Annotated in this window: 62 protein-coding genes and 1 tRNA gene (2 of these 63 cut by a window edge); 39 read left to right on the top strand and 24 right to left on the bottom strand. The window is 40.2% G+C overall.

The annotated features are described in order from the left end of the window. Positions 1-446, top strand: partial view of a cytochrome c oxidase accessory protein CcoG gene (ccoG, locus tag AL038_RS15955; protein WP_062154501.1) — the 3' portion only. 1,003 nt of this gene lie to the left of the window's left edge; the window shows 446 of its 1,449 coding nt (coding positions 1,004-1,449); its start codon lies off the left edge, out of view; it ends in the stop codon at positions 444-446. A 2-nt stretch (positions 447-448) separates the two neighbouring features. Next, complete coding sequence (locus AL038_RS15950) at positions 449-1,390, top strand: FixH family protein (protein WP_062154498.1); 942 nt, start codon at positions 449-451, stop codon at positions 1,388-1,390. A gap of 92 nt (positions 1,391-1,482) precedes the next feature. Here the strand turns inward: AL038_RS15950 and AL038_RS15945 are convergent, their stop codons facing one another. Further along, the gene (locus AL038_RS15945; RefSeq protein ID WP_062154496.1) at positions 1,483-1,755 is read right to left on the bottom strand and encodes a hypothetical protein; all 273 of its coding nucleotides are present in this window, start codon (positions 1,753-1,755) and stop codon (positions 1,483-1,485) included. 380 nt (positions 1,756-2,135) lie between these two features. Here AL038_RS15945 and AL038_RS15940 point away from each other — a divergent pair, with 380 nt between their 5' ends. The 18 genes from AL038_RS15940 to AL038_RS15860 all read left to right on the top strand — a co-directional run bounded on the left by AL038_RS15940 (position 2,136) and on the right by AL038_RS15860 (position 14,320). Further along, positions 2,136-3,452: a homoserine dehydrogenase gene (locus AL038_RS15940; protein WP_062154494.1), complete on the top strand. Its 1,317-nt coding sequence runs from the start codon at positions 2,136-2,138 to the stop codon at positions 3,450-3,452. 393 nt (positions 3,453-3,845) lie between these two features. After that, on the top strand, positions 3,846-4,886 hold the full coding sequence (locus AL038_RS15935; RefSeq protein ID WP_062154492.1) for an alpha/beta fold hydrolase: 1,041 nt from the start codon (positions 3,846-3,848) through the stop codon (positions 4,884-4,886). A gap of 170 nt (positions 4,887-5,056) precedes the next feature. Beyond that, positions 5,057-5,148: transfer RNA gene (locus AL038_RS15930), tRNA-Ser, on the top strand. 226 nt (positions 5,149-5,374) lie between these two features. Continuing rightward, positions 5,375-6,370 (top strand): GTP 3',8-cyclase MoaA, encoded by a 996-nt coding sequence (gene moaA / locus AL038_RS15925; RefSeq protein WP_062154490.1) that lies wholly within the window; start codon positions 5,375-5,377, stop codon positions 6,368-6,370. A gap of 267 nt (positions 6,371-6,637) precedes the next feature. Then, positions 6,638-7,141: an RHS repeat-associated core domain-containing protein gene (locus tag AL038_RS15920; RefSeq protein WP_062154488.1), complete on the top strand. Its 504-nt coding sequence runs from the start codon at positions 6,638-6,640 to the stop codon at positions 7,139-7,141. 111 nt (positions 7,142-7,252) lie between these two features. After that, positions 7,253-7,570 (top strand): hypothetical protein, encoded by a 318-nt coding sequence (locus AL038_RS15915; RefSeq protein WP_062154486.1) that lies wholly within the window; start codon positions 7,253-7,255, stop codon positions 7,568-7,570. Positions 7,571-7,625: 55 nt separating this feature from the next. Beyond that, positions 7,626-8,465, top strand: coding sequence for an RHS repeat domain-containing protein (locus tag AL038_RS15910; RefSeq protein ID WP_083991554.1), 840 nt, complete (start codon positions 7,626-7,628; stop codon positions 8,463-8,465). Beyond that, positions 8,447-8,779 carry a hypothetical protein gene (locus tag AL038_RS15905; protein WP_062154482.1) on the top strand — a complete coding sequence of 111 codons (333 nt, stop codon included), beginning with the start codon at positions 8,447-8,449 and terminating at the stop codon, positions 8,777-8,779. The genes AL038_RS15910 and AL038_RS15905 overlap by 19 nt, the downstream gene beginning before the upstream one ends. 501 nt (positions 8,780-9,280) lie before the next feature. Beyond that, the gene (locus AL038_RS15900) at positions 9,281-10,057 is read left to right on the top strand and encodes an RHS repeat domain-containing protein (protein ID WP_083991553.1); all 777 of its coding nucleotides are present in this window, start codon (positions 9,281-9,283) and stop codon (positions 10,055-10,057) included. A gap of 161 nt (positions 10,058-10,218) precedes the next feature. Then, the gene (locus AL038_RS15895; protein ID WP_145917121.1) at positions 10,219-10,641 is read left to right on the top strand and encodes a hypothetical protein; all 423 of its coding nucleotides are present in this window, start codon (positions 10,219-10,221) and stop codon (positions 10,639-10,641) included. Between the two features lie 43 nt (positions 10,642-10,684). Beyond that, complete coding sequence (locus tag AL038_RS19020; RefSeq protein WP_474117486.1) at positions 10,685-11,014, top strand: hypothetical protein; 330 nt, start codon at positions 10,685-10,687, stop codon at positions 11,012-11,014. Continuing rightward, complete coding sequence (locus AL038_RS15890; RefSeq protein WP_062154474.1) at positions 11,011-11,832, top strand: hypothetical protein; 822 nt, start codon at positions 11,011-11,013, stop codon at positions 11,830-11,832. The genes AL038_RS19020 and AL038_RS15890 overlap by 4 nt, the downstream gene beginning before the upstream one ends. A gap of 64 nt (positions 11,833-11,896) precedes the next feature. Then, entirely contained in the window at positions 11,897-12,391 is a 495-nt protein-coding gene (locus tag AL038_RS19015; protein ID WP_083991552.1) for an RHS repeat-associated core domain-containing protein, read from the top strand. A gap of 6 nt (positions 12,392-12,397) precedes the next feature. Continuing rightward, positions 12,398-13,024: a hypothetical protein gene (locus AL038_RS15880; RefSeq protein WP_062154470.1), complete on the top strand. Its 627-nt coding sequence runs from the start codon at positions 12,398-12,400 to the stop codon at positions 13,022-13,024. Positions 13,025-13,102: 78 nt separating this feature from the next. Further along, positions 13,103-13,315: a hypothetical protein gene (locus tag AL038_RS15875; RefSeq protein WP_062154468.1), complete on the top strand. Its 213-nt coding sequence runs from the start codon at positions 13,103-13,105 to the stop codon at positions 13,313-13,315. Positions 13,316-13,363: 48 nt separating this feature from the next. Next, complete coding sequence (locus AL038_RS15870; protein ID WP_062154466.1) at positions 13,364-13,801, top strand: DUF6896 domain-containing protein; 438 nt, start codon at positions 13,364-13,366, stop codon at positions 13,799-13,801. A gap of 136 nt (positions 13,802-13,937) precedes the next feature. Then, the gene (locus AL038_RS15865; RefSeq protein ID WP_161575472.1) at positions 13,938-14,093 is read left to right on the top strand and encodes a hypothetical protein; all 156 of its coding nucleotides are present in this window, start codon (positions 13,938-13,940) and stop codon (positions 14,091-14,093) included. A gap of 5 nt (positions 14,094-14,098) precedes the next feature. Further along, positions 14,099-14,320: a hypothetical protein gene (locus tag AL038_RS15860; protein ID WP_062154464.1), complete on the top strand. Its 222-nt coding sequence runs from the start codon at positions 14,099-14,101 to the stop codon at positions 14,318-14,320. 317 nt (positions 14,321-14,637) lie between these two features. On the opposite strand, the gene AL038_RS15855 is transcribed toward AL038_RS15860, so the two are convergent. Together AL038_RS15855 and AL038_RS15850 are read right to left on the bottom strand one after the other, a co-directional pair. Continuing rightward, the gene (locus AL038_RS15855) at positions 14,638-16,875 is read right to left on the bottom strand and encodes a CHASE2 domain-containing protein (protein ID WP_062154462.1); all 2,238 of its coding nucleotides are present in this window, start codon (positions 16,873-16,875) and stop codon (positions 14,638-14,640) included. Between the two features lie 246 nt (positions 16,876-17,121). Then, complete coding sequence (locus AL038_RS15850; RefSeq protein ID WP_083991551.1) at positions 17,122-17,514, bottom strand: gamma-glutamylcyclotransferase family protein; 393 nt, start codon at positions 17,512-17,514, stop codon at positions 17,122-17,124. On the opposite strand from AL038_RS15850, the gene AL038_RS15845 reads away from it, so the two are divergent. Next, on the top strand, positions 17,513-18,862 hold the full coding sequence (locus tag AL038_RS15845; protein WP_062154458.1) for a DUF58 domain-containing protein: 1,350 nt from the start codon (positions 17,513-17,515) through the stop codon (positions 18,860-18,862). The two genes, AL038_RS15850 and AL038_RS15845, sit on opposite strands and share 2 nt — an antisense overlap. Before the next feature lie 18 nt (positions 18,863-18,880). Continuing rightward, positions 18,881-20,896 carry a transglutaminase-like domain-containing protein gene (locus AL038_RS15840; RefSeq protein WP_062154456.1) on the top strand — a complete coding sequence of 672 codons (2,016 nt, stop codon included), beginning with the start codon at positions 18,881-18,883 and terminating at the stop codon, positions 20,894-20,896. Positions 20,897-20,989: 93 nt separating this feature from the next. Here AL038_RS15840 and hemJ read toward each other — a convergent pair whose 3' ends face one another. From hemJ to AL038_RS15820, 4 genes are all read right to left on the bottom strand, one after another. Beyond that, positions 20,990-21,430 carry a protoporphyrinogen oxidase HemJ gene (gene hemJ / locus AL038_RS15835; protein WP_062154454.1) on the bottom strand — a complete coding sequence of 147 codons (441 nt, stop codon included), beginning with the start codon at positions 21,428-21,430 and terminating at the stop codon, positions 20,990-20,992. A gap of 52 nt (positions 21,431-21,482) precedes the next feature. Then, entirely contained in the window at positions 21,483-22,508 is a 1,026-nt protein-coding gene (locus AL038_RS15830; RefSeq protein ID WP_062154451.1) for a hypothetical protein, read from the bottom strand. 76 nt (positions 22,509-22,584) lie between these two features. Beyond that, on the bottom strand, positions 22,585-23,175 hold the full coding sequence (locus AL038_RS15825) for an LON peptidase substrate-binding domain-containing protein (protein ID WP_062154449.1): 591 nt from the start codon (positions 23,173-23,175) through the stop codon (positions 22,585-22,587). Between the two features lie 110 nt (positions 23,176-23,285). Then, the gene (locus tag AL038_RS15820) at positions 23,286-23,915 is read right to left on the bottom strand and encodes a UbiX family flavin prenyltransferase (RefSeq protein ID WP_062154447.1); all 630 of its coding nucleotides are present in this window, start codon (positions 23,913-23,915) and stop codon (positions 23,286-23,288) included. Between the two features lie 119 nt (positions 23,916-24,034). Between AL038_RS15820 and AL038_RS15815 the strand changes: the two genes are divergently transcribed. After that, positions 24,035-24,826, top strand: coding sequence for a hypothetical protein (locus AL038_RS15815; protein WP_062154445.1), 792 nt, complete (start codon positions 24,035-24,037; stop codon positions 24,824-24,826). 165 nt (positions 24,827-24,991) lie between these two features. After that, complete coding sequence (gene aroE / locus AL038_RS15810) at positions 24,992-25,951, top strand: shikimate dehydrogenase (RefSeq protein ID WP_062154442.1); 960 nt, start codon at positions 24,992-24,994, stop codon at positions 25,949-25,951. A 128-nt stretch (positions 25,952-26,079) separates the two neighbouring features. On the opposite strand, the gene AL038_RS15805 is transcribed toward aroE, so the two are convergent. Next, entirely contained in the window at positions 26,080-27,105 is a 1,026-nt protein-coding gene (locus AL038_RS15805; RefSeq protein WP_062154440.1) for a FecCD family ABC transporter permease, read from the bottom strand. Positions 27,106-27,261: 156 nt separating this feature from the next. On the opposite strand from AL038_RS15805, the gene AL038_RS15800 reads away from it, so the two are divergent. Beyond that, complete coding sequence (locus AL038_RS15800) at positions 27,262-27,696, top strand: PilZ domain-containing protein (protein WP_062154438.1); 435 nt, start codon at positions 27,262-27,264, stop codon at positions 27,694-27,696. Between the two features lie 20 nt (positions 27,697-27,716). Then, a complete protein-coding gene (locus AL038_RS15795; protein ID WP_062154436.1) occupies positions 27,717-28,631 on the top strand; it encodes a prenyltransferase in 915 nt (304 codons plus the stop codon). A 31-nt stretch (positions 28,632-28,662) separates the two neighbouring features. On the opposite strand, the gene AL038_RS15790 is transcribed toward AL038_RS15795, so the two are convergent. Continuing rightward, positions 28,663-29,046: a zinc-ribbon domain containing protein gene (locus AL038_RS15790; RefSeq protein WP_062154435.1), complete on the bottom strand. Its 384-nt coding sequence runs from the start codon at positions 29,044-29,046 to the stop codon at positions 28,663-28,665. Between the two features lie 134 nt (positions 29,047-29,180). Here AL038_RS15790 and AL038_RS15785 point away from each other — a divergent pair, with 134 nt between their 5' ends. Then, the gene (locus AL038_RS15785; protein ID WP_062154433.1) at positions 29,181-29,951 is read left to right on the top strand and encodes a ParA family protein; all 771 of its coding nucleotides are present in this window, start codon (positions 29,181-29,183) and stop codon (positions 29,949-29,951) included. Here the strand turns inward: AL038_RS15785 and AL038_RS15780 are convergent. Together AL038_RS15780 and AL038_RS15775 are read right to left on the bottom strand one after the other, a co-directional pair. Continuing rightward, a complete protein-coding gene (locus AL038_RS15780) occupies positions 29,937-30,977 on the bottom strand; it encodes an MraY family glycosyltransferase (protein ID WP_062154431.1) in 1,041 nt (346 codons plus the stop codon). The two genes, AL038_RS15785 and AL038_RS15780, sit on opposite strands and share 15 nt — an antisense overlap. 120 nt (positions 30,978-31,097) lie before the next feature. Beyond that, positions 31,098-32,726, bottom strand: coding sequence for a vWA domain-containing protein (locus tag AL038_RS15775; RefSeq protein WP_062154429.1), 1,629 nt, complete (start codon positions 32,724-32,726; stop codon positions 31,098-31,100). Between the two features lie 210 nt (positions 32,727-32,936). Between AL038_RS15775 and AL038_RS15770 the strand changes: the two genes are divergently transcribed. Further along, the gene (locus AL038_RS15770; RefSeq protein WP_062154427.1) at positions 32,937-33,467 is read left to right on the top strand and encodes a hypothetical protein; all 531 of its coding nucleotides are present in this window, start codon (positions 32,937-32,939) and stop codon (positions 33,465-33,467) included. Positions 33,468-33,619: 152 nt separating this feature from the next. Then, positions 33,620-34,576, top strand: coding sequence for an AAA family ATPase (locus AL038_RS15765; protein ID WP_062154426.1), 957 nt, complete (start codon positions 33,620-33,622; stop codon positions 34,574-34,576). On the opposite strand, the gene AL038_RS15760 is transcribed toward AL038_RS15765, so the two are convergent. After that, positions 34,573-36,015, bottom strand: a complete 1,443-nt coding sequence (locus tag AL038_RS15760; RefSeq protein WP_062154425.1) for a sensor domain-containing diguanylate cyclase — start codon at positions 36,013-36,015, stop codon at positions 34,573-34,575. The genes AL038_RS15765 and AL038_RS15760 overlap by 4 nt on opposite strands. A gap of 211 nt (positions 36,016-36,226) precedes the next feature. On the opposite strand from AL038_RS15760, the gene AL038_RS15755 reads away from it, so the two are divergent. Further along, positions 36,227-37,237 carry an NAD(P)H-quinone oxidoreductase gene (locus AL038_RS15755; RefSeq protein ID WP_201800100.1) on the top strand — a complete coding sequence of 337 codons (1,011 nt, stop codon included), beginning with the start codon at positions 36,227-36,229 and terminating at the stop codon, positions 37,235-37,237. 22 nt (positions 37,238-37,259) lie between these two features. On the opposite strand, the gene fdx is transcribed toward AL038_RS15755, so the two are convergent. The 5 genes from fdx to iscA all read right to left on the bottom strand — a co-directional run bounded on the left by fdx (position 37,260) and on the right by iscA (position 41,353). After that, positions 37,260-37,598, bottom strand: coding sequence for an ISC system 2Fe-2S type ferredoxin (fdx, locus tag AL038_RS15750; RefSeq protein WP_062154424.1), 339 nt, complete (start codon positions 37,596-37,598; stop codon positions 37,260-37,262). Continuing rightward, positions 37,598-39,481 (bottom strand): Fe-S protein assembly chaperone HscA, encoded by a 1,884-nt coding sequence (gene hscA / locus AL038_RS15745; RefSeq protein WP_062154423.1) that lies wholly within the window; start codon positions 39,479-39,481, stop codon positions 37,598-37,600. Before hscA ends, fdx begins: the two co-directional genes overlap by 1 nt. A 65-nt stretch (positions 39,482-39,546) precedes the next feature. Further along, positions 39,547-40,473, bottom strand: a complete 927-nt coding sequence (locus tag AL038_RS15740; protein ID WP_062154422.1) for a PD-(D/E)XK nuclease family transposase — start codon at positions 40,471-40,473, stop codon at positions 39,547-39,549. Between the two features lie 34 nt (positions 40,474-40,507). After that, positions 40,508-41,029 carry a co-chaperone HscB gene (gene hscB, locus AL038_RS15735; protein ID WP_062154420.1) on the bottom strand — a complete coding sequence of 174 codons (522 nt, stop codon included), beginning with the start codon at positions 41,027-41,029 and terminating at the stop codon, positions 40,508-40,510. 3 nt (positions 41,030-41,032) lie between these two features. Next, positions 41,033-41,353, bottom strand: a complete 321-nt coding sequence (gene iscA, locus AL038_RS15730) for an iron-sulfur cluster assembly protein IscA (protein ID WP_101539159.1) — start codon at positions 41,351-41,353, stop codon at positions 41,033-41,035. 494 nt (positions 41,354-41,847) lie between these two features. Here iscA and AL038_RS15725 point away from each other — a divergent pair. The 3 genes from AL038_RS15725 to AL038_RS15715 all read left to right on the top strand — a co-directional run bounded on the left by AL038_RS15725 (position 41,848) and on the right by AL038_RS15715 (position 44,605). Next, positions 41,848-42,596, top strand: a protein-coding gene (locus tag AL038_RS15725) for an IS5 family transposase (protein ID WP_201800099.1) whose coding sequence is annotated in 2 segments (ribosomal slippage) — positions 41,848-42,262 and positions 42,262-42,596 — 750 coding nt in all. Because the reading frame shifts where the segments join, the coding sequence is not laid out codon by codon here. Between the two features lie 39 nt (positions 42,597-42,635). Next, positions 42,636-43,865, top strand: a complete 1,230-nt coding sequence (gene gspL, locus AL038_RS15720; protein WP_161575471.1) for a type II secretion system protein GspL — start codon at positions 42,636-42,638, stop codon at positions 43,863-43,865. 86 nt (positions 43,866-43,951) lie between these two features. Further along, positions 43,952-44,605: a hypothetical protein gene (locus AL038_RS15715; RefSeq protein ID WP_062154414.1), complete on the top strand. Its 654-nt coding sequence runs from the start codon at positions 43,952-43,954 to the stop codon at positions 44,603-44,605. Positions 44,606-44,609: 4 nt separating this feature from the next. On the opposite strand, the gene AL038_RS15710 is transcribed toward AL038_RS15715, so the two are convergent. From AL038_RS15710 to nth, 4 genes are all read right to left on the bottom strand, one after another. Continuing rightward, positions 44,610-44,978, bottom strand: a complete 369-nt coding sequence (locus AL038_RS15710; protein WP_062154412.1) for a DnaJ family domain-containing protein — start codon at positions 44,976-44,978, stop codon at positions 44,610-44,612. 146 nt (positions 44,979-45,124) lie between these two features. Further along, a complete protein-coding gene (locus tag AL038_RS15705; RefSeq protein ID WP_062154410.1) occupies positions 45,125-46,102 on the bottom strand; it encodes a quinone oxidoreductase family protein in 978 nt (325 codons plus the stop codon). Between the two features lie 56 nt (positions 46,103-46,158). Then, positions 46,159-46,929: a 5'/3'-nucleotidase SurE gene (gene surE, locus AL038_RS15700; protein ID WP_062154406.1), complete on the bottom strand. Its 771-nt coding sequence runs from the start codon at positions 46,927-46,929 to the stop codon at positions 46,159-46,161. Positions 46,930-47,076: 147 nt separating this feature from the next. Beyond that, positions 47,077-47,730, bottom strand: a complete 654-nt coding sequence (gene nth / locus AL038_RS15695; RefSeq protein ID WP_062154404.1) for an endonuclease III — start codon at positions 47,728-47,730, stop codon at positions 47,077-47,079. A 353-nt stretch (positions 47,731-48,083) separates the two neighbouring features. Here nth and AL038_RS15690 point away from each other — a divergent pair, with 353 nt between their 5' ends. Further along, complete coding sequence (locus AL038_RS15690) at positions 48,084-50,297, top strand: LPS-assembly protein LptD (RefSeq protein ID WP_145917119.1); 2,214 nt, start codon at positions 48,084-48,086, stop codon at positions 50,295-50,297. Between the two features lie 65 nt (positions 50,298-50,362). Here AL038_RS15690 and AL038_RS15685 read toward each other — a convergent pair whose 3' ends face one another. Both AL038_RS15685 and AL038_RS15680 read right to left on the bottom strand, forming a co-directional pair. Next, positions 50,363-50,884: a DUF1190 domain-containing protein gene (locus AL038_RS15685; RefSeq protein ID WP_062154400.1), complete on the bottom strand. Its 522-nt coding sequence runs from the start codon at positions 50,882-50,884 to the stop codon at positions 50,363-50,365. A gap of 56 nt (positions 50,885-50,940) precedes the next feature. Then, entirely contained in the window at positions 50,941-52,104 is a 1,164-nt protein-coding gene (locus AL038_RS15680) for a cupin domain-containing protein (protein WP_062154398.1), read from the bottom strand. A gap of 204 nt (positions 52,105-52,308) precedes the next feature. Between AL038_RS15680 and AL038_RS15675 the strand changes: the two genes are divergently transcribed. The 4 genes from AL038_RS15675 (at position 52,309) to AL038_RS15660 (ending at position 56,003) form a co-directional block, all read left to right on the top strand. Then, positions 52,309-53,073, top strand: coding sequence for a DUF3750 domain-containing protein (locus AL038_RS15675; protein WP_062154396.1), 765 nt, complete (start codon positions 52,309-52,311; stop codon positions 53,071-53,073). A gap of 134 nt (positions 53,074-53,207) precedes the next feature. Next, positions 53,208-54,998, top strand: a complete 1,791-nt coding sequence (locus AL038_RS15670) for a Na/Pi cotransporter family protein (protein WP_066246154.1) — start codon at positions 53,208-53,210, stop codon at positions 54,996-54,998. A gap of 33 nt (positions 54,999-55,031) precedes the next feature. Continuing rightward, positions 55,032-55,334 (top strand): DUF1244 domain-containing protein, encoded by a 303-nt coding sequence (locus AL038_RS15665; protein ID WP_062154393.1) that lies wholly within the window; start codon positions 55,032-55,034, stop codon positions 55,332-55,334. Positions 55,335-55,478: 144 nt separating this feature from the next. Further along, positions 55,479-56,003, top strand: a complete 525-nt coding sequence (locus AL038_RS15660) for a tetratricopeptide repeat protein (RefSeq protein WP_062154391.1) — start codon at positions 55,479-55,481, stop codon at positions 56,001-56,003. Between the two features lie 26 nt (positions 56,004-56,029). Here the strand turns inward: AL038_RS15660 and AL038_RS15655 are convergent, their stop codons facing one another. Beyond that, on the bottom strand, positions 56,030-56,935 hold the full coding sequence (locus tag AL038_RS15655; RefSeq protein ID WP_062154389.1) for a magnesium transporter CorA family protein: 906 nt from the start codon (positions 56,933-56,935) through the stop codon (positions 56,030-56,032). A gap of 88 nt (positions 56,936-57,023) precedes the next feature. Between AL038_RS15655 and AL038_RS15650 the strand changes: the two genes are divergently transcribed. Then, a protein-coding gene (locus AL038_RS15650; protein ID WP_066246153.1) for a recombination-associated protein RdgC crosses the window boundary here: on the top strand, positions 57,024-57,671 show its 5' portion. The gene runs 270 nt beyond the window's last position; 648 of the gene's 918 nt are visible here — the first part of the coding sequence; it begins with the start codon at positions 57,024-57,026; the stop codon falls past the right edge of the window.

The raw sequence follows: 57,671 nt of genomic DNA, 5'->3' as shown, positions 1-57,671 counted from the left end.
GTAATAAAACGCATATTCTCCGCCCTCGTATTCTTGTTTATGCCACATTATTGCTTACGTTATTTGGATTACTGATTTATTCCATTGCTATCCGTGTGCCTGTGCAATTGGATGTGATGCGCGACCGTAATATGCTCTATCGGGAAAGTAATGAGGGCTTAATTCAAAACGTCTATATGTTAAAGTTGATAAACAAGGATATACACCCACATCAATTTACTGTTACCGTCAATGGCTTGCAAAATATTCAGTTAGAAATGGATAGCACTATTATTGAGGTGGCAGGTAGTAGTTTGTTGGATTTACCTGTACGTGTTAATGTTGCGCGTGACGATATTCCTGAACAAAGCAATACAATAGAATTTACACTTGCTGTTGAGGGTCAACCTGACTGGACAGTAACAGAAGATGCACGGTTTTTAGGTCCTTTAAAACGCTTGAGATGATTATGTCCACAGAAAAAATTTTTACCCGTTGGTATAAAGAACCCTTTGTATGGTTTATTATTTTCTTTCCGCTGACGGCTGTTATTGCGGGGTTTTTCACCTTAGATTTAGCCATTGAATCTAACGATGGAATGGTTGCGGATGACTATTATAAAAGCGGTCTCGCTATTAATATGACGTTAGAGCGGGATAAAGAGGCTATTGCGCTAGGGCTTAAAGCGCATATACAGTTAGACAAGGTGAGCAAGTCTTTATTGTTGACGCTAAAAGCATCGCCAACCTATCAATACCCTGAAACCATCACATTATCCTTTCTCCATCATACACAATCTGGTTATGATCAGACGCAAGTCTTGAAACGCGTGGGTGATGACAGTTATCAAGGTGTTTTTCCTGAACTGATTGATGGCAATTGGTATGTATTACTCAATACAGATAAGACCGATAAAAGTACCACAGATAAAGAATGGCGGTTGTTAAAATCTGTACACACACCATTAACCGAGCTTTCTATCGAACCTAATTCTGTAACGGCGGCTAGTGATTATTATAATGATGGATTAGCCGTCAGCATAAGCGTAGCGCAAGACCAAGAAGCCGTTAATCAAAGACTTGAAGCCTATTTACAACTGGATAAGCCACACAATCCTTTGTTATTAACGCTCAAAGCCCTGCCAACTTTTCAATATCCTGAAATGATTACCCTCTCCTTTTTTCATCAAACACAAGGGAATTATACGCAGACACAAGTCTTAAAGCGGGTTGGCGATGACCGTTATGAAGGTGTTGTACCCGAGCTTGCTGAGGGAAATTGGTATGTACAACTCAATGCAACAACAGTAGAGAAGAACACACAAACTAAAGCGTGGCGACTACTGAAATATGTACACATCCCATTGATAGAAAAAGAACTCATTGTTAAATCGTTTTTTGTAACGCGATAAATAAGTCTCTCGTAAAAGTGACACGGATATCACCTTTTTAACGGGTGTTATCCGTTTATCTTTTAAAAATCATCCATCGACAACCATTACAATTACTTATCAATCCACTCTTTGCGATACACTAATCGATCAACAAATTGTACTTTAATCGTTGCTTTATCCCCTTCCCAATACGCTTCAACACCTAACGCTGTAACACCTGCCGCTTTTGTTCTATTAGGTTCACCCATAATATCATTCACTTTTGTATCAGTCATGCCAATCTCAATCCGCTCAAAATTGCTCTTACTAACGGTTGAACCCATACACGCCACCAACCCAAAAGAAATGACAAATAATACAGCTAATCTAATGATATATCGCATAATTAATCCCTCATCTTTATTATACAGAAAAAACCATTTGTCAAAAAAATACTACCTCTTATCCTGTTAAACACAGTATAACCCAGCGAAAAATCCTACTATTCAATCACACTTAGTGGTAACCCATTGTTAAGCCCGCACCGCGCAATCGTTGCGGGTCTTTTTTTGTCTAAATATCTTCTAAATTCCGCATATCCCACCTAAAAAATCATTTACTCTTCAAATACCTTAACAGAACATTGTACACGGCTTTTGAGAAACACCGCGTTGATTAACACAATCTGGTATGATTATCGTTCAAACCCTCCACAAGAGGCAGTGTTAATTTTGAATCATCCATTCATTATTTGTCATTAAACGGCGTTAAAAAAGGAAATCGCATGTTAAACCCAGTCAAAGTCGGCTTACTTGGACTCGGCACAGTTGGTGGCGGCACAATTAATGTTTTACAACGTAATGCACAAGAAATTTCACGGCGTGCAGGACGTGGCATTGTTGTAACCCATGCTAGCGCGAGAGATTTAACCAAACCACGCCTATGTCACACGGATGGAATTACTTTAACAACAGAACCTTTTGATGTCATCAATGACCCCAATGTTGACATCATCGCCGAACTAATTGGCGGAACAACACTGGCAAAAGAGCTTGTTTTAAAAGCTATTAATAATGGAAAACACGTTGTTACCGCCAATAAAGCCTTAATTGCTTTACATGGTAATGAAATTTTTGCCGCCGCCCAACAAAAAGGGGTAATGGTCGCATTTGAAGCGGCTGTTGCGGGTGGAATTCCTATTATCAAAGCAATTCGTGAAGGATTAACAGGGAATCAAATTGCGTGGCTTGCAGGGATTATTAATGGCACAAGTAACTTTATTCTCAGTGAAATGCGCGACAAAGGACGCGATTTTGCGGACGTATTAAACGAAGCGCAACGCCTAGGCTATGCAGAAGCTGACCCAACATTTGATGTGGAAGGTATAGATGCGGGGCATAAGTTGACCATTCTTGCCTCGATTGCCTTTGGTATTCCCCTGCAATTTGACAAGGTTTATACCGAAGGGATTACACAAATTACCCGCGAAGATGTCGGTTATGCAGAAGAATTAGGCTATAGAATCAAACTATTAGGTATTGCAAAACGCACAGAGAAAGGCATTGAATTACGTGTGCATCCTACTTTTATTCCCGTGCAACATTTAATTGCTAACGTCAATGGTGTGATGAATGCCATCGTGGTACGTGGTGATGCGGTCGGACAAACGCTCTATTATGGTGCAGGTGCTGGCGCAGACCCCACTGCTTCTGCGGTTGTTGCTGATTTAGTGGATGTTGTGCGAATGCTGACAACCGACCCTGAAAATCATGTCCCACATTTAGCGTTTCAAGCCAATGCGTTATCCAATGTTGCTATTTTACCCATCAGCGATATTGAAAGTATTTACTATTTACGGATGACTGCGTTAGACCGCTTAGGTGTATTAGCACAAGTCACACGAATTTTATCGGACTGTGGCATTAGCATTGAAGCCATCATGCAAAAAGCCCCCCCAGATGATGTTGACCAAGTGCCTATTGTTTTACTAACACATGCTGTTTTAGAAAAACAGGTTAACCAAGCTATCGCGCAAATTGAAGCATTAGAAGGTATTCATGGACACGTAAAGAAAATTCGTGTCGAAATGTTAGAACAATAATCGATTTCCTCTCTGATAAAGTCTGATAAAGACGCAATTCATCGCGTCTTTATCACGCTCAACAAATCACCCGCAAAAATAGTATAAATACCACCGCTTAAAACAACGTTGGTCGCAACGCCTTTTTTTAATACGTTTACAAGTACTCAGGTTAATCCCCACTAAAATAACGGAAATTTTTGCGCCAAATTTATTGTGCATTGCACAAAAAAAGCACAGATTATCTCGATTTACACACATTTACTGCGCAAAAAACACAAGTTTTTTTAATTTAAAAATAAAATTGATTATAAATTAATAAAATAGAATATTGGCATAATCCTTGTGATGGGTTGTAACCTTATACGGTGTTTTACACCTTGTAAAACCCATTGTAGTTGCAGGGGATTTATTATGCGTAACCAACACGCCTTTGAGGCTTATCTTAAGCTCATACTCCTTTTTGGAATTCTTCATACAACCTTCATTCACGCCCAAGAGCCACAAACACTGCCCGCTGAATTAAAAGGTTTAACCATGCCCGGTAATTTGGTTTCTGTGGGGGATCATCGATTACATATTTACTGTACAGGGGAAGGCTCACCTGTGGTTTTAATGGATGCAGGTCTGGGCGGAACATTTATTGACTGGTCACGAATTCAACCAATGGTTGCACAATATACCCGTGTTTGTACCTACGATAGAGCAGGTTATGGCTGGAGCGAGTCTGGTACATCACCACGGACTAGCTCAACCATTGCAGAAGAATTATTTACCCTCGCAAAAAATGCGCATCTTGCCCCCCCTTACATTGTGGTTGGACACTCTTTTGGCGGTTTCAACGTTCGTTTATTTGCCAGCCACCACCCTGCGGAAACCGTAGGCATGGTTTTAGTGGATGCATCACATGAAAAACAATTTAGCCGTTTTGCTAAAGAAACCCAGCAAAATCTTGCACCCACAACAGGCGCGCAAATCGCTTTTTTAAGTCGTCCCCTAATTCCAAACAATTTACCCGCAGACAAGCAAGAACTAGCCAAGCGGATGCTAGCAACCGAGCGGATGTACGGCAGTTTACTCAGCGAAGTATCATCAATGAGAACGAGTGCGCAAGAAGTGTTTAATGCTTCAGAAATTACTGTTCCCCTCGTGGTTATTTCGCGTGGCACGCAAGCATGGCAAAACAATCCACGGGGTGCGCAATTAGAAGCCTTATGGCAAGAATTACAAGATGATTTAGCAAGCCACAGCCCACATAGCGCACATTTAATCGTACATGACAGCAGCCACTATATACACCTTGATAAACCACAAGTTGTTATTGAATCCATTAACAGTTTAGTTGCAATCTATCGTCATGAACGAGCGTTACAAACGGAATTAGACCGCTTAAGCGCGCGTTGGAGCAGTCATCCGACAAAGAATGTTATTGCTTTGGCGATAGAAACCAATTAATCCGAGTCCCAACAGGATTTTTAAAATTCGTAACACACACAGAATACTAAAAATCCTGCTGGATTTAACTTTAACATCGGTAAAAATTAACCAGTTGCATCATAAACACGGCATTGTGCTTGTTGTGTTATATATAAACGATTAGAATAATCAGCTCAATTGCCTTGTACGGAGAAGTACCGAAGTGGCTATAACGGCACCGACTCGAAATCGGTTGGGGGCGTAATGTTCCACGCGGGTTCGAATCCCGCCTTCTCCGCCATCTTTGCTTATTCCCTTTCTGATTACTTATATCTTGTAATCAATCTATTGCATAATTAGCTACCTTATTTGCCTCTTGTTTCTACTGTTTTAACGCCCATGTTTAGAACTGGATGACTAGCCCGTTCATTAGCCGTGTTCGCCCTGCTTTCTACGGAAAAACCGCTATAATTAGTTTACAAAAACACTCGGAAATAAAACACCAAATTTGTGAGAACTAGATAACAATGCAAACAACCCAACTTATTGACAAATTCAATCGTAAGGTCAATTATTTACGTATTTCTGTTACTGACCGTTGCGATTTTCGTTGCGTCTATTGTATGGACGAGCAAATGACTTTTTTGCCGCGCGCGCAATTGTTGACGCTGGAAGAAATCGAGTTGATTGGACGTGCATTTGTGGAACTAGGGGTAACAAAAATTCGGATTACAGGCGGTGAACCATTAGTTCGTAATAATGTCATGCAACTGTTTGACAAACTGGGACAACTAACCAACTTAAAAGAATTGGTTTTAACAACAAATGGTTCACATCTACACACATTGGCACAACCCTTAAAAAATGCTGGGGTAAAGCGAATCAATATCAGCTTAGACAGCCTTAAAGCAGAACGATTTACGCAAATTACACGTGTAGGTCAGCTTTCTACGGTCTTACAAGGCATAGATACGGCATTAAAAGTTGGTTTTGAACGCCTTAAACTGAATACAGTGATTCTGAAAAATCGGAATGAAGACGAAATAATCGATTTGGTAAATTTTGCGATTGATAAAGGGATTGATATTAGTTTTATAGAAGAAATGCCTTTAGGCATCATTGGGGAACATGACCGTGCTGTCGCTTATTATTCCAGCGACCAAATTCGCCAAGTGCTAACCTCCGTATTTAGCTTAATTCCGACGACAGAGACAACAGGCGGGCCTGCAAAATATTACCGCATTCCCAATACAGAAACCCGAGTCGGATTTATTTCGCCACACAGTCATAATTTTTGTGAATCCTGTAATCGCGTGCGCCTAACAACAGAAGGGCGTTTGTTATTATGTTTGGGACAAGAACACTCTGTAGATTTACGGCGTGTTATTAGAGCTAATCCATACGATATTGAACCGCTAAAACAAGCCATTATTAACGCAATGGAAATTAAGCCAAAAGGACATGATTTTGATTTAACCCGTAGCCCTGTCATTCTGCGTTATATGAATATGACAGGCGGGTAACTTACTGTAAAGTAAAAACTATTTTGCAAATCATGATACTATCAAAGATGGCATAGGTGCTGAACCTACCCGATGATGCTCGTATTGCTCCAAATAACCCTGATGAACAAGAGCATTAAAAGCTAACAAATGTAGGATGTAGCTCAGCATCATATACCTATCTTTTGAACTTCCAACGCGTTTATACACCCTACTCAACCACTACAATGTATTAGCTAAGTCCAACTCCCCAGTAAAACCGTTAAATACATCTCCAGAGTTTCAACCGTGACGAGTAAAGACCCGATTGGGTTTGCGGGGGGCGATAGTAATTTGTTTGAGCATGTGGCTAACGACCCTGTGAATTGGGTTGACCTGAATGGATTGGGAAAAATTGGTTTAGCTATCAATTTTACAAAAAAGACGTGGAACCATATTAGAGGAAGACATGTTGATCGTCATAATCCAAGCTGGCAAAACAAAAGAAAATTTAGCGACCCATCCCAAATAGAAAAAAATGCTAATAAAGTAGTTAAAAATCCTGATGTAGAGACTATCCAACCAGATGGAAGAACCCTATATGAAAGGGATTTAGGACGTAAAATTGGAACACAAGGAGAAACAGTAGATAAGCATAATGAAGTAATTACAACTTTTCCAGCAATGACTTATAAAGTACCTGGAGCTACTCTAGGAGTAGCAATTTTTGGTGATAATTTGCTCGGAGAAGGAGTTGATTTTTTCAATCCGCTGTCGGATGTACAGGATGTTATCGATTTTTGCTCACAATAACGTTGATACAATGGTTCTTTCAGGTTAGTTCAGGTAGATGGATATCATATATTTAAGGTAATGATATCCATTTCTTATATCTGTCAAATTCAGATTAGATAAGGAGAATAAATGGCATATTCTATTTTTTTAGGTACATCTCAAAAACGGACTGAAATACATCTATTTGAATTAGAAGAAAGTATGCATGATTATATTTTTGTAAAAAATAAATCTTTAATAAAGAAAGAGTCACGTTTTTATCGCATGTCTGATTACTATAAAGACGCGATTATTTCTTGCAGTGATATGGAAGTATTTATCTCAGAACTTAATGAACTTATTCGTTGTAGCTCAGATGATAAATTAAATATTTTATTGGAGCTAATAAAAAGTATCTGTCTTCTTGGTGTATCTCAAGGAAAGAATATGTATTGCTTTAGTGATTAGCCAGCATAGGGTAGGTTAGATGCGTATCTTCGCACTGTAACGCACCAACTTTTGAATTATTCCAACGTTTTTTAACAACCTCTTTAGAGAACTAAACGCAGAAACCTATCTTTATGATGCCAATGGAAACCGCCTCAATAACACCACCAGCTACGATATCCAAGACTGTTTATTGCAATACGGCACAAACACTTACAGCTATACCAAAAATGGCGAATTGCTGACTAAAAATAACACGCCGTACCACTACGACGTATTAGGCAACCTCCACCATGTCCAACTTCCCACAAAAACCATTGAATACGTCATTGATGCCAAAAACTGTCGGGTTGGTAAAAAAGTCAATGGTGTTCTAACACAAGGCTTTATCTATCAAGGCAAACTCAAACCTGTTGCGCAATTAGACGGTCATGGAGAAATTATTGCTCGTTTTGTTTATACCTCAAAAGCAAACATCCCTGATTACATTATCAAAAATGGTAACACCTACCACATTATCTCTGGCCATTTAGGCAGTCTCCGTTTAATCATCGATGTACAACAACGCTTAAATTACGATGCATTTGGCAACATCATTGAAGATACCAATCCAGAGTTTCAACCGTTTGGGTTTGCGGGTGGGTTGTATGATGTTGATACCAAACTCACACGGCTTGGTGTACGGGATTATGAGGCGGAAACGGGGCAGTGGACGAGTAAAGACCTGATTAATTTTAAAGGTGGTAGTGCTAATTTATTTAAGTATGTGGATAGTGACCCTGTTAATTGGATTGACCCGCTTGGGCTAGAGACCATTTTCCTAATTACCACTGATTTTTATTTTATTTTCCCATTGATTCACATGCTGCCGTTTTTATCGAAAATAATGGAAGACCTATGTTATATGATCCAGTAGGTAGTTATGGCCAAAATGGAATAAAAGGAGAAAATGATATAACTTATGATCAAGATGCAACTTTAAGTAATACCATAGATTTCTATGCAATAGATAGTAAAGTAACACTTATAATCTTTCCAACAACAAAAGAAGATGAACAAACAATTGCTACTAACATGGAAGAACGTGGAGGACAAATAGGTGGATATTGTGCATATGCTGTTTCCAGTGTTGTTGATGGTATTGGTCTATTTAAAAACCTTGGTGTACACAGGTTACCAGGTAATTTAAACAAAGCTCTAACGGCAAGTCAAAGAAATATAAAAAGATGATATTAGTGAGAAAAGTGTTTTTCTTGTTATCCTTATTATTCATATTAATAGGCACAACATTTATTTTTTATGTGCATCTAGTTTTCTTTCCTCATCTTCAGAGCATAAAGGAGATATATAACGTAACACCAGAAAAACAGAAAGTCTTTCTCATTTCCCATCAGGATATTTTTTTATGTGCAAAAAAAAGGCAATTATTCCCTTTTGTTGCACGAAGCCTAATGAAACAATTTTTGTTAATAGACAATATGAGACCATTAGAATGGCACATTCAATTTTTTCTTTGGTGTTATCTTATTAAATGGTTTTTAAGTGAAAATGAAATACTTATTCTATATTTTCATTATGATATGCCATTTAACAACATAGGAAATCTCTCTAGCGATTTATTTAACAAAGAGTTAAATACGTTGACCAGAGATGAAGTTGTTGTTCTATTTTGTATTATAAAAAGGATTATAAGACCTAAACCCTCTTGTTCACTCTGCCTCAAAAGCCAATATCCCTGATTACATTCTCAAAAATGGCAATACCTACCGCGTCATCTCCGACCACTTAGGCCGTCCGCGCTTAATCATCGATGTACAAACAAGCGTAATTGCACAACGCTTAAATTACGATGCGTTTGGCAATATCACTGAAGACACGAATCCTGAGTTTCAACCGTTTGGGTTTGCGGGAGGATTGTATGATATTGATACCAAACTCACACGGTTTGGTGTACGGGATTATGAGGCGGAAACGGGATGGTGGACGAGTAAAGACCCGATTAATTTTAAAGGCGGTAGTGCTAATTTATTTGAGTATGTCGGTAGTGACCCTGTGAATTTTATTGACCCAACAGGATTGGAATATGCTGAAGCATTTGCAATGGCTGGAACTGCCATTGGTACTACTGTTGCTATAGGAGGTTCAATTGCTGTAGATGCTGCCACAGGTGGACTTAATATCCTTGCAACTCCTACCAAAATTGCAATTGGTGCTGCGGTAGGCGGCACTATTGGTTATGGGGTTGGTTCAATCATTGATATCATCATGTTTAAGGATGAGGATGTACCCCGTAAAGGACCTCCTGAACAGTGGGTTGATGGAAAAAGAAGATCCAGATTATATGACGATGCGGGCAACCCTAAAGTAGATATCGATCAACCTCATCAAGGGGAAAAGGATACTCACGTGCATGAATGGGACAAAGGGATACGTGAACACCCTGGTCGTCCTGTAAGTCCACTTCCCTCGGGTCACCCTGCAAGATGTCCAGGTGTTGTAATTAAGTAAGATAAATGTAGTACTAGAGTTGGGGTTATTGTCTAATAAATCAGCAAAATCTTTACTCTAGTACCGCAAATTTTCTTTGTAAAAAGCTAGTTAGAACTCACTTTATAAGGTTAAAAAATATAGTCATGATAGATTTCAGTAGATTTATGGAAACAAACATAATGGCTGTTTCTATTATCAAAGCAACTCATGAGCATGATGTATCTATTTTAATATTGGACCATGAGCAAAATTATTGGGTTCTAACTGCCCATTCAGTCAGTGAATTTAGTTTCACTCAGTTGTATTTATCAAATATCATATACGAGATTTGCTTACTCAATGAGAATAATACTAACCTTGAAGAGTTACGTAATACGCTCTTTTTTCTACTTGGTGGTCATGAATATGCTGATGAACATAAGCAATTTTTGTGGAAACCAGTTGAGCGTGTACTTCAAGAGATAAAAAACGCTGAAAGAGTTCTACTAGAAATAGAACCTGTGGCAGGTGCACATATCCTATTATTAGCGAAAGCAATATCGTTAGAACATAAAGGTAAACAAACATTGACTCTACCCCATGCTGGAATGTGGCAAATATAGCTAAGCTAAGTAGGGTGAGCATTGCCCACCTTACCACTACAATATCCTAGGCAACCTCCGCCAAGTCCAACAACCCAACAAAACCATTGAATACGTTATCGATGCCAAAAACCGTCATGTCGGTAAAAAAGTCAATGGTGTATTAACACAAGGCTTTATTTATCAAGGCAAACTCAAACCCGTTACCCAATTAGACGGTCATGGAGAAATTGTTGCTCGTTTTGTTTATGCCTCAAAAGCCAATATCCCTGATTACATTCTCAAAAATAGTAACACTTACCGCATCATTTCCGACCATTTAGGCAGTCCGCGTTTAATCATCGATGTACAAATGGGCGTAATTGTACAACGTTTAAATTACGATGCATTATGACAAATTTACTCCTAACGACGTTAGTTTTCACTTTTTTTATTATCCCCAACATTGAACAACCGATAGATGTGCCATTATGGAAGGCGGTTGTACGTGCTAATGTTATCACCATAGGGAAGGTAACGGGTCTTTCTGAAACTGATAATTCATTTACCGCAGACTTTCAAATAATTAGTACACTTAAAGGCAGTATTCTTAAAACCGACCAAGAAGTCACTTTTTATACTGAAAAACATAAAAGCTTATTTAAAAACTGTCTTAAGCAAGATTGTATTGTTTTTTTGGGTAAATCACCTGATTCTGATGAAATTTCTCTCTTTAATTGGTCAAAAGCTATCACAGACATTTCCAAAGAGACAGCTTTCACTCGAATGGTAAAACAAGAAATTCTCCAACAAGTAACCGATGTAAAAAAAGTTCACGATTATTTAAATCAAAATCCATTGAATGAGGAGTTAACAGTAAAACAATTTTTAGTGGATATTTTTGATAAAGAGAAAGTATATAAAGCCTATGACCAACTCCAAACACTAGATGTCAGCGTTGCTCCTGCGTTGATTAAATACATGGACGATAGGAGAGTGTTACCTTATCCAGGATTAGGACTTAATTCCCCTCATGTTTTTGAAGATGGAAGTGTTGAGGATATTACTCACTATTCTCCAGATTTAGTCATTGATTTACTTGATACGATGTTGGGAGAAATAACAGGAGAAGGCAGTGAGCTTTATAATGGGGGGACTGAAGAGATACGCAAAGAAAGAGTCTTTTTTTGGCATGTTTGGTTGTGTCATAAGCAACCTGTTTTTTGTGAATAGTAAGCCAAGTAGGGTGGCATCGTCCACATCACCATTACGATAAGTCCAACAACCCAACAAAACCATTGAATACATCATCGATGCCAAAAACCGCCGTGTTGGTAAAAAAGTCAATGGCGTATTAACACAAGGCTTTATCTATCAAGGCAAACTCAAACCCGTTGCGCAATTAGACGGTAATGAAGAAGTTGTTGCCAGATTTGTCTATGCTTCAAAAGCGAATATCCCTGATTACATCCTCAAAAACGGCAATACTTATCGAGTTATCTCCGACCACTTAGGCAGTCCGCGCTTAATCATCGATGTGCAAACAGGCTTAATTGCGCAACGCTTAAATTACGATGCATTCGGCAACATCATTGAAGATACCAATCCAGAGTTTCAACCGTTTGGGTTTGCGGGTGGGTTGTATGATATTGATACCAAACTCACACGGCTTGGCGCACGGGATTATGAGGCGGAAACGGGACGGTGGACGAGTAAAGACCCGATGGCGGGAGTGCTAATTTATTTGAGTATGTGGGGAATGACCCCATTAACTTTATGGAAGATAAGGTGAATTATTATGGTGTCAAATGCTGGTGTAAAGATGGTATGTAGTTGTGTGGTTATTGGAGATATCGTAATACCAGCATTTACTTTATATAAGAATAAAATTCTATGCATAAAGCTACCAAGAAATATCTGCAAAGCAGAAATAAATACTGTCTTTAATATGTTACTTAAAAAGTATCGCACTAATAGTTTAAAAGTTTTTGGCAAACCATCAAGAGTGGGGGTGTTGTTATTTTTAAATGACTCCTTATTTTTTAGATATAAATGGTATAAAAAAACGGCTCTTGATTATTTGAAGACATTTGCGAATTTAAGTACTTATCAAGCTGAGGAAGTATTATGTAGCATGAATATTTTTGCATCTACAACGGTCAAGTTCTTAAGTTGCACACAACGATTATTGATTGAAATTGAGATAGCTTGTAGCCATTCTGATGTTCTCATATTTTCTCTTGATGGATTAGACCCATTAGGGAGCAATATCATTGTGGAATATGTTAGAAGTAAGCTCTTTAAAATATCGGCAATTTGTATTTGTACCCCTTTAGTAAATAATGTTGCTTATTATGAATCTGATGCCTGCTCAGATACCAATATGATTAATGAGGAATACATTTATGTCCATAAACAAACATAAAGTGCGTTAGGTGCATATTTTTGCCCGCAATGCACTGTTTCACTTACAATACCAATACCACCTCAATTACGCCACTAGGTGGATTATCAAACGGCGTATATTCCGCCTGTTTTACCCGAGATAACCGCCCCACAAACTCAATATATTTGGAATGTGGACAAAGAACTGACGCAAATTATCCGCCCTGATGGACAAACCGTTACACTTAATTATGCGCAAGGACATTTAGACAGTTTAACCCTACCCAATGGCACACAAACACTCAGTTATGACCCACAAAGAATTTGGTGATGAACTGATGATGCGCGCTGCTGAAGCACGAGTTAGAGATTACTGATTATGCGTAAGAAAATTTCCGCTGCACATTTTATAGTCCATGTATCTTTTTTTATTGAATTACAGAGACAATTACTTCGTGCATTTACAAGAAAATTTCCTAATATTAATGATTTTGAGTTGTTACTAGATTTCCCCAGAAAAGGAGTAGTTAATATTCGTACTGAACGGTGGAAATTCAGAAAACATGGACTTGGTCTGTATTTTAGAAGGAAATCTTTACAGCCAAATTATGTAGTAGACATGCATACTTGTTTTACAAATCCATATTATATAGATAGTTGGAGGCTATTCTTGTTTTTAGAGTCACTTGATAAACATGTGCCTCAAAATGAGATTACTATGATTTTAGAAAAAATGGTATCTAAAGGAATTTTAAACGCAGAAAAATATGGATATCAGTTGAAAAAGAAAAAATCTAGCCAGTATAAAACGCGTTAGGTGCATATTTTCGCACCATAACGCACCGTCCCAATGGCACACACAAACACTCAGTTATGATGCACAAGGATGAATCACGAGTTTAACCGCTGTTGATGGTAGCGCACTCAGCTATACCTACGACGGTTCACCGGCTTTGTCAGAAACCAGCACAGGCAGCGTAAATGGTAACTCACGACTCAGAGAACTTAAAGAACGAAGTCTTGACCCTAAAAGTTGTATCACACCTGATACAAAAGTCCCTGTTGACGAACACACGCCCGATTATTCCGATTTTTATGATATGGATTAAAAAATATGGATAACCGCGCTCTTGCCTATGATTTGATACGTCAAGCATTTCTAGATATTCGTTATTTCTCTTACAGTGAAAAGGGTTATAAAGGTATCTTTAAGGTAACAAATTTACTTCATAATCTTCCTTCAGAAATTGAAATTATCGAAAGAGAAAATGGTGATTTCTCTGAGATAATAGAGAAGTTAAAAGAACGGGCACAAATGCTTGATTGTAAGTCTTGACTAAATGGCGCAATCCAAAATTTTCAAAGTCGGCAAGAATAATAAGCCAGCATAAAACGCGTTAGGTGCATATTTTCGCACCATAACGCACCGTCCTGATGGACAAACCGTAACATATACCTACGACGGTTCACTGGCTTTGTCAGAAACCAGCACAGGGACAGTGAATCGTTTGGCTTTGATTTTTGTATTGAATCGGATATTGAAGTTGTCCCTTTTGTGTGTTTTGGTTATGTCTTTGGGAAGAATAAAAAATCTCTGTTGTCAATAGATGGATATTTTTCAATCTATTACATTTGTATTTATTACTCTGTACGCTACTTCGTTGTGAAAGTGTAAACCCCATCCCATGCTTCAGTGGGTGGATTTTGTTGAAAATAGTCAATGCGTTCTAGGTAAACTTTGTACAATTTTCGTTCAGGATATTGTTCATATAATCTTGTAAAGGCTTGTTGTGCAAGTGTCCATTGTTGTTGTCGATATTGTTTTAATGCTTGTTCGTATAAAGCTAATTCAAGTAGAACTTGTTGTAAGGCTTCACTACGTAAACAAAGGGGTTCAAAAATACCAACGGGTTTATCTTTGCCTTTGACGCGCACATAATCCAATTCTCTATACAAGTAGTCTGGGGCGGCTTTACATGTATTTTCGCTCACCACAAAGCTGACTCCGTATTGTTTAGTAATGCCTTCTAAACGTGACCCTAAGTTAACCGCATCGCCCAGCACTGTATAGGCCATGCGAAAACTAGAACCCATGTTGCCAACGCTCATAATCCCCGTGCTTAAACCGACACCAATTTTAATCGGTGGCCAGCCACGTGCTTGAAAACTGGCTTGGATTTCGTCTAGTCGCTTAAGCATTTTTAAACCCGCTTCAATCGCATGGGTCGCGTGTTGTGCATCGTGTAAGGGTGCGCCCCAAAATGCCATGATGGCATCGCCCATGTATTTATCGATAGTGCCACGATATTCATGAATAATTTCTGTCATGGGGCTAAGATAGGCATTCATTAGTGTAGATAATTCTTTTGGGGATAAGCCTTCTGAGATGGTAGTAAACCCTCGCACGTCAGAGAATAATACGGTCATTTCTCGATTTTCACTTTCCATTGAGAGATTTAGGCTTGGGTCTTTGCTCATTTCATCGACTAGCTCTTTAGGAACATATTCACCAAAGCGATTTGCGAGTTGTTTTTTGCGTCGTGTTTCTACAAGGTAGCCATAGCTCATGTTAAATAGGAATAGGGAGAGCATGAGTAGTGAGGTTGAGGCGAGTGGAAAGATAAGGCGTAATTCTTCCCAAATGCGTACATTTAGCCAAAACATGAATAGAATGACGATGATTGTGCCGCCCATTGCTAGTAATGGACTGAATATAGGGAGAATAATAATCATAACCACGCCTATAGACAGTAATAGCATAATTTCCATTGCTGTCGCATAGACTGGGTTTTGCATGATGCGCTCTCCGAGTAGCCCCGATAATAGCGTCGCATGAATTTCTACACCGGGATAAACACCCGCAACGGGGGTAGGACGCAAGTCTAAAAGCCCTTGTGCGGTTGTGCCTAGTAATACGATTTTATTTTTTAGTATGTCTGGGGCAATATTGCCATTAAGTACATCCACAGCAGAGACGTAGGTGAATAAACCGGGTTCGCCTTGATAAGGGACTAAGGCGCGTAGGTAGTTATCGACGGGAATTTTAAGGCTGCCTAAGCGCAGGTATTCAACGCTGTGGTAACCACTGGCTTCTACTGTACCAAATTCTACAAAAGGTTCTGAAAGAATAACTCTAGCCATTGCAAGACTTAAGGATTCATACAGTTCTCCATTGTAAGCATTGAGCATGGGAACGCGACGAACAATACCGTCTCCATCGGGAATAACATTAAAGTGTCCCGCAGAAACGACGTTATCTTGAAAGATAGGGAGGTTGGCAACATAGCCATTGGCTTCTATAAGACCAACACCATATTCTTGTTGTGCTTTTTCTGTTGCCGCTTTGTTAAACACTGGGGTAGGTAACACACCCGCATGGGTATTACCTCGATAATCAAAACTATAGCCTAGAATAATTCGACGAAAATTTAGGCTGTCTGCAAAGAGTTGGTCATAATCTAAATTGGGCTTTAAGCTATCTAGTGTGGTTTTAAACGTTGGTTGGTCTTTAAATTGGGTTTCTGCCAGTTGTTCCATGATGTGTAAGCCTGAACTTTCATCGGGTTCGGCAAAGACTATATCTAACCCCAATAAATTAATTTTATAGGTGTCGAATAGTTGATTCATGAGTTTTGCAACAACGTTGCGTTTCCAAGGCCAACGTCCTATTTGACTTAGGCTTTTTTCATCAATATCAACAATAACAATATCGTTGTTATGTGTGCCTGTCATGGTCATCCGTAAGCGTGTGTCGTATGTCATGAGTTCTAGGTCGTCAATAAAATGCCATCGACTTGCGCCCGTTGTATGTGCGATAAAAAAAGCTAAGATGCAGAAACTTAATAGTGTTCGTAAGGCATGACGCTTTAGGGTAGAGAAAATACGGGACATGGTATGTGTTGCCTTTTTAGATGTGAGCGCGAGTTATTCATCCGTATTTGTGTTTCACCATTCTAAGCTATTTGCTTTCTCAGATGGTTTTTAAGACGGATATCACCACTTGAAGCGGTGGCATCCTTGTTATTTTTATCTTTAAAGTTTGCAAATTTGGGTAATCTTGAGAGTTCTGATGCAGGTGGCTTTTAATTTGCCTTGACAGCTTATCGCTTAACTATTTTTATAATCAAGTAGATAAAACTATCTATTTTGCCAATGTCCTTTCATGACGCGCGGGTGACGGCGGGCTTGTTTATGTAGATAAATCCATGCTTCTATATGAATACGTTTGGGGAGCAGAATAACGGTTGTTAATTCTCGTTGAAATAAATCGGGATGACGTTCTAAGCGGTCTATCTTGGTTAGTAAGCGATGGTTAATATAATAAACTTCACCATAAGTAATGCCTTTACCACGTCGTGCAAAAGGATAATCTTTACCCGTGTGTAATACAATTTGCGGAGCTTTGGCAAGTTTAGCGGGTAATCCTGCTAAAAAAAAATGATTGGTTTGTCCGCGTTTTAATGTGCCATAAACGAATAAATTGTGCATACTCTTGCTGTCTTGCCTCACATCATGGTTCATTCTATTCATGCGTCGCTTTCTCTTTTATAACTTCCACTTTGTTTACAATACGGACCGTTGGGTTCGTCGCCATTTCACCCAAGCGGGATTGTTAGTTTTAGGTACATTGGTTGCCTCAAGCGTCTTTAGTATTGATACAAGACAAACCTTTGCTTATCAATTGTTTTCTGTTTTATTCGCGTTGTTGTTATTTGCCACGTTATACAGTTTATTTTTTCGTCTGCACGTGGTTGTTAAACGGGAATTGCCACGTTTTGCCACAGTTGGAGAGCCATTACACTATAGAGTATCTATTGAAAATAAAACGGCTAACCCATTTATGGGATTGGTGTTATTTGAAAATATTCATATCGCGCTGCCTTCTTTTACAACCTTTGTCAGTACACAAGTCCCCTATCAGGAAAAATTAAACTGGTTTGATAATTATATCGGCTATCCTCGCTGGATATGGTTAATGGCAATGAGTCGTGGCGCAACGATTGAACCGATAGTATTACCGAATTGTATTCCGCTTGCGCAGATTCATGCTGACGTTAGTATGATTCCATTACGACGGGGATATGTACATTTTACAGGGATGAGCTTTGCGCGTACTGACCCTTTTGGCATTTTTAATGGCTTATACACAGCAGCATGTCCTGATACGTTATTGGTGTTGCCAAAACGTTATCCTGTTGGAAATTTGTATCTATCGGGTTCGCGCCGCTATCAACGTGGCGGTGTACATTTAGCGATGTCGGTTGGGGATGCCGAAGAATTTTATGCCTTGCGCGAGTATCGAGCAGGTGACCCTTTACGTCATATTCATTGGAAAAGTCTGGCGAAATTGAGTAAACCTGTCGTACAAGAATTTCAAGACGAATATTATGTGCGTCATGCGTTGATATTAGATACGTTTACAACGACAAAACACACGGTTTTATTTGAAGCCGCCGTGACGGTTGCCGCCTCCATCACCTGCGCACCGCGTAGTCATGAAATATTATTAGATTTAATGTTTGTAGGGTTACAAACGTACCATTTCAGCAGTGGGCGAGGGTTAGCACAAACCAGCGATTTATTAGAAACTTTAGCCTGTGTGGATATTTGTGCAGATAAAACAATTGAGCATTTATTAAACCTGGTTAAACAACAGGTTAATTCGTTTAGTGGTTGTGTGTGTATTTTGTTGCAATGGGATGCAGGACGACAAGAATTAGTGCGTTTTTTACAATCATTACCTATTTTTTCTTTGGTTTTACTGGTTAGTCATGAGCCTGTGGATATAGACCCTATCGCTTTCCCCGCTGTGCGGGTGTTGCTGAGTCATGAATTAGCCGAAGGCTTAGCTACACTTCCGTTATCTTCTAAAAATTAAATACTTAGGCTATTGATAATGCAAAAATCTCCTCCCCCATTTTTATTAGGCATGAGCTTATTGTTTTGGGGTTGGCAAAGCCATTTATTGCTATTGGCCATTCCTATGGCATTGATTATAGAAGGTGTACGCTGGGTAAACTGGCGATGGGATTTATCTGACAAAGAATTTAATCGCTTATCCGATTTAACCTCGTTTTTATGGATAGGGTTAGCCATTTATCTGTTTAGCCGAGAGTCTATACATGGTTTATTTACTTTATTAAATTGGTTACCACCGCTGTTTTTCCTACTCCTTGGTGCGCAACGGTATAGCTCTGTCGGTTCAATACGGGTGAGCAGTTTATTTGTTTCTATGCGGCGTGTAGATGATAAAAAACCGCCCGCAGAAGTCTTGCGTTTTAATTTATGCTACCCCTACATTATGCTGTGTTTATTAGCGGCAAGTACCGAGCGGAGCAGTGGTTTTTTTATAGGGATGTTTTGCCTTATCAGTTGGGGCTTGTGGTATGTCCGCCCCACTCATTACGCAACCAAAAAATGGGTTGTGTTGCTTATTATGATTGGAACGCTCGGTTTTTTAGGACAATTGGGCTTATATCAGTTACAACAAGAAATTGAAAAGCTAGTCATTCAATGGTTTGAATACGATTTATTAGCAGACCGCGACCCTTATCGGCAAACAACGGCAATAGGAGATATTCAAGAGCTTAAACAATCAGAACGCATTCTATTGCGCGTGGATGCAAGCTACCCGCTGTTATTACGTGAAGCGAGCTATAACCTTTATATAGGTTCAACATGGCGCGCGCAATCTTTATCATTTAATAAACTAGAAAATGTCCCACAAGTGAAAAACACATGGACTTTTTTAGAAGATAAAACCCTACCAAAAACCCAAGAAACCATTAAGATAGCGGGCTATACCAGATATGGTAAAGGCATACTTTCATTACCAATCGGCACTTTTCAAGTTGAACAGTTACCCGCTTTAAACGTCGAATATAACCGTTATGGTGCGGTACGTGTTAGTGAAGTACCTGAATGGGTTGATTATATTACCCACTACACAACAACCTCCACCGTTTTAGATTCGCCCCCCACAGACAGTGATTTATCTATTCCCGCAACCGAAATAGATGTCCTCAAAAAATTAGCACGCGACTTAGGGCTAAAAAAACAATCACCAGAACAAGCCATTGCAACCGTCACGCGCTTTTTTACAAATAAATTCACTTATACGCTAAAACGTGATAAAACAAAGCGTTTAAATGAAACTGCATTGGCTGATTTTTTACTCACTCAACGACAAGGACATTGCGAATATTTTGCAACCGCAACCACTTTGTTACTCCGTGCAGCAGGCATACCCACACGTTATGCGGCGGGTTTTGCGGTAGAAGAATATAATGAATTTGAAAATCGTTATGTTGTTCGGCAACGTCATGCACATGCGTGGACATTGGTTTATCTTAATGGCGCGTGGCAAGATTTAGATACAACGCCCGCCGATTGGACAGTGTTAGAAACGGCGCAAATGCCGTGGTGGCAAACCGTCAATGATTTAGGGTCATGGCTATGGTTTCAATTTTCTGCATGGCGGTGGCAAGAAACCACAACCAGCGAACATTGGTTTGGATGGTTATTACTGCCGCTTTTTATTATGCTAATTTGGCGATTAACCACTAAAAATCGCGTTAAGCATCAGGCAGCATCCACGCCTGCAAAAACCACAGAAACTAAAGTGGATAAAGGGGCAGACTCGGCGTTTTATCAGGTAATAACGTATTTACAGCAACAAGGATATGAACGGCAAACAGGAGAAACGCCCCGCAATTGGTTTAAACGCCTGCAACATCCCGCGCTACAAACAGCAGAGATGGACGCATTATTATTGCTACATGAGCGGTATCGTTTTGACCCTAATACCATTACATATTCAGAGAAACAGCAATTAGAAAAAGCAGTCAGCCAGTGGTTACAAGCCTGTCTGAATGCGGATTTATTGAAGATTCAGACACGCCTAGATGCCTAAAAGTAGTACGGATACTGTTGCTTAAAGCAGCGGTATCCGTTGTTTATCTTCCTTGTTTTTTGGAAAGTGCTGAGCGTGTGCTGAACTAAACCGCTAAAAAGGCTTAACAATCACAAGGATGGTGACAGCAACTAAAACAAGGACAGGAAATTCATTAAACCAACGATAAAAGACATGGCTATGATAATTTCTATCATATTTAAAATCTTGTAGAAATTTCCAACAGTAAACATGGTAAAGAACGAGAATTAAGACAAAAAACAGCTTCGCGTGTAGCCAACCTGTTTGAGGCGCGCGGTTTAGTAAAGCAGCAAACCAACCATAACCAAAAAATAGCCACAATCCCAGTATTAGCGTGATAATCGCACCGGGTGTCATGATGCCATAAAATAATTTGCGCTCCATGATTTTAAACCGTGCATTACTAACTTCATCTTGACTCATCGCGTGATAAACAAACAAACGCGGTAAGTAAAACAATCCCGCAAACCATGTCACCATAAAAATGACGTGAAAGGATTTAATCCAGAGCATAGTAGTGTGTTTATTCGTAATTAGTGATAAATACAAGCAAGAAATAAATGCGTTAGGGTTTAGCAATGTCCATCGTACATTTTAGTTGTTTAAAACGGAGCTGCTTTTCACCCATCACTAACAGTATATCCCCTGCCTGCCATAACAAGGTAGTATTGAGTTCCTTCATCACTTTATTCTGTACGAATAAAGCTAACATATTTATTTCCATCGTCTGTGCTTGTTGCACACCTTTTAAACGATAATACTGATCGCTTGCCGTTGTATAAGTCCCTTCCACCACATCGCCAAAAAATTCAAGCACTAAATAATGGTTTCCTTGACTAAAGCACATTTTAGGTTTTGACAGGACAACATTCAGGTTTAAATCCTCGTCAAAAATCTCTATCCATTCCTGCCGTGTTGGGTAACTGTTTTGACTGAGTTGTAATAAATAACGTCCCGGCTTTAACAAGATACCCTGTTGAAAAGTCATTTTTTGGTTTAATAAGGCAATACTCGCTGTATTTGGTTGGGGATTGATGTGTAAGGCATAACGTACAGGCGGTTCGGGTTCTTCTATGGCAAGGGGTTGGCTATCCAGTCGGATTTTTAAATGCGCATCACTGTCTTGAATAGTAAACCATTGACGTTGTTCAGGATAGCCTTTTTTATAAGCGTGCAATTCATAGCGGTCAGGGGATAACCACAAGCCTTGTTGATAATTTATCACTTGCTTGTTTGAATTGGTTAATTGCACTTGTGCATTAGCAGGGGTTATATCTAATTGTAAGGTATATTTTTTTTCTGGACGGGTTAGCGCGATAAGATTAACCGTTATGGTTGTTGCCTGCGATTTTAAGAAAATCCATTCCCGATGTGGTTTATACCCATGACGGGTAACCAAAATTTCATAACGCCCTGCTATTAAAGCAATGCCTTGTTGAAATTTAGGGCGAATATTACGAATAGTAATCTCTGCATCCGCAGGGTCGGTTTTTATATAGAGTTTGTAATATTCACCAGCAATGGCATAGCGTGTAAATAACTGAAAGATAATTAAAGAAATTATGATTACATAGGACAATTTGCGGGGCATTGTTAAGACTCCATTCACACCATCGGGTCATACTTACTCCCAGCTCCGCAAAAGCTATGCCAGCTTAAAAAATTGCTTAAGAACGGACGTTTAGCGTTTTTAAGACATGTTCTATCGTTTCCAACCGTTGTAATGGGTCATTCAGTTCTAATAAATACTGTTTTTGCGCATGTGCCATAGGCAATAATTCGGCTAACCGCTGTCCGACCCAATTGGCACTGTCATAATAAGTAAGCATTTGATTATAAGGTCGTCCAACTTGTTCAATAAATTGCGCCAATAATGCGGCTAAATACGCTTGTGCTTCAGGTAGTCCAATGGCAGGTTCATCCGCTAAAAGCTCAACAACTGCCTCAATACGCTGATTTAATAAAACTTCATGCGATAACAAGCGAAAACGTTGCCCCCCTTGCACATCAATCCCTAACAATCCATCAGAACGTTGGTCCCAATCGATAATGGTTGCCAGCGTTCCAACTTCATGCGTTGTTGCTGCTTCACCTACTTCATTACCCTCTCTAATCAAACAGATACCAAAATCACCCCCAGTGCGTAAACAATGGCTAACCATGTCTAAATAACGGGCTTCAAAAATACGGAGTGGTAAAACCCCCCCTGGAAATAAAACCGTGTGCAGGGGAAATAGGGGAATTTTTAACGTACTCATGACCTTGTTATAACCTCTTAAGCTGTCAGATTTATGCCAAATAGTCCTAAAACGGATAGTTTAACAATGGTTTTCATCATTACAGTGACATTTCACCTTATCAACAGTGACTATTCATCAAAATAAGTTGTTTCCCCCCAACGGGCAGACAATTGATGTTCAATATCCAAATGATCTAAAATGCGGGCAACAATAAAATCAACTAATTCATTTATCTGGGTTGGTGAATGATAAAAACCGGGATTCGCTGGCAAAATTAAAGCCCCAGCCCGTGCTAAACGCAACATATTTTCAAGCTGAATAATCGATAACGGGGTTTCTCGGTGAACAAGAATTAACTTACGTTGTTCTTTTAACATGACATCTGCCGCCCGCTCAATCAAATTACGGCTTAATCCGCTGGCGATACCTGCTAACGTGCCATTGGTACAAGGACAAATAACCATTGCCCGCGCCAAAGCACTGCCACTGGCAACAGGTGCTGTCCATTGTTGTTCACCAAATACCTGAATTTGTCCTGCTTGGGCGTGATAACGTTCACTTAAAACACGCGCTATATCATTTGCACGGCGGGGCAAAGATAAATTAATCTCCATTTTTAAAACAATATGAGCAGGTGGTGATAAGAGTAAATACACCGTTTGCCCTGTTTGCACTAATATTTCTAATAAACGCAAGCCATACAACGCGCCCGACGCGCCTGTCATTGCTAACGTAATTGCTTTTTTAGGATAACTCATGAATATACGTGTATAAGGTAAGAATCGGTTAAAATGCAAATGTGCGAATGTAAGCGTAGCAAACAACGCTTCATAAAAGGACTAAAAACAACTATTTTTCCCCGCGTTATGGAGTCATTATGACAGTGCAAAAAACAGCAGACTATGGCACGCCCACTCATTTTTTTCTGGTAATGTTGGTATTTGCTTATAGTAGTTATCATATCGAATCACTCATGGGACTATGGCCCGTCATTTTTATTACCATCTGGGCATTAATCACCCTATTGACGGTAGTCAGTCTGAAAAAACAAGCCTTACCTTATGACCACCCAAAAGTATTATTTTTCTTCCTGATTAGCTTTACCATTGTGGGTGCATTTATCGGCAGTATTCTCAATGCAGAATCGTTTATCCTGCTGTTAATATGGTATTTTATTACGCTGATTACTCTCAACTGGTTACAAAAAAATCCTAAAGCAGATAAGCGTTTATATTATCTAATCAGTATCCAATTTATTGCATTGGGTCTTGGCATTTCAAATTTTCTCCACTATAGCAATCTTGATTTACAAACGATATGCGCGCCTGTCATGACAGCTATGCACGCACAACATCATAGCGATACTTCGCACGAAGCGATGATGAGTAAGCATGAAGACAAGCAACCAGCTCTTTCCGCCGAGACGACTAAAATGGAAACAGCAAGTCAGGAAAGTGCGCACAACACCACAGAGACGGAACATGTCGCCGTGCATGAGGCAACACCAACCGCTGAACATGCCAAACATGAAGCCAGCGCATCTAATGAACCTGTGTATGATAAGGTTAAAGCCACACAAGCATGGTTGACCGCATTTCAATACATTATTTTATTTATCTCTTTCCTCATCAGTTGGCGTGCATTCCGTTTAGCCCGTTGTACAGCGTAATAGCCTATTTGGTAGTGCTAACACCATTAGGATGAGCGTAAAAATACCCCCGTTTAACGGGGGATTTATATTGTTTTATCAATGGTCTCACAATAAATCTTTACTGCCCTAGCACTACCGCTTAATCACGCTCGCACTTACCCTCAATTTATAACAAAGGTTGTTATGCACGATATATCCCTAGACCATTATCTTGTGGTTGGCAATCCAATTGCGCACAGTAAATCCCCTCTTATTCACACTGAATTTGCCAAACAAACCCAACAAGCAATCCATTATGAAGCCTTGCTAATTGATACCAGCAGTGGTGCATTTGCTACCGCTGTTAATGCGTTTCGTGCTAATGGTGGTAAAGGTTTAAATGTTACAGTTCCCTTTAAACAAGCAGCATGGGAATTTGTACAACATCGTAGTGAACGTGCAAAACGGGCAGGTGCCGTAAATACCATTGGTTTTAATCAACAGGGTGAAAGTTGGGGCGATAATACAGATGGCGTTGGTCTAGTCCGCGATTTAACCCAAAATCAGGGTAAATCCTTAACAGGACAACGTATTTTACTATTAGGTGCGGGCGGGGCGGTGCGTGGTGTCTTAGAGCCAATTTTAGCCGAAAAACCCGCAAGTTGTGTTATTGCAAATCGTACCCTAGAAAAAGCACAAGTCCTTGTTAGCTTATTTGCAGAAATAGAACCGCTTAGTGCCTGTACTTATGACGCATTAGCAGGGCAACAGTTTGATATTATTATCAACGGTACATCTGCCAGTTTGCAAGGCGAATTACCCCCATTACCTGACAATATTATCCCTGCTAAACGCGGCTGGTGTTATGACATGATGTATGCAGCAACCCGCACACCGTTTGTACAATGGGCATTAGAACACGGGGCAATTTGTGCGCGTGATGGGTTAGGCATGTTAGTGGAACAGGCCGCTGAGTCTTTTTACTTATGGCGTGGTGTGCGTCCAAAGACAGAACCTGTTATAGAACACTTACGATATTTACTACAACAATCCGTTATCACCGCCCCGCAACCATTACCACCAGAATATGCGGGCAGTGAGAACCGCCCAGAACCAACCCGTTTTGGTGATTGGGAAAAATCAGGACGTTGTATTGATTTTTAAAAATGTGCTGAATCCGACTTTCCAGCATTAAAAGATTTAGACAATTTAGGCAAATGACGATTTTTAATTCTGCTAACACTAACTAATTCTGAAAAATCAATAACTTCTGATTCAGCCTTATCCCTATTTTATGCCATCTGCCGTTTATGGTGTAACAATAGCCATAAGAAAAAAGGCGCGCCCAATATTGCTGTTAAAATCCCTAATTGAATTTCTTGAGGACGGTGTATTGTTCGCGCCAACAAGTCCGCACTGATTAAAAACACCGCACCCGTTAGCGCGCTAGCAGGTAATAATTGCTGATGTTTTGCACCAATCAATAAGCGCACAATATGGGGTACAACCAAACCAATAAAACCTATCATGCCACTGACTGCAACGGCTGTGCCTGTCAACAATGCTGCACTGGTTAATAAAATGCGTTTTACCTGCTCCACTTCTACCCCCAACGCATAAGCGGTTTCTTGTCCCATGAGTAAAATATCCAATTCTCGGCGATAAAACATCGCAATACTTAAACCTATGATAAAAGACGGTAAAGCCAGCCAAACATGAATCCATAAACGACTATCTAAACTCCCCATCATCCAAAAAATAATCGTGCGTGCAACCTCATATTCCACCCATGCAAAACTGATGAGCAAAGACATCATCGCCCCAATTAATGTATTACAAGCAACACCTGCTAATAACAGCGTTGTGAGTGGTGTGCGCCCATGATAGCTAGCAAGTGCATAAACGCTGAATAAGGTAACAAACGCCCCGATAAATGCGAAAAAAGGTAGAAAAAATAGTGATTGCGTCGTTAATCCTAAAGAAATAGCGGTGACTGCACCCAATGCCCCGCCTGAACTTACCCCAATAATATCAGGTGAAGCCAAGGGATTTTGGAATAACCCCTGCATTTGTACACCTGCAACAGCTAAGGCTGCTCCCACTAATCCCGCAACTAAAACACGTGGTAACCGAATCTGCCAAATAATAACTTGTTGTGTATCAGATATATCTTGTAATAAAACGGGAAAGTACAACTTTGCTAGTAAAATGCGAATAACAGTCTCAATGGGAATATTAATACTCCCAACAGCAATGCTTAAACCCATTACGCCAAAGAGAATAAGACTAATACTTGTAAAATATAACGGTGGTTTCATAAAAATCGTGTATGGTTTTGTTCCACAATAGGCTAATACCCGTCTATACAGACAAACAATAGATGATAAGCTCTTAATTAAATGTATGCCCCGTTTTATCAGAACATATCGTTTTTATTATCCCTTTTCATTGAAAAAACGGTTAGGAGTGTTTCAATGACTGAACATAACAAAGTACATGCACGAAAATTTATTCGTCATCCTACAGATATACCTATTGAAGTTTGGAACGAAAATGCACCCATAAAATGTGAGCAAGAACCCTTATCCAATGTGAGTTTGGGCGGGTTGGCTTTTAAAGCAAAACATTTTTTTCCTATGGGAACAACTTTGCGGGTGAGAGTGCCACATGTCATCCCGCCTTTTGAAACGGTTGGGCGTGTCGTATGGTGTCGAGAACAACCAAAATATTACGATGTGGGTGTGGAATTTATTTGCCAAGAAGATGCGTTTCAAACACGAATGGTAGAACAAGTGTGCCAAATAGAACGTTATCGTAACATGCTAGAAAAACAAGGCAGACATTTAAGCACCCAAGATGCCGCAATGGAATGGATAGAATTATACGGCTCTAGCTTTCCTCTGCCATAACCGTTTGGACTAAATCAACAATGCTCGAACCCAATATAGATGTATATCACGGCACAACATGGACAAATCGACTCTTAACATGGTTTGTCGCCACTCGCCCTGCTTTTTTTACCGCATCGCTTGCACCTGTCTGTATTGGTCTAGCCATTGCGTGGCAACAACAAGCTTTCAACTTTTCACTCGCGCTATTTACCCTACTCGCCATCATTTGTATTCATGCGGGTGCAAATGTATTAAACGACTACTGCGACGCACATAACGGCACAGACGCATGTAATCAACAACGCATTTTCCCTTTTTCGGGGGGAAGCCGTTTTATCCAAAATGCCGTTTTAAGTGCCGAAGAAACCAAATGGCTAGGCATAGCTCTGCTGACAGCAGGGGCAATACTTGGATTACACATGGTTTTTCTCACAAGTCCCATCTTGCTACTATTTGGTTTCGTTGGCGCGTTACTTGCCGTTTTCTATTCTGCTCCGCCCTGTTTAGCCTGTCGTGGCTTAGGCGATATCGTCATTACCCTGTGTTTTGGACTTTTACCTGTTGCGGGTACTGTTTGGATTCAGCTAGGGACTATCCCACAAGCCGCATGGTGGTTAGGTGGAATTATTGGTATTTTTGCCGCGAGCATCCTGTGGATAAATTCCATTCCCGATATTAATGCCGATAAAACCAGTGGTAAATTAACCCTTCCTGCTCGTTTAGGCGCGCAACGCGCACGTTACGGCTTACCTATCCTTTTCACGCTAGGATTTCTCGGCATTCTCAGTGCGCCCATCCCTGTTTACTGCCATTTAGCCCTACTTGCCGTTATACCTGCCAGTTTAGCTTGCCTAAAACTCTGGCAATACCAACTTATTCCAGCTATTCCCCTAACCTTAATCACCCATACTACCGTTGGGATTTTATTAATACTGGGTTGCTTACTTTCATAAAGATAATCATGAAATTAATAGAATGAACTGCTTAACAGTTTTGCTTTTTGATATTACTTGATTTTTCATCCATGTGTTCTCGCTGTAAGCGTTTCTGTTCACGGATTTTGTGACGACAAGCAGAACAACGTACTGCACGAGAATTGATATTACCCTTTGCAATTTCATACCACCAACGCTGTTGTTTAGCTGTCCATACTTCAACAACGCCACAGTCACGACAAGTAAAAGGACGGTCAAGATAATAAGTGGGTAATATCCCATAAGTATGGTTATGTGCTAGTGCTTGTGGATTAGCGAGGATTGCACCCTTTGGTAAAGGCACGGGTATAGCAATAAGTTTTTTTTGCTGTTTTTTAGCCTGTTTTAAACGGTTAGCTTTAATTTCTAAACGGCGTTGCTTATTGCTTTTCATAATATTATTTACCTATAAAATTGACCGTCTTGTTTTGCAGGTAATCTAAAGCGATGAGGCGAAGAACATGCAATGCTTAATAAGGTAAGTTATGCTATAGCAACAATAAAAAATCAATGATGGAGAACAGCAACATGTTGCGAGTTATTTTTAATCAAAAAGGCGGGGTTGGAAAATCTACCATTACGTGTAATCTAGCCGCTATCAGTGCTACTAAAGGTTATAGAACCTTAGTTATTGATTTAGATGCACAAGCGAATTCTAGTTACTACTTATTGGGTAAACAACTGACTGAAGAGACACAAGGTATCACAACCTTTTTTGAACAATTATTAACTTTTACTTTTCAAGAAAAAAAGATTACCGCGTTTATTCATCCTACGCCGTATGAAAATTTGAGCGTGTTGCCCGCCAATGCAAACCTTAGCTATTTAGAAAGCAAATTAGAATCACGCCACAAAATTTATAAACTGCGTGACGCATTAAAAACCTTGCTACAAGAGTATGACCAGATTTTTATAGACACCCCGCCCGCACTGAATTTTTATACACAATCAGCATTAATCGCTGCTGACCGCTGTTTAATTCCTTTTGATTGTGATGACTTTTCCCGTCGTGCCTTGTATTCACTAAGCGATAATGTGCGCGAAATTCAACAAGACCATAATGACCGTTTACGAATTGAAGGGATTATTGTCAACCAATTTCAACCACGCGCCAAATTACCGACCCAATTAGTTGATGAATTAATCAGTGAAGGACAGCCCGTATTAAATACGCGCTTGATTAGCTCGGTTAAAGTGCGCGAATCTCATCAAGCGGCAATGCCTCTGATACATTTCGCCCACGACCATAAAATTACAGAAGCATTTAAACAATTATTTGCCGAGTTAGAAACCCGTTAATTTCTTTAGTGCCGCCTGTTTTTCTAATAAAAAAACCAAATACATTAGGAAGATATAAATAACACACCACGCAATAATTAATATCCATTGTGTGGTAGGCGGAAAATAGAGTGCAATTAACGCAGATATGCTACACGCACTCATCAAACCATACTCTGTCAATACCGTGCGTTTATGCCCCCAGCCTAATTGTACTAGCTTTTGATAATAATGACTTTTATGTGCTTGCCATATCTTTTCCCCCCGAAATAAGCGTTTAAATAAAGTGACGGTGGCATCAACAATAAAAGGGGAGAAAATTAACACCGCAATCCATAACGGAAAAATTCCATAACGTTGCCCCCACAAACTTAAGGCAGCGACAAGAAACCCAAGTGTAGATGAACCTGTATCACCCATAAAAATCTTTGCAGGCGGAAAATTGAATACTAAAAAACCCGCTATTGCACTGATTAATAATAAATTAACCAGCATAAAAACCATATCACCCTTTAAACCGCCCAAAATGGCAAACGCTCCAAAGCCAACAATCGCCATTCCGCCCGCAAAACCATCCATCCCATCCATAAAGTTATATAAATTAATCATCCACACAACAAAAAATAACGACACAACAACTTGCAAACTTTTAGGCAGTAACCATGCAACATTGGGTAATAATAAATGGGTTAACCAATAACCGCCTTGAGATAGCAATAAAATGGTTGCAATAATATGGATAATAAGGCGTTTTAAAGCAGATAATTCATAACAATCATCTAAAAAAGAGATAAAGGCAATTAATAACGCGCCAAAATAAATCCATAATAAATCCGTTGAAATTTCTGTATAAAAAAAATAAGTAATGAACATTGCAACAGCAAACCCTGATAAAAAAGCGACTCCGCCAGTGATAGGAGTTGGACGTGTATGTAATGAGCGTTGATTAGGGACATTGACTACATATAAAAAAGTGTCAGGATGCGTAAACTGTCGGGTTAAGACCAATGCAACAAAAAAAGCGAGTAGCATTAAAACCAATACCATCGTGCATATCTCCTAATGCATATATTGATAATTTATTGTATTTTATCAGCTAGATAATATGGATAAACCCTTTAGAAAAGGCGAGTCAATTCGCCCCTCCTATTCAGCTTTATTATTTATTTATTCCTTTTCCAAACTGCGGGTACTCAGTGATTTTGCCAGTTTTACCAGATTAATAAATTCATTCCGATAGCCAAACTCATCAAGCCCTTTTGCTGCTTGGGCAAGTGCAAGCACATCATCATAGCCAAAATGTTCTGTGTATTTTCCACCGCGCAAGAGCTGTCCAAATGCGACAACAGCACTCGCAAAGCGGAAATTTTCGCTGGTATTGCTCACGTTTTTATTTAACAACGTAGAAGAAATGGGAAATTCGAGCAACTCACTTTTCTCGGCATTTGGCATTTTATAGCGCAGGCGTAAAAAAGCGATTTCTGCATTACTCATAGCACCTTGTGATTTAGTTTCGTTATAGCGCAAACTTTCTAAACGTTCCCCACCGCTGCCTTGCAAGGTCACTTCATATAAAGCAGTCACACGATGCCCCGCACCAATTTCGCCCGCGTCCACTTTATCATTACTAAAATCTTCACGCGCTAATACCCGATTTTCATAACCAATTAGGCGATATTCCGCAACTTGTGCGGGATTAAATTCAATCTGAATTTTGACATCTTTAGCAATGATTTGTAGCGTTGAAGACACTTCATCAACAAGCACTTTGCGCGCCTCATTCAGGGTGTCGATATACGCATAATGTCCATTACCTGCATCTGCAAGTTGTTCCATCAGTTGGTCATTATAATTACCCGTGCCAAATCCGAGTGTTGTTAATGCAATACCACTTTTGCGTTTTTCACTCACTAAACTTTTCAAGGCTTCAAAATCGGTTGTGCCTACGTTAAAGTCCCCATCTGTTGCCAATAAAATACGATTAATACCATTAGGAATATAGGCTTGTTGCGCCATTGCATACGCGAGTTGTATCCCCTCGCCACCATTCGTTGAACCACCTGCAACTAAACGCTGTAGTGCTGCGTTAATGGTTGCCGTTTCGTTGCCTGCGGTTGGTTCTAGCACCACGCCCGACGCGCCCGCATAAACAACAATAGATACACGGTCTTTTGCTGTGAGGGATTCAGCAAGTAATTGCAACGCGGATTTTAATAGTCCTAATTTATCAGGGCTGTTCATAGAACCTGATACGTCGATTAAAAAGACTAAATTTGCGGGCGGTAATTGGGCGCGCGGAACATCGTAACCTTGTATTCCAATTAATAAAATATGCGTTTTCGGATTCCATGCAGCAGGTGCAAATTCGGTGGTCACTTTAAACGGCGGTGTAGTAGAAACAGGATAAGGATAGTTGTAGGTGAAATAATTCAGCATTTCTTCTACACGTACCGCATCAGGATTGGGTAAACTGCCCTGATTGAGAAAACGGCGAATATTGCTATAACTCCCTGTATCAACATCAATACTAAAAGTTGAAACGGGTTGTTCTTTAGCGGATTTAATCGGATTATCGCTCACATGTGCATATTTTTCGCGGTCTTCAAGTGGGGGACGATAATCTGCTGGAATACTAGCAGGCTGTGGCTGTCCACGATTAAAACTCTCCGTTACGCTTACGCTACCTACTTTGGGTGCAGTTTCAATGTGAGATATTTCATTGTTACTCGAGGTACTTTGATTACACGCTGTCAATAATAAAGAACCTAATAAGACAAAAAATAGATTTTTAATCATATTTCCCCCGCTTGTTTTGCATTAATAACATTAAGTTTATAACCGTTAAAATAATAGGTTATTTCTATAGTAGCTGCTATCGATATAGTTGATTAGTTCTAGTACACTCATCATGCTATCTTTTAGCACGTAATGCGTCATAGCACATATTTTTATACCAAAATCTATGATATAGCTGTACCACTTTCCGTAAAATAGAGGAGAAATCTGATGCAATTAAAACTATTAATTAGCTCCTTATTATTAGCGATTTCCACCGTCGCTATGGCGGCAAAACCGATTACAGAAGAAGAAGTATTAGCCGCACAAAAAACGTGGGGAGAGGCAATTGTTGCTATCGGTAAGGCTTATGTAGCAAAAGAAGACTATAAAGCCGTTGCCACAAAAACCGTAGAAACCCTCTATGGTTATCATGAAGGCGAGGTTTTATTCAAACCAACAAAAGCGTCACAACAACAATTTCGATTGACCAAAGAAGAAGCCATTTCTTATTTTATCTCAGGTGTAATTCCTGAAGATCATGGTTTTGCAATCCAACCGTGGACAAATGTTCGTTTTGAAAATAAAGACATTATTATCGATTCGGATTCTGCCATTGCAATGGGAAATTATTATTTCACCGACGCAAAAACGGATAAAGAAGCCAAAGTAGAATTTACTTTTGGTTATAAACGTGGCGTGGATGATAACCTGCTCATCAATTTACACCATTCTTCATTCCCTTATACCCCAACATATTGAGTTTATCCGTTGAAGTAATCTAAATGATAGGTGTTGCATTGTGTACACCTATCAAATACTTTCCATTCTGAAAATCCTGATTCAGACCGTTTTTAGGCAAAAAAATACTAGTTGTCCTCATAAGTTGATATATTCTAAGGAGTAAATAAACAATGGACGTGAGCGTATTTAACACCCTGCGTCAAAGTTTGGAACAACAGATTATCGGACAACATCACTTAGTGAATAGTATGTTGATTGCCTTACTCAGTGATGGACACATTTTAGTAGAAGGGATGCCGGGTTTAGCAAAAACAACGGCTGTCAAAAGTTTAGCAACCGCAATTGAAGGTGAGTTTCATCGCATTCAATTTACCCCCGATTTATTACCAGCGGATTTAGTCGGTACGGATATTTATCAGCAAGAAACAGGGGAATTTACCTTTCGCCCGGGGCCTTTGTTTCACAACGTTTTATTAGCCGATGAAATCAATCGCGCCCCGCCAAAAGTTCAATCCGCATTATTAGAAGCAATGGCAGAACGCCAAATTACTGTAGGACAAACAACCTATCGTTTACCCAATTTATTCATGGTATTAGCCACACAAAATCCTGTGGAACATGAAGGAACTTATACCTTACCAGAAGCGCAGTTAGACCGCTTTTTACTCTACGTTAAAGTAAGCTATCCCAGTCGTGCTGAAGAATTAGCCATTATTGAATTACACGAACAAAACGCACCAACAACACGCAGTACACCCGCTTATCATTTAAGCCAAGCGGATGTATTCGCCGCGCGTGATGCGGTTATGCAAGTGTATATAGACCCACGCTTAAAAGAATATATTGTGGACATTGTCCGCGCGAGTCGCGAACCTTTAGCGTATGACAAGGATTTACACCGTTGGCAACGTTTTGGCGCATCACCCCGTGCGAGCATTGCCCTAGTACATTGTGCGCGGGCTTGCGCATGGTTAGCGGGGGAAAAGTACGTAACACCTGCGCATATTCAAACCGTATTACCTGATATTTTACGCCATCGTTTACTGCTTTCATTTGAAGCAGAAGCGGATGCTATTTCTACGGATATGTTTATTGAACGCTTACTGCGAGTGGTTGGTGTACCCTAACTGTTTTCTAACTGAATCGCTCGGGTAAAAACTTGGTTTCTGCCCGCATTCTTGGCTAAATAAAGGGCTTCATCAGCGGTTTTAATCAAAAAGATGCTGGATTGTCCACGACTGGGGTAAATACCCGCAACGCCTACACTCAAGGTTACAATCGGTTGAACTGTCGATGCACGGTGTTCTAAACATAAGGCTTTAACGGCATCAGCAATATTTTGGGCGACCGTTTTCGCGCCATCCGTATGCGTATTAGGCAAAATAACGGCGAATTCTTCCCCACCATAACGTGCGACTAAATCCGCAGGACGTTTAACGGCTTGACTCATTGCCATTGCAACCTGTCGTAAACAATCATCGCCTGCTTGATGACCATAAGTGTCGTTATAGCGTTTAAAAAAATCCACATCACACAAGATTAAGGAAAGTGGCACATCTTCACGCACTGCGCGTCGCCATTCTTGGTCTAAATATTCATCAAACCGTCGTCGATTTGCCAATTGTGTTAAACCATCTAAACTAGCAAGCCGTTGTAACTCCTGATTTGCCTTAGCTAATTCTGCTTCTGCCCTCCGTCGCTCTTGGATTTCTTGCGCTAATAAAGCATTCATGCGCAATGCCGCATCTTTTGCCTCGCGTTCTTGTGCTAAACGAATGCGTTCTGCTTCAGCTTGTTTACGCTGGCTAATATCCTGAAAAACGGCGATGGCATACAATACTTCTTGTTTTTCGTTAAAAATAGGAGTTGCCCAAACTTCTAACGGTAATATACTGTTTTCTAGTTGAATTTCCAAATCATCAATATAAACTCGTTCCCCTTGCAATGCACGCAATAAAGGCTGATGTGTGAGGGGATAAGCTTGTTGTGTATTACTTTTATAACCTTGAAAAAAATCTGTTCCCAAAACAGCCTGTGAATTGTGATGAAAATTTAACGCGTTAGGATGGGAGGACAAACGAGGGGTTTTTAAATAACTTTTGTAGTCGAGAATTTGCTCTACAAGCGTATTAATATGTTTAAATTGACTATTTGCATCCGCCAACATAATATTACCTTCTAACAGTTGGCGTGCCATGGCGTTAGCGTAATAAGGTTTATCAACCGCATCAACAACAAAAACCCCCACAGGAACCGCTTCTAAAAACTGGGCTAATTTTCGCTCGCCTTCTTGTGCGGCGGTACTGGCTTTATGCTGTAGGGCGTTTGCAACCGCATCAGAATGCTCGGTTGTGGTTTCTAATAAGAGTTCTAAATCCTTTTTATCTTGTAAAACCATTTTTGCACGTTTGGCTAAAATGTCTTCAATATGGTCAGAATGGCAAACGATAGTATCTAACAAGAGTTCTAAATCATCTTTTTCTTGTCGTAAAGAATGCACTTCCGCACGTAAATGCGTAAGCTCTTTTAACAGATAAACAAGGTTTGGCAAGTGGTCTTGCAACACGTTTTTTTCGCAAAGCTGTAGAATAGGAAATAGACTAGTCAGTATCTTACACCAAAAAAAGAATAATCGGTTATGAGAAGTCTTTCGTCAGTAAACCGTAAAATGACGGGTTCAAACAATACGCATTATATTACTGCGTTATTACTTAGTTTTAATGACATACTAAATGGCGAATTCAGCGTTACCCACGAACACATCTTGCTAGGATTTTATGCCACTATCCCCCACACATTTAATGAACTATATCAAACTAAACCCAATAGACACGCCAGATGCGTTAGTTTTAGCACATGAGACGATTCCCGCTCCTAAAGCAGGCGAAGTTTTAATTAAAGTCGCTGCTGCTGGGGTCAATCGTCCTGATGTTTTACAACGTCAAGGGCTTTACCCGCCCCCTGCAGGCGCATCCACCGTTTTGGGGCTAGAAGTAGCAGGAACAATCGTTGCGGTGGGTGAAACTGTGGACGAAAATTTGTTAAATCAACCCGTTTGTGCATTAGTGAATGGGGGAGGCTATGCCGAATATTGCATTGCTGATGTTGAATTATGCCTGCCTATTCCACAAGGCTTAGACTTTATCAGTGCGGCAGCAATTCCTGAAACGTATTTTACGGTTTGGACAAATATTTTTGAACGCGCGAAATTACAGGCTGGCGAAACTTTTTTAGTACATGGTGGCACAAGTGGTATTGGAACAACCGCTATTCAATTAGCAAAAGCCTTCGGCGCAACGGTTATTGCTACGGCAGGTAATGAGGCGAAGTGTCAAGTATGCCGTGAGTTAGGCGCGCATCACGTGATTAATTATCACACCCATGATTTTGTTGAAGTTGTAAAAAAACTAACGGCTGGACAAGGGGTTAATGTCGTATTGGATATGGTTGGCGGGGATTATATCGCCCAGAATATTAAGGTGTTGGCTTTAGAAGGGCGTTTAGTACAAATTGCATTTTTAACAGGGAGTAAAGTAACCTTAGATTTTATGCCTATCATGTTAAAACGACTGACTTTAACAGGGTCAACATTACGCGCCCGTAGCGTAGCGCAAAAGGCACAAATCGCCCAAGCGTTATTACAAAATGTTTGGACATTACTCGAAAAAGGACAGGTAAAACCCGTTATTTACAAAACATTTCCCTTATCTCATGCCGCAGACGCACACCGTTTGATGGAAAGTAACCAACATATAGGGAAAATTGTCTTGGTTATGGAGGGCGCGTAAACTCGCCCTCACACAAAAAATATTAGTGATTTTCTCGTGCGTAATTTATTGTATATTTAGGGATTTCTACAACTAAATCATCCATTTTAATGGTCGCTTGACAACCTAAACGGGATTCTGATTCTAGTCCCCACGCTTTATCTAATAAATCTTCTTCCTCATCAGTCGCAGGTGTTAAGGAATCAAACCCCTCACGAATGATGATGTGGCAAGTGGTGCAAGCACAGGATTTGTCACAGGCATGTTCTAAGGCGACATGGTTATCTAATGCCGCATCTAAAACACTGGTCCCTGTGCTAACCTCAATGGTGATACCGTCGGGACATAATTCAGGATGCGGTAAAAAGGTTATTTTCGGCATTATTTATTTTCCTCCATAAATTCATTTATCTTGTGTCCTTGCATCGCGTGTTTAATTGCCTGATCCATCCGCCGTGCTGCAAATTCTTGTGTTAGATTGTCCAGTTTTTCTATTGCTTGTTTAATCACCATAGGCTCATTTCCTTGAGCAACGGTTAGCAATTCGTCTAATGCCACATTGATGGCGAGGAACTCTTGATGTTTCAATAAGGTCTGTCCATCCGCTTGTAAAGCGGCACGTAAGGCATTAATAACCCTATCGGCTTCAACTTGTTGTTCTCGCAAAGTGCGTTTTTTTGCATCTAAATCAGCATAAGAAATTGCTTCTTTTAACATCCGTTCAATATCCGCGTCTTGCAAGCCATAAGACGGTTTAACATTAATTTCACTCTTAATTTTTGTGGTTTGTTCTTGGGCAGAAACGCTGAGTAATCCATCAGCATCCACTTGAAAAGTTACCCGAATACGCGCAGCACCTGCAACCATTGGCGGAATACCACGCAATTCAAAACGAGCAAGTGAACGGCAATCACTGACTAAATCACGTTCTCCCTGTACAACATGCACCGCCATTGCCGTTTGTCCATCTTTAAAGGTGGTGAATTCTTGCGCACGGGCAACTGGTAGCGTGGTATTGCGTGGTATCACTTTTTCTACCAATCCGCCCATGGTTTCTAGCCCTAAGGAAAGTGGAATAACATCCAATAACAACATGTCATCATCAGGTTTATTACCCACTAAAATATCTGCTTGAATCGCCGCACCAATCGCGACAACTTTGTCGGGGTCTATATCAACATGCGGTTGACGTTGAAAAAAGTCAGCGACTTTTTCCCGAATACGGGGCATACGGGTAGAACCACCGACCATAACAACTTCATGAATATCTTCAATTGTAATCCCTGCATCACGCAGTGCGCGACGACAAGGGAGCAGGGTTTTTTGAATATAGGTATCGACTAGACTATGCAAGGTTTCACGGTTTAAAACGCCAGTCCATGGTTGCCCGTTGCTTAATGTCAGGTTTAACATGACACTATCTTGTATGGTTAGAGCTTCTTTCGCGGTTTTCGCGCTATCGAGTAAATAGCGGATGTGTCCTTGTGTGCTGTTATCGGCAATGCCTGCTTGCGTCATTATCCAACGCGCGATTTCGCGGTCTAAATCATCGCCGCCTAGAGCAGAATCGCCCGCCGTTGCCATTACTTCAAACACGCCTTTATGTAAACGCAGGATAGAAATATCAAATGTCCCGCCGCCCAAGTCGTAAATAGCATGGATGCCTTCGGCTTTTTTATCCAAACCATAGGCAACGGCTGCAGCGGTAGGCTCATTGAGTAAACGGAGTAACTGTAACCCTGCCAATGTTGCCGCGTCTTTAGTTGCTTGACGTTGTGCGTCATCAAAATAGGCAGGAACGGTAATAACCACACCGCTCAATTCCCCGCCTAATGTCGCTTCAGCCCGTTGTTTCAAACTGCGCAAAATATCCGCAGAAATTTGTACGGGACTTAGTTCACCTTTCACCGTGCGTAATAGTGGCATTCCTTGTTGGTCGATAAAATCATAAGGTAGTTGTGTTCCTAGCGTTTTGACTTCATGCAATCCGCGCCCCATTAGGCGTTTAACCGACGCAATGGTATTTAACGGGTCACTACTGGCAAAAGCTAAGGCCTCATAGCCAATGACTGTTTGCGTATCCGTTGCGTAGTGAACAACCGAAGGGAGTAAATGCCGTGCTTGTTGGTCGGGGAGTGTTTCGGCAATCCCACTGCGGACCGTCGCAATGAGTGAATTGGTTGTTCCCAAGTCAATTCCTGCGGCAAGTCGGTGTTGATGAGGCGCGGTAGATTGACCGGGTTCGCTGATTTGCAAGAGGGGCATGTGAAAATCCTTAAATGACTCGTTGTTAAAACAGTGTTACGCCATAACGAGGCGTTTTTCCTTGTTCAAGTAAATGTAATGCCTGTCAGTTGTTCAATGATTTCTGCTGACATGCCTTGCGCTTTTAGTTTTTGTGCAATTTCTAACTTACCCTTTTCAATGCCACGTTCTTCCCCTAGTTGTAAACCCTTTTCAATGCCACGTTCTTCCCCTAGTTGTAAACCTTTTTCAACGCCGCGCTCTTCTCCAAGTTGTAAACCCTTTTCAACGCCGCGCTCTTCTCCCATTTGCAAGCCTTTTTCCAATCCTGCAATAAATTCTTCCTCTTTTTCTTTCTTTGCGGCCTGTTCTTGTGCATATTCATCTTTCATGCGTGCGCGGTCTTGTGGGGTTAAACCGTCGATTTCTATTAATTTCATGACTTTTAAAATGGCAGGCTTTTGATATAGCGATTCGTCAACTTGTTCATCTAAGCTGTCTTGAATGAGCTTTAACCATTCTTGATAGGGTTCGGGAGTGCTTTGGGTTACGTGTTTGGGTGAGAGGTATAAGACACGGTGATGAATTTTATTTAATTTCTGTTTGGTAAGGTAATTAATCGGGTCAAAGTTGATTTCGGCAATCTCGCAATCTTCTCTTGTTCCTGACGTAGAGACAACGATAGTAAACACTTGTAACGCGGGTTTGTAATTTTTGGACGTTGCTACCTGTTCTAACATTGCCGCGCAGTGGTAGTGCAAGAAACGGTCATAATAGTCGTCATAACGGCGGTGTTGAATGTCGACAATCACCCGATTTTCTAGGTCTTCCGCGTATAGGTCAAAACGCGAGTCGACATTGCTGATGGGCGGGTCAAATTTCTTTTCCGTTTGAACTTTGTCAATTTTTAAGTCTATGTCGAGGAAATCTTTTGCGAAGGCTTTAAAAACGTCTATATCACAAAAGGCTTTTTTAAAAATAACGTCGTAGCGTAAAGAAGCGACTTGTTGCATGATTTTGTACTCGTCAGAAATAGCGGGTATAAGCTCACAGTAAGGTTTCTTCCAGTTGCAAAGTTTCTTCTTGCAAGCGGTTAAAAAACTGGAGTTGTCGCACGCTATTACGAGCGGCTTGCCAATCTTGTTGTGTAAACTGTTGGTTAAGTTTATCGATGAGGGTTTGGCTTTGTTTGTTTAGCGTTGTTAGGAATTGGCTTAAAGCTGCTAGCGGATTGATTTGATTTTTTATCTCGGCTAGGGTTTCACGCAGTTCCATTTGTGCCATTAAAAACGTCGCATCCATAAAGGTATCACTATCATTATTGAGAGAAACCCCTTGTAGTTCTAGCAGATAACGTGCGCGGTTGACGGGTTGCTTGAGCGTTTGAAAGGCTTCATTGATAAGCGTGGCTTTCTCCATTGCTAATCGCCGTTCTCGTTCGGGAGCATCAACAAATTTATCTGGATGTATCATTTTTTGTAAGTCACGATAGCAAGCGGCAAGTACTTCACTGTCTATCGTGAAACACACAGGTAATCCAAATAATTCAAAGTAATTGGGTGAGGTCATGGTTTATACGTTAAAACTTTCGCCACAACCGCATTCGTCTTTTATATTGGGGTTGTTGAATTTAAAGCCTTCATTTAAGCCCTCGCGCACGTAATCCAGCTCTGTGCCGTCGATGTAGGAAAGGCTTTTAGGGTCAACAATGACTTTTACCCCTTGCGACTCAAATATTTGGTCTTGCTCTTCAACTTGGTCAGCAAACTCCATAATGTATGCCATGCCAGAACAACCGCTGGTACGGACACCCAAGCGTAAACCCACGCCTTTACCGCGTTTATCAATGGATTTTTGAATGTGGGTGGCGGCTTTTGGGGTAAGACTAATCATAATGTACTCCTCAGTATGAAACAGATTGTATCGAATTTATGTTGCTATTGCGTAAGAACAAGGGGGAAGATTGAACTTTCTAGGATGATAGTTAGGTATAATTCCTTTATAAAATAAAAGGTTTATTGTATATCTACCATGTTATCTTCTATTTTCAGCAAGTTGACCAGTCGCCATTCTCGCTACATTGTTTGGACGTTTGTACAAAGGAACTGTGCATGATTAAACTCATCATAAAGTATTTAGGTTATACAAAAATACCTGTATTCGTAAACGGTGCAAATAGCTTTGTTTATAAAAATGTAAGCGGGTATTTATGATTCACAGCGTTGCCTCCCGATTTACATTTTAAATTTCGTTAGTTTATGATGACCCACTTTTTAGCCATTTTGCAATTTTTTGGCTTTTTCTGATTAATATACTAGGGCGTGTCATCAAATAGTAAAAAATGTTATATTATAATCATATACCCAGATATCGCCAAGGATAAAACAATGAGTCGTCGCTATGCCTTAACCGATGAACAATGGTCAAAACTAGAACCGCTACTCCCTGGGCGTAAAGGACATGTCGGGATGACGGCTAAAGATAACCGCTTGTTTATTGATGCTGTTCTATTCCGTTATCGCAGTGGCATTCCTTGGCGCGACCTCCCCGAACGCTTTGGTGATTTCCGTGTCGTCCATACCCGCTTCAGTCGTTGGTCTAAGAAAGGTGTCTGGGAACGTGTTTTCAAGATACTAAGTGCCGATGCCGATAATGAATATGCCATGATAGACAGCACAATAGTTAGAGCGCATCAACATAGTAGTGGTGGTGGCGCAGATGAAGCCATTGGACGTAGCGCAGGGGGTTTAAGTACCAAGATTAACTCCGTTGTTGACGCACTGGGCAATCCGACCCTTTTTTTTTGACTGCGGGACAGGCAAGCGACCTTGAGGGGGCTGATGCTCTTATTCCTCAGATAAAGGCAAACGCTTTATTGGCTGATAAGGCTTATGATGCAGATGAACGGGTTAGAGATGTTTTAAAACAGCAAGGCATAGAACCTGTGATTCCGTTCAGGAAAAATCGTTTAAATCCACCTTATTATGATAAAGTCCTTTATAAGGCACGTTATTTAATCGAGCATTTCTTTGGTAAATTAAAGCAATACCGCGCTATAGCTACACGATATGATAAACGCGCTAGGAATTTCTTAAGTGGGGTTTATTTGGCTTCTACCTTGATTCTTTTAGCTTGAACCTTTAACCCTTCTTATTTGATGACAGGCTCTACTTACATGCGATATTTCTTACTCTGCCGTTTAGGAACTGACGTGGACGCGCTTATCAGTTGGGTGTTGTATGACCATGCTGGTAAACGGATTGACAGCGCAAATGCAGTTTCTCTAGCAACCTTGCCACCACCTGCTTCCCATGTTTTAAGCGTATTAGTGCCTAGCACTGCGTGTTTATTAACAACCGCCCATGTACCTACAACCCAGCGTCAACGCTTATTGCAAGCCGTGCCATACGCTTTAGAAGAATTATTTGCAGAAGATGTTGAAGCATTACACTTTGCATTAGGCGAGCGGTTAGTTTCTGAACAAGTCGCCGTTGCCGTCACAACGCATCAAAAAATGCAGCAATGGTTAGCATTATTTACTGAACGCGGTTATAAACCACAAACGATTATGCCCGATGTGTTAGCCGTGCCTAGACCTGAAAACACATGGGGAATTCTTTTTTATAATCAGGTGGTTTTAGTGCGCACAGGCGATTATAGCGGATTTGGGATTGAGCTAGAAACCTTACAAACCGCTTTACAATTGGCATTGCATCAACAAGCAGCACCTGCGCGTTTAGTTGTTTATTACGCACGCGTTGCTCCCCCGTCGTTAACCGTTTTGCGTGGTTTAGGGATTCCGATTGAAGAACAAGCGCATACAGAAGACAGTTTAGGCTGGTTGTTACAGGGAATAACCCAGAAAAATAAAACCATTAATTTGTTACAAGGGGAATATCGCCCGCAGGATAAAATTCAAACCTTGTGGAAACCTTGGCGATTAACAATAGGATTATTGTTAGTGTGGGGTGTTATTTTATTTATACAACAGATTGTTGAATATCAAGATTTATCTCAACAACGGACTGCATTGAATACGGAAATAGAAGCCTTGTATCGTCAAACGTTTCCTGACGCAAAACGGATTGTAAATGCGCGCGTTCAGATGGAACAACAATTAAATACCCTAAAAAATCAGCAGTCTAATCCACTCAAGGGAGAATCTTATTTAACCACATTAGCGCAGTTAAGCCCTATCTTAAAACAAGCAGCGGGTTTACATTTAAAACGCTTAGATTATCGGCAAGGACGTTTTGATTTAGAATTAGAATTAGCCAATTTACAAGCATTAGAACAGATTAAACAATCATTGAGTCAAATGGGTTTTACTGTGGAATTACAATCAGCAAGCAGTCGTGATAATGTGGTTGAAGCGCGTTTAAGATTACAAAAAAACCCCATTTGATAATTAATCATATTATCGGTTTAATGGCGAATTAACTAACTAATTTAACTTGTTATAAGCATTCTCAATACAGGATACAGCACATAATGGGCAAGGAAATAGACCGCATCTCTAGCGATATCGCATGTTTAAATATTGAACATTTCCCTGCAACCTTGGTTTCTACCACAGGTTCACATTGTGAGGTATGGCAAGCGTTCCGTACATCTTTTGATAATGCAGAGAAAACAACACTAAACTTTGTCGTCAAACGGCATTATCAACCCTGCGAGTTTCGTGAAGTACGGAATTTGTGCAGAGATTATTATATTTTAAAAGAAAAGCTGACTGATATTATCCCTAATGCCTTGTTTGTACAAACATCTATTGATAACCGCGCGAACCTAATTGTTATCGCAGAAACCAACACACCATGGTTTAATCTGGCAAACCCTATCAATGAAACAGAAGCCATTCCGACATTGCGTCAAAATCCTAAAGCCCTCTCCCAATTAAAGCGGTTTTTACAAGCAGCAAAACAATGGCATGATGAAAAAGGCTGGGTGATTGATTTATACGGGTTGGACAATTTGATTTTAAATAAAAACAGTGAAGTGCGTTATATAGACAGTTTTAGCGTGTTTTTTTACGAAGATATGCTAAAGTTCGTCACGGATGATGATTCGTTACAAGAAAAAATTGATTTATCCCTTAAACGTCGCTCCTATTTAGAATATATATATGCACAAGCAACGCCTTAACCTGTTATTCTGATAAAAGTTTATCTACCGTTTTTTGATAATATTGCGTATCCATCGCTTGTAATGAACCCGCTCGCTGATTGCCTAATTTCGCAAAGAGTAAATTTAAGCGTTTTACGGCTTGTGTTCGGGTTTTTTCATCATCCACCGTTTGCAATAAAGTTTGTAACTGCATAATATCTTTGCGTAGTTGAACTTCTTCAGGCACACAGCCCGCATTTTTTAAAATTTTATACGCCATGCGCAATTCTTCAGGAACATGGCTTAAATCCTCTAATTCTAAGGGTTTACCCATTCCCGCCAAATTATCCAACTCGCCTTTTTCTATGGCTTCTAAAATATACGCTTCGGCAATTTTATCGATATTAACCATTTAACTTCCTACCTAATTTAGGGCGATATAACCTAACTGTTGTCTTATTTGTAATAAAAAATAATAAAATCATTCGGTTTTAAGTAACAACAGATAACACCACCTAACGCAGTGTTATCCGCAAAGAACTTATTAAAGAACTTAATTTAAGGCAATAACACCGTTGACCCTGTTGTTTGACGGGTTTCTAAGGCTGCGTGTGCTTTTCCTGCATCTTTTAAGGAAAATATCTGATTCACATCAATTTTTACATCACCCGATTGGACAACCGCAAATAAATCATCAGTACAAGTTAAAAGTTGCTGACGGCTAGCGGTGTAACTCATTAACGTTGGACGTGTGAGAAAGAGCGAGCCTTTCGCGCTCAATATACCAATATCTAACGGTGGCACACTGCCCGATGACTGCCCAAAGCTCACGATTGTACCCATTGGCTGTAAACAATCTAAAGATTGCATAAAAGTATCCTGACCAACAGAATCATAAACCACAGGCACACCTTTACCGTTAGTTAATTCCTTAACACGTGTAACAAAGTTTTCTTTAGTATAAATAATCGGATAATCGCAGCCGTATGCTTTTGCCAATTCTGCCTTTTCTGCACTGCCAACGGTTCCAATAACCGTTACCCCCAGTTTTTTCGCCCATTGACAAGCAATTAAACCAACACCACCCGCAATTGCATGAAAAAGTATGGTATCACCGGCTTTTACAGGATAAGTCTGACGCAATAAATATTGTGCGGTCATCCCCTTTAGCATCATTGCGGCAGCAGTTTGGTCACTAATGCCATCAGGAATTTTTACCACCCGTTCTGCATCAATTACACGGGCTTCTGTGTACGCGCCCAATGTAGCACCATACGCGACACGGTCGCCAACGTGTAAATCCGTTACTGCCGCACCAACGGCTTCAACAACGCCCGCCGCTTCCATACCGGGAATGAACGGATAAGCCGCAGGTTTATATAAGCCCATGCGAAAGTAAACATCAATATAATTCAAGCCAATCGCTGTATGGCGAATGCGAATTTGATGCGCTGCGGGTTCACCAATTTCTATTTTTTCCCAGCGTAAAACGTCTATTCCACCTGTCTGATGAATTTGAATTGCATTGACTGTCATGTTAAATGCTCGCTGATGAACAAAGGGAAGGTCATTTATATATTGACGGCGACAAATTACGGCTTCAAGGTCTCAAATGCTTTTAGCCATGTACGGGTAACATCCATTGCTGAATAACGGGTTAAATCAACATGTAGCGGTGTAACAGATACGAATCCGTTGCGAATAGCATGAAAATCCGTGCCGACACCCGCATCCTGTTCTTTTCCCGGCGCGCCAACCCAATAAATATCGCGTCCACGGGGGTCTTGGTCTTTAACCACAGGCGCAGCGCGGTGGCGACTGCCTAAACGAGTCACCTGAATACCTTGTAACGCTGCAAACGGGACATTAGGGACATTGACATTTAAAATGGTATCAACAGGTAAAGGCAAGTTACCTTCGTGCAAATGATTAAGCAGGATTTCAACAATACGTGCAGCCGTATCATAGTGTGTAGGATTCGGATAACCCGCTAAAGACACGGCGATAGCAGGTAAACCCAAAAATCGCCCTTCCATCGCCGCCGCGACTGTCCCCGAATAAATGACATCATCGCCTAAATTTGCGCCTTCATTAATGCCAGAAACGACAATATCAGGTAATTCTTCTAATAATCCTGTAATCGCCAAATGTACGCAATCAGTGGGCGTGCCATCTACATATAAAAAGCCATTGTCCGCCGTGTGAGCGCGGAGAGGATATTCCAGTGTTAAAGAATTACTTGCACCACTGCGATTTCTATCAGGTGCAACCACTGTAATATCTGCAAATGTCTTAAGTTTATTGACTAAACACACAATGCCAGCGGCGCGATAGCCGTCGTCATTACTAACTAATATTTTCATGAGTATCTACTTAATGTAATGATGAATCCATCGATTGAACCAGAATGCACCAAATTTACAACATTTTCAGATACAAAAGTATTAATTTTCTTATCCTTTAATTCTGACAACTCAGTAAACGCTGATTCAGGCAGTCTTTTAAATTGTTTATCCTGCTTTATTTGGCATGACCAAATTTTTTTCTTTAAATTCACAAAATTCCGCAATCACACAACTTGCGCATTTAGGATTACGCGCAGTACAGGTATAACGCCCATGTAGAATTAACCAATGATGTGCATGTTGCTGATATTCAGGTGGAACTGCCTTTAATAAATTATCTTCTACTGCACGCACTGTTTTACCACTGGCTAAGCCCGTGCGATTCGCCACGCGAAAAATATGCGTATCAACAGCAATAGTTGCTTCACCAAAAGCGGTATTCAACACGACATTTGCCGTTTTACGCCCAACGCCTGCTAAGGCTTCTAATGCTGCTCGCTCATGTGGCACTTCCCCATTATATTTATCAACCAGAACTTGACACGTTTGTAAAATATTCTTGGCTTTTGCGTTATATAAACCAATGGTTTTAATATAACCTTTCAACCCATCTGCACCTAAGTTTAAAATTGCTTGAGGCGTATTTGCAACGGAATAAAGTTTTACAGTGGCTTTGTTGACGCTTATATCCGTTGCCTGTGCTGAAAGAATGACAGAAATTAATAATTCAAAGGTAGAATGGTAAACTAATTCTGTTTTAGGATTAGGGTTTTGCGCTTGTAAACGGGCAAATAAAGCGTGACGATGTGCGGCATTCATAAGAAGTTATCACGGTAAAAATGGGAGATTTGTTTTTAGCGCATCTGGTGTTCACAAGTCAATTTTGCTGACCTTGCTATCATGTATTTTTAAGTAGAATTATACGATAAATATTATTTATATCAGTAAATTAATCTTTTTATTAATGTGTTAAATCTGTTGGTTCTAGGTGTCTAAAACGGTTATAAATTCTAAATTTAGACCATTATGCTGTTTATCCTTGCCTATTAACAAAATAAATCTTGAATTTTACTTTTGATGCTTTATGCTCAAAAACTTTTAGAAAGTGATAATGAGTCAGACATTATTCTGTTACCCTTATAATCTCTGTTTTCCAGCGTAAAAAAACTATCGTGCCAAAGCGTCATAAACTAATATTATTCATAACATTGCTTATCACTTTACCCACTAATAGCCACGCGCTTGAATGGGGGATGTGTCAAGCTATTGCAGAGATAACCCCTCTTCCTCCCCAGTTACCACCACCGCCTGAAAATAATGCTGTGCGTTTATATGCGGATGATGGGGAAATGTCGGAGAAAGAAGGTAAAGTGACTGCCAACGGTAATGTTATTTTGCAACGTGGCGAGCAAGTGCTGAAAACAGACTTGGCTATTTATCTGCGTGACCAAGAAACAGTTGATGCTGAAGGAAATTTTACTTTCTGGGATAAGCAGTTTATCGTTAGTGGTAATCGCGCCAAATTACTCCCCAATCATCAAGGCGAAATGCACGATGTTCATTATTGGTTGTTGAATCGTCGCGGACGTGGGCAAGCCACTTTTTTGCAACGGGAAAGTGAAAATAACGCGAGTTTACAACAAACAACTTATACGACTTGCGACCCGAGTGCGGAGGTATGGCGATTAGATGCAGCGAATGTGCATTTAAATCAAGAAACAGGGCGCGGTACAGCAAATAATGTATTTATTAATGTCTTGAATATTCCTGTTTTTTATTCGCCTTATTTGTCTTTTCCTATTGATGAACGGCGTTTATCGGGCTTTCTCGCGCCTAGTATGGGCAGTTCTGATGAAGTGGGTGTCGAATTTAGTATTCCGTATTACCTTAATCTTGCACCTAATTATGATGCAACCATTACTCCCCGTTTTATGAGTAAGCGCGGTTTATTATTGGGTACAGAATTTCGCTATTTGCTTGCTAATAGTGGCGGTAAAATTGAATGGGAATATTTGCCCAGTGACCGTGTAGCAGATATCAATCGCAGTTTATTGAAGGTAAGGCACAGTGGCATGGTTGTTCCTTCACTGTACACGGATATTGTTTATGATGAAGTTTCAGACGATTTATATTTTCGAGAATTGGGTGATAATTTAACCGTTTCGAGTACAACGCATTTGGAACAACGGGGCGATTTGCGTTATTTTGGTCATGGTTGGAACGTGTTGGGACGTTTACAGCGTTATCAGAGCTTGGATGCAAATCCTGCAACCCGTCCTTATGAACGATTACCACAAATCATATTGAGTAGTGATGTCCCTGAGCGGAATAAAAAAATAAACGTGCAAGGACAGGTAGAGTTGGTTAATTTTGAGCGTTCTTATGATGAAGCACCTGTGGGTAATCGTTACGATTTTAAATCAACCATTAGCTTTCCATGGCGCACTGCCAGCGGTTTTTTTGTTCCTTCCGCGATTTTACGCCATACCCGTTATGACCTCTCTCAAATCCCTATCGCTGAGGCTGATCGTTTCAGTGAAACGCCAACCCGCTCTACTTATACGTTAATGGCAGACAGTGGTTTGTTTTTTGACCGCGAATTAAGCTTATTTAACCGTAATTTATTACATACGTTAGAGCCACGTTTGTTTTATCGTTATACACCTTATGAAAATCAAGATGATATTCCGATTTTTGACACGGCTGAGTATGATTTATCTTTCGGACAGTTGTTTAGGGAAAATCGATTTATTGGTGCGGACAGGGTGGATGATAGTAACCAATTGACTGCGGCATTAACCACGCGCTTTATTGACCAAGCAACAGGGCTTGAGAATTTGCGGGTTAGTGTGGGGCAAATTTATTATTTTGCTGACCGTGAAGTTGTTTTACCGAGTGAGCTTTTTGAAACCAACAGTTCATCGAATATTGTCGCGGAAATTTCCTCACAATTTAATTCGCGTTTAAGTGGTTCAGCAACCGTATTGTGGAATCCTTATGATAGTAAGGCAGAATTAAGTATTTGGCGATTACGTTATCGTCCAAACCCTGAAAGTTTATATAATTTTGCTTATCGGTTACGTGAGAATCGATTAGAGCAAACAGATGTTTCTTGGCGGTTTCCGTTGAGTTCGCAATGGCGCACATTGGGACGTTGGAATTATTCGCTCGATGAACATAAAGATTTAGAGGTCTTTTTAGGGCTGGAATATGAGAGTTGTTGTTGGGCAATGCGTGGCGTTGCACGGCGTTATTTGAACACGGTAGATGGTGCTTATCTTAATGGCTTTTTCTTTGAAGTGGAGTTGAAGGGATTAGGCGGCGTTGGAAAAAAAGCCAGTGCTTTTTTAGAAGATAGCATCGTAGGTTATGACGATAGATTTTAGATGATGGTTATGAATGAGAAAACGGATACCATTGCTTGAAACGATGGTATCCGTGCTATTTTCACTTAGCTACTACTGGACGATTTCGAGCTTCCACCCGCAATATTTCTTATGGATGAACTGGTTGTAGAACTACCCGTGCCAGAAGTGCTTGAGCGTGTGCTGGTATTGTTGCCTGTTCCCATAAAATAGCTGGTTGCAATTGCCCTACGGGGTTTCATGTCAGCAGTTGCATCTGAAGGAACGTACCAGCGGGAAGTGTTATTATTAAACCCCATCACACTGTTACTATTGGGTAAATGGGTGTAATTGCGATATGCCTGACGTGATGGCATCCAGAATTGTTGCCCCTGCCAGTAAGTCGATTCACATTTGCCAACCCCCGCCTGTTTTTCACATTCTGCCAGTGATTCGAACATTGGGCGCGATTGTGAGACGATTTTGTCGCATTCGTTGTTGGAGTAGTATATCGAGCATTCTTCTTTGTTCTTAAAGCTCATATCGGTTGGTGTGTTGTCAGAACAACTGATTAAAGTCAGGGCTGTTGGTGTAATAAAAAGCAATGAAATTTTTGCCGATTTTTTCACGTTATTCTCTCCTTCCACCTGCTTTTAAGGACAATTTAAATCATCACGCGCTTTGTTTATTCTATGAAGTATAAGTAACCTAAATTTGTGAAGTCGGTAAACAGTTGTACAAACTCAGCATCATTTAAATAGGGCTTTAATTCTATGTAGGTTACTTCGCGTTGTTCTGTTAGTAAAGGTGCAATAAAAGCCAGTTTTTTAATCAAGGGATATGCAACACCTTGTGCAAATAAAGTGGCATTTTCTCCTTCACGAATAAACGCCATGCGGGCAGCACGACGTAAACGGGCAGTTTGAATAAATTCAGCCAGCCATTCTTCAGGTGTGTAAGGGGGTTCAGGACAGTCAAACTCAGCACCTTCATGATTGCGCCCTTCTGTAATAAAGCAACCAAACCATTGATTAATACTGTGTTTATCTGTTGGCAGACTATTGATAATGGGGTAAATTTTATCCAGTGCGGCTTGGCTGATTTCCCCTTGTTCTGTTTGCGGGGTCAATTCTGGGTCAATATAGCGACGGTCTTGGTCTAGTTGTGTTACAAGATGCGTGACATAGTGGTTAAGCATGTCGGTATGAGAGGGGGCGAGAAAACCAATCGAGAATGTCATGCACTCATCGACGGCAACGCCATAATGGGCAATATTCGGCGGTAAATACAGCATATCACCGGGTTCTAATATCCATTCTTCTTCGGGCGTAAATTCGCGGAGAATGCGTAATTCTAAATCAGGAATAAATTCCCCTTGTTGGCGACTAATTTGCCAGCGACGTTTACCGTATGCTTGCAATAAAAATACATCATAACTATCCAGATGTGCGCCAACAGAGCCTTCAGGTACGGCATAACTTATCATTAGGTCGTCAATTCGCCAGTTTGGAATAAAGCTGAATCGGTCTAAAATATCTTCTGCATCGGTAAAATAGCGATTTGCTTCTTGTACTAACACTGTCCAATGGGTTTTGGGCAGGCGTTTGAACATTTTTTTTTGTAAGGGACTGTAGTGAACCTCCCATGGCGTTTTCCCTCCTTTTTCCATAATTAATCGTGACTCAACCATTTCTTCACAGGCAAGGTCGAGTAAATCTTTAGGCGGAATGGGATTTTTGAAGTTAGGAATTGCTTGACGAATTAATAAGGGGCGTTTTTGCCAGTAGTATTTTAAAAAATCGGCGGGCGTTAAAGACGCACCTAAAGAGATAGTTTTGACAAGTGACATAATTCTGATGTGGTAGAAAAAGGGAGAAAAATCTGTGTGCTATTATTGCATAAATTCTTGCTTATCTTGCTTTTATAGCAATGAATTTATTGTGCCGTTTGCGTCAGTCTTATAAAACTGCCTGCGTTTGTTGATAAAGGGTAGCAAACTCTCGTTAAAATACACGAATGGTGAATAAATCCACTGTTAAATGATGATAAATATATGCGTTATATTAGATGGTTACTTTATGTAATTTTGTTTTTTTGGGTATTATTGTCAGGACCCGTTATGGTGTTATTGTTTGGCAATATTACAACGGATAATACATGGCAAGATAAGCAGAATAGTCGCGCAAATCTTGCTCCTCCCACAACAATACCGCAAGCCGTTATTCAAATTTATGCCGCGCGTTCATTTGGTTGGCAAGGTGCATTTACGGTTGACACATGGATTGTTAGTAAACGGCTACAAGCAACACACTATACACTGTATCAAGTTGTTGGCTGGTATCAGCAGATGAATGCTAGTGTGTTGACTATGCAAAGATTATCTGAAAAACAAGCCCCTGATAATTATTGGTATGGACAACCGCCTTTTTTATTAGCCGATTTGCGGGGCGGTGAGGAAGTGGATGCGTTAATTGACCGCTTGGAAAATGCGGCGGTGGCTTATCCTTACAAAAATACCTATCGTACGTGGTTAGGACCAAATAGTAATACGTTTACCGCTTATATTGCGCGTCAGTTACCTGAATTACGGGTTGATATGCCAACAACCGCAATGGGCAAAGACTTTTTACCCAATGGCGATATTTTCGCAGTCGCGCCTAGTGGCAGTGGCGGACAAATTTCTCTTTATGGCATTATCGGTTTAACGCTCGCAGTGAATGAAGGCATAGAGTTTAATTTTATTGGTTTGCACTTTGGGCTAGACTTGTTTGATATGGCTATTCGCTTTCCCGGTGTGGGTCGAATTGGGTTTGAATGAAACAGTCATTATAAAGAAATTCTGATGCAGTCCGTTTTGCTCTCCATTGCCTCAGTTTACAATAACTAAAAAAAAGCGCAGTGCCAAAAACTATCGTGAGAGAACTTATTGGCACTCTTAAAAGAAGAAGAATAATGAAGAGACAACCAAAGGAATCTTTTTATCTATCAATCCTCTGTTTTCTGACCTGTCTATTTTACGGCTCGCAAGTGTTGGCTGAAACAGCATCAATAGCAGCCAGCGAAACGGAAAGAGCAGTTTCTTTGTTGGATATGTCTATGGGATTGTTGGGCGGGCTTGCCTTATTTTTGTATGGCATGGACATGCTTTCTGTTGCACTCAAACGCATTGCGGGTGAACGGATGCATGTCATTCTCGCAACGTTGACGACTAATCCATTAATGGGTGCGTTGACAGGAACATTAGTGACAGCGGTAACACAATCCTCTTCTGTCACAACGGTTTTAATTGTTGGTTTTGTTGCGAGTAATTTACTTACACTAAGTCAATCTATTAGCATTATTCTTGGCGCGCAATTGGGTTCGACTATCACCGCGCAAATTATCGCTTTTAAAATTACAAAGTACGCACTGCTTATGTTAGCAGTTGGATTTGCAATGCAATTTTTAGCAAAACGCGAAAAACTGATTGAATACGGGAATAGTTTAATTGGATTAGGATTACTCTTTTTTGGCATGACAGTGATGAGTGAAGCGATGCAACCGCTACGTCATGACCAACATTTTTTAGACTTTATCATTCATTTAGATAATGTTTGGCTTTGTGTTTTGATTGGCTGGTTATTTACGCTGATTATTCAATCCTCAGCAGCAACATTGGGGATTTTGCTCATCATGTCAGGACAAGGCTTGATAACGTTGCCTATCGCTATCGCCGTTGCTTTTGGTGCGCACATAGGCACTTGCGGAACGGCCTTGCTCGCTTCAATTGGCAGACCGCGCGAAGCTGTTCGCGCTGCTGTTGCACATTTATTGACCAGCATTTTAGGTGTGGTGATATGGTTAGCCTTTATTGACGAATTAGCACAATTGACAATTGCGATTTCTCCGAGTGCTGACACACTCGCTATTAATAAACAAGCAATTGAAGTTCCACGTCAAATTGCGAATGCTTATACCTTATTTAACTTAATTAATATGCTCGTGTTTATCTGGTTTACCCACTATATTGCACGTTTTATCTACTGGTTAATTCCTGAAAAAGCGGATGTTGATGAGACCATTAAACCTAAGTTTCTCGATACCTTGTTACTAGAAACCCCCTCATTAGCATTAGATGCGGTACGCCGCGAATTGCAACGGATTGGTACACGCATTAATTCAATGTTTGATGCGGTCATGCCTGCCTTACTGAGCGATGATCAAGATGGACTCCGTGCTGTTGCACAGATGGATAATGATATTGATATATTACATGGGCATATCGTTTACTACTTGGGCGAAATCAGCAAACAACACTTAACGGATAAACAAACACAAGATTTATTACATTTATTAGATGCAACAAATAGCCTTGAAAATATTGGGGATTTAATCGAAACTGATTTAGTAATTGTTGGACAAAAACGCTTGAGTCACCATATTTCTTTTAGTCCAGAAACACAAATAATCTTAAAGCAAGTGCATCAAACCATTTGTGAATTGTTAAAAAATGCAATAGAAAGCGTTGTTGAACAAGATATAGAAAAGGCAATACACGTTGTAGAAATGAAAGATCGATTGCATGAATTAATCAATCATGCAGAACAAAACCAAGTTGAACGACTGATTGGCGCACCCCATGAACCTGCGCAACGCATTCTATCTTATACAATAAAAACAGATATGCTAGAAAAATTTCGGCGAATTTATTACTTTGCCAAGCGAATAGCAAAAACGGTTGATCATCTGGACAACCCGACGTAGTCATTTGTTTTACCAACTGAGGAGATTGATAAAATGGACGATAAAACCCGTACAGAACTAGAAGCAGCAGCATTTCGTCAATTAGTTCAACATTTACGCGAGCGTAATGATGTACAAAATATTGACTTAATGAACCTTGCAGGATTTTGTCGCAACTGCCTATCTAAATGGTATAAAGCCGCCGCAGAAGAAAAAGGGCTAACGATGGATTACGAACAAGCCCGCGAAATTATTTATGGAATGCCTTATCAAGAGTGGAAAAACCGTTATCAAACAGAAGCCAGTGTGACACAAAAAGCATTGTATGAAGCGATACAAGCGCAAGCCGTGCATTAGTCCATGACCTCTGCGTAAATAAAAACTCCCCCGTTTACGCGGGGGATTTCTTTTTTATCACTTATTTTAGTTTTATCACAAGATAAAATATTTTTTCGGTGCATTTAATCCCCTAAAACCTAAAGAAGGACTAAAATCGTGATAATGACATATTATAAACTGATTTTATTTAGTATTATCTGCTTATTTCCTCTATTTTCTCATGCCCAAACAGAAACAGACCCCGCGAAACGTGGATTATTAGCAACCTATGCTTATCAAGCAGTTAAAGCGGGTGATTATGCCCAAGCCATAGAAATATGGAGTGCATTAGCTGAAACGAATCATATTCCCTCACTGCTTTTATTAGGCATGTTATATGAAGAGGGGTTAGGCGTACCACAAGATATGCAAATTGCTGTCGCGTGGTATAAAAAAGCTGCGGAATTAGGGCATTCCGTCACTCAATATAATTTAGGCATTATGTATGCGCAAGGTCGCCCTAATCTTCCACAAGACCTTGTTGCTGCTCGTTATTGGTTAACTGCCGCCGCACAACAAGGCGACCATGACGCACAAACTGCATTACAGGCATTAATAGCGGGTAAACCCGTTTCTGCACTTGTAACCCCCCAAAATGATTTCCCTACCTTGCCCTTATCATTAGAGTTGGTTGCACCTACACGATAACTTTATCTAGTTGAGTATGAATGTGTTTATAAAAAACCATTTCGTCGAAACCAGATATAAATTATCAATGTCAATCCAATAAACGACCCTAACACGCCATAATACCCATTATGCCAATGCAGCTCGGGCATATACTCAAAATTCATCCCATAAATGCCTGCAATAAATGTTAATGGCATAAAAAAAACGGAAAAAATCGTTAAAACGCGCATAATTTCATTTGTGCGATACGAAGCTAATGACAAGTTAAGCGTTAATAAGTTATCCGCACTTTCCACCGTATGGTCAACGACAAAACATAAGCCTTCTATCTCTTCACGCAAATCTTGCAACAAGGGGCTATGTAACTCAAAAGGCGAATCGAGTTTAATAAGAATATCTTGTAATAAATACAGCATACGTTGGTAAATGGACATTTTACGCCGCAGTAAATACAGTTTTTGTACCGAATTTATCGTTGATTTTCCTTCAAAAATGGTAGATTCAAATTCTTCTAATGCCTCTTGTCCATCCGTTAAAGGCACTTCATAAGATTTAATCACTCCTTTTAATAAATCCCTTAAAATTAAAACTATTATGTCAGGATGATTAGAAATAGGTGTTTCCCATTTTTCGCGTAATGCATCTAAAAATCCTAAATCTAAACGATGTATCGTAATTAAAAAATCTTTACCTAAAAAGATGGCAATTTTGCGCGTTAATTGGCGCACATTATTTGCTGTTGCGGGTGCGGCTTCATCAAAAAAACGCACAATGATAAAATTAACGTCTTTTATATCTTCTTGTTTAGGTAAATGTTCTGGTTGCAAACAGTCTTGAATAGCGGTTTGGTGAATCGCAAACTCATGTCCTATAGCCTCTAACTCGGTATTTGTTGGACTAACGACATCAATCCACTGAAAATCATTATTTTTTAAAACGACTCTACGCATACAAGTTTCGCTTTATCTCAGTTGTTCAATTTGTAACAATGGTACACTCAAATAGATAAATTCCCAATAACTCGTGATAACTGCCTGTATGTTTAAAAATCTCTATCTTTTCCGCTTTCTAAAGCCGTTTACTCTCTCGCCTGACGAACTACATCAAAAACTAGCAGAACAGGCTTTCCGCCCCTGTGGAACACTGGATTTATACAGCATGGGATGGATTCCGCCCATCAGTGAAGAGGCAAATTACTACACGCATAGTGTCAGCGATTGCATTATCTTTACTGCGCGTCGTCAGGAGAAAATTTTGCCTGCCAGTGTTATTCGTGAACACCTCAATGAAAAAGTGAAGGAAATTGAGGAGAAAGAACATCGTAAACTCAGTAAAAAGGAAAAAAATGTGCTGAAAGATGAGGTATTACAAACACTCATTCCGCGCGCATTCAGTCGGACTAGCCACCTGTCAGCTTATATTGATAGTCAACGCGGTTGGCTTATTGTTGATACAGGTAGCGAGAAAAAAGCGCAAGAATTTAGTAATTTATTGCGTCATAGTATAGATACATTACCTATTATTATTCCGCAGATGCACCGTTCTCCCGCGTTGGTGATGACTGAGTGGTTAAGCGAACATAATTATCCGACTGATTTTAAAATTGAAGATGCTTGCCAAATGATGGACAGCGAACAGGCAACAGTAAATTGCAAACGACAGGATTTATTAACGGAAGAAATCCAT

Source organism: Beggiatoa leptomitoformis (assembly GCF_001305575.3).
Taxonomy (GTDB): Bacteria; Pseudomonadota; Gammaproteobacteria; order Beggiatoales; family Beggiatoaceae; genus Beggiatoa; species Beggiatoa leptomitoformis.
Note: the sequence above shows the minus strand (reverse complement) of the source record. Positions and strands in the feature narration are given on the sequence as shown.

Excerpts from the sequence above, each read along its gene's own strand:
- AL038_RS15950 (WP_062154498.1), top strand. The coding sequence starts at position 449 with ATGTCCACAGAAAAAATTTTTACCCGTTGGTATAAAGAACCCTTTGTA.
- AL038_RS15945 (WP_062154496.1), bottom strand. The coding sequence starts at position 1,755 with ATGCGATATATCATTAGATTAGCTGTATTATTTGTCATTTCTTTTGGG.
- AL038_RS15940 (WP_062154494.1), top strand. The coding sequence starts at position 2,136 with ATGTTAAACCCAGTCAAAGTCGGCTTACTTGGACTCGGCACAGTTGGT.
- AL038_RS15935 (WP_062154492.1), top strand. The coding sequence starts at position 3,846 with ATGCGTAACCAACACGCCTTTGAGGCTTATCTTAAGCTCATACTCCTT.
- moaA (WP_062154490.1), top strand. The coding sequence starts at position 5,375 with ATGCAAACAACCCAACTTATTGACAAATTCAATCGTAAGGTCAATTAT.
- AL038_RS15915 (WP_062154486.1), top strand. The coding sequence starts at position 7,253 with ATGGCATATTCTATTTTTTTAGGTACATCTCAAAAACGGACTGAAATA.
- AL038_RS15905 (WP_062154482.1), top strand. The coding sequence starts at position 8,447 with ATGTTATATGATCCAGTAGGTAGTTATGGCCAAAATGGAATAAAAGGA.
- AL038_RS15895 (WP_145917121.1), top strand. The coding sequence starts at position 10,219 with ATGGCTGTTTCTATTATCAAAGCAACTCATGAGCATGATGTATCTATT.
- AL038_RS15890 (WP_062154474.1), top strand. The coding sequence starts at position 11,011 with ATGACAAATTTACTCCTAACGACGTTAGTTTTCACTTTTTTTATTATC.
- AL038_RS15880 (WP_062154470.1), top strand. The coding sequence starts at position 12,398 with ATGGTGTCAAATGCTGGTGTAAAGATGGTATGTAGTTGTGTGGTTATT.
- AL038_RS15870 (WP_062154466.1), top strand. The coding sequence starts at position 13,364 with ATGCGTAAGAAAATTTCCGCTGCACATTTTATAGTCCATGTATCTTTT.
- AL038_RS15860 (WP_062154464.1), top strand. The coding sequence starts at position 14,099 with ATGGATAACCGCGCTCTTGCCTATGATTTGATACGTCAAGCATTTCTA.
- AL038_RS15855 (WP_062154462.1), bottom strand. The coding sequence starts at position 16,875 with ATGTCCCGTATTTTCTCTACCCTAAAGCGTCATGCCTTACGAACACTA.
- AL038_RS15845 (WP_062154458.1), top strand. The coding sequence starts at position 17,513 with ATGCGTCGCTTTCTCTTTTATAACTTCCACTTTGTTTACAATACGGAC.
- AL038_RS15850 (WP_083991551.1), bottom strand. The coding sequence starts at position 17,514 with ATGAATAGAATGAACCATGATGTGAGGCAAGACAGCAAGAGTATGCAC.
- AL038_RS15840 (WP_062154456.1), top strand. The coding sequence starts at position 18,881 with ATGCAAAAATCTCCTCCCCCATTTTTATTAGGCATGAGCTTATTGTTT.
- hemJ (WP_062154454.1), bottom strand. The coding sequence starts at position 21,430 with ATGCTCTGGATTAAATCCTTTCACGTCATTTTTATGGTGACATGGTTT.
- AL038_RS15830 (WP_062154451.1), bottom strand. The coding sequence starts at position 22,508 with ATGCCCCGCAAATTGTCCTATGTAATCATAATTTCTTTAATTATCTTT.
- AL038_RS15825 (WP_062154449.1), bottom strand. The coding sequence starts at position 23,175 with ATGAGTACGTTAAAAATTCCCCTATTTCCCCTGCACACGGTTTTATTT.
- AL038_RS15820 (WP_062154447.1), bottom strand. The coding sequence starts at position 23,915 with ATGAGTTATCCTAAAAAAGCAATTACGTTAGCAATGACAGGCGCGTCG.
- AL038_RS15815 (WP_062154445.1), top strand. The coding sequence starts at position 24,035 with ATGACAGTGCAAAAAACAGCAGACTATGGCACGCCCACTCATTTTTTT.
- aroE (WP_062154442.1), top strand. The coding sequence starts at position 24,992 with ATGCACGATATATCCCTAGACCATTATCTTGTGGTTGGCAATCCAATT.
- AL038_RS15805 (WP_062154440.1), bottom strand. The coding sequence starts at position 27,105 with ATGAAACCACCGTTATATTTTACAAGTATTAGTCTTATTCTCTTTGGC.
- AL038_RS15800 (WP_062154438.1), top strand. The coding sequence starts at position 27,262 with ATGACTGAACATAACAAAGTACATGCACGAAAATTTATTCGTCATCCT.
- AL038_RS15795 (WP_062154436.1), top strand. The coding sequence starts at position 27,717 with ATGCTCGAACCCAATATAGATGTATATCACGGCACAACATGGACAAAT.
- AL038_RS15790 (WP_062154435.1), bottom strand. The coding sequence starts at position 29,046 with ATGAAAAGCAATAAGCAACGCCGTTTAGAAATTAAAGCTAACCGTTTA.
- AL038_RS15785 (WP_062154433.1), top strand. The coding sequence starts at position 29,181 with ATGTTGCGAGTTATTTTTAATCAAAAAGGCGGGGTTGGAAAATCTACC.
- AL038_RS15780 (WP_062154431.1), bottom strand. The coding sequence starts at position 30,977 with ATGGTATTGGTTTTAATGCTACTCGCTTTTTTTGTTGCATTGGTCTTA.
- AL038_RS15775 (WP_062154429.1), bottom strand. The coding sequence starts at position 32,726 with ATGATTAAAAATCTATTTTTTGTCTTATTAGGTTCTTTATTATTGACA.
- AL038_RS15770 (WP_062154427.1), top strand. The coding sequence starts at position 32,937 with ATGCAATTAAAACTATTAATTAGCTCCTTATTATTAGCGATTTCCACC.
- AL038_RS15765 (WP_062154426.1), top strand. The coding sequence starts at position 33,620 with ATGGACGTGAGCGTATTTAACACCCTGCGTCAAAGTTTGGAACAACAG.
- AL038_RS15755 (WP_201800100.1), top strand. The coding sequence starts at position 36,227 with ATGCCACTATCCCCCACACATTTAATGAACTATATCAAACTAAACCCA.
- fdx (WP_062154424.1), bottom strand. The coding sequence starts at position 37,598 with ATGCCGAAAATAACCTTTTTACCGCATCCTGAATTATGTCCCGACGGT.
- hscA (WP_062154423.1), bottom strand. The coding sequence starts at position 39,481 with ATGCCCCTCTTGCAAATCAGCGAACCCGGTCAATCTACCGCGCCTCAT.
- AL038_RS15740 (WP_062154422.1), bottom strand. The coding sequence starts at position 40,473 with ATGCAACAAGTCGCTTCTTTACGCTACGACGTTATTTTTAAAAAAGCC.
- hscB (WP_062154420.1), bottom strand. The coding sequence starts at position 41,029 with ATGACCTCACCCAATTACTTTGAATTATTTGGATTACCTGTGTGTTTC.
- iscA (WP_101539159.1), bottom strand. The coding sequence starts at position 41,353 with ATGATTAGTCTTACCCCAAAAGCCGCCACCCACATTCAAAAATCCATT.
- gspL (WP_161575471.1), top strand. The coding sequence starts at position 42,636 with ATGCGATATTTCTTACTCTGCCGTTTAGGAACTGACGTGGACGCGCTT.
- AL038_RS15715 (WP_062154414.1), top strand. The coding sequence starts at position 43,952 with ATGGGCAAGGAAATAGACCGCATCTCTAGCGATATCGCATGTTTAAAT.
- AL038_RS15710 (WP_062154412.1), bottom strand. The coding sequence starts at position 44,978 with ATGGTTAATATCGATAAAATTGCCGAAGCGTATATTTTAGAAGCCATA.
- AL038_RS15705 (WP_062154410.1), bottom strand. The coding sequence starts at position 46,102 with ATGACAGTCAATGCAATTCAAATTCATCAGACAGGTGGAATAGACGTT.
- surE (WP_062154406.1), bottom strand. The coding sequence starts at position 46,929 with ATGAAAATATTAGTTAGTAATGACGACGGCTATCGCGCCGCTGGCATT.
- nth (WP_062154404.1), bottom strand. The coding sequence starts at position 47,730 with ATGAATGCCGCACATCGTCACGCTTTATTTGCCCGTTTACAAGCGCAA.
- AL038_RS15680 (WP_062154398.1), bottom strand. The coding sequence starts at position 52,104 with ATGTCACTTGTCAAAACTATCTCTTTAGGTGCGTCTTTAACGCCCGCC.
- AL038_RS15675 (WP_062154396.1), top strand. The coding sequence starts at position 52,309 with ATGCGTTATATTAGATGGTTACTTTATGTAATTTTGTTTTTTTGGGTA.
- AL038_RS15670 (WP_066246154.1), top strand. The coding sequence starts at position 53,208 with ATGAAGAGACAACCAAAGGAATCTTTTTATCTATCAATCCTCTGTTTT.
- AL038_RS15665 (WP_062154393.1), top strand. The coding sequence starts at position 55,032 with ATGGACGATAAAACCCGTACAGAACTAGAAGCAGCAGCATTTCGTCAA.
- AL038_RS15660 (WP_062154391.1), top strand. The coding sequence starts at position 55,479 with ATGACATATTATAAACTGATTTTATTTAGTATTATCTGCTTATTTCCT.
- AL038_RS15655 (WP_062154389.1), bottom strand. The coding sequence starts at position 56,935 with ATGCGTAGAGTCGTTTTAAAAAATAATGATTTTCAGTGGATTGATGTC.